The sequence below is a fragment of the Sphingomonas sp. PAMC 26621 genome (assembly GCF_000251145.1).
Classification (GTDB): Bacteria; Pseudomonadota; Alphaproteobacteria; order Sphingomonadales; family Sphingomonadaceae; genus Sphingomonas.
The window spans coordinates 111,424-165,979 of record NZ_AIDW01000003.1 but is presented as its reverse complement, the minus strand read 5'-3'; the positions used below and the strand labels follow the sequence as shown (position 1 = coordinate 165,979).

The 54,556-nt window shown below is 66.6% G+C and carries 61 protein-coding genes, 2 tRNA genes and 1 pseudogene (2 of these 64 running past the window's edge); 26 read left to right on the top strand and 38 right to left on the bottom strand.

Features of this window, described 5'->3' with window-relative positions; genetic code table 11:
- The 4 genes in view from RI03_RS00860 to metX are tightly spaced (at most 28 nt apart) and all read right to left on the bottom strand, a layout consistent with a single transcriptional unit that may run on beyond the window.
- Positions 1–17: the start of a response regulator gene (locus RI03_RS00860; RefSeq protein ID WP_010214551.1), read on the bottom strand. It extends 382 nt beyond the left edge of the window; the window shows 17 of its 399 coding nt (coding positions 1–17); the start codon lies at positions 15–17; its stop codon lies off the left edge, out of view.
- A 28-nt stretch (positions 18–45) separates the two neighbouring features.
- Positions 46–678: a methionine biosynthesis protein MetW gene (gene metW / locus RI03_RS00855; protein WP_010214550.1), complete on the bottom strand. Its 633-nt coding sequence runs from the start codon at positions 676–678 to the stop codon at positions 46–48.
- Positions 675–1,112: a GNAT family N-acetyltransferase gene (locus RI03_RS00850; protein ID WP_010214549.1), complete on the bottom strand. Its 438-nt coding sequence runs from the start codon at positions 1,110–1,112 to the stop codon at positions 675–677. Before RI03_RS00850 ends, metW begins: the two co-directional genes overlap by 4 nt.
- Positions 1,109–2,224: a homoserine O-acetyltransferase MetX gene (metX, locus tag RI03_RS00845; protein ID WP_010214547.1), complete on the bottom strand. Its 1,116-nt coding sequence runs from the start codon at positions 2,222–2,224 to the stop codon at positions 1,109–1,111. The genes RI03_RS00850 and metX overlap by 4 nt, the downstream gene beginning before the upstream one ends.
- Before the next feature lie 96 nt (positions 2,225–2,320).
- Here metX and RI03_RS00840 point away from each other — a divergent pair, with 96 nt between their 5' ends.
- On the top strand, positions 2,321–3,229 hold the full coding sequence (locus tag RI03_RS00840) for a prephenate/arogenate dehydrogenase family protein (protein ID WP_026046346.1): 909 nt from the start codon (positions 2,321–2,323) through the stop codon (positions 3,227–3,229).
- A gap of 41 nt (positions 3,230–3,270) precedes the next feature.
- On the opposite strand, the gene RI03_RS00835 is transcribed toward RI03_RS00840, so the two are convergent.
- The 4 genes from RI03_RS00835 to ftsE are packed head-to-tail and all read right to left on the bottom strand — an operon-like array spanning position 3,271 to position 6,105.
- Positions 3,271–3,978, bottom strand: coding sequence for a lysophospholipid acyltransferase family protein (locus tag RI03_RS00835; protein WP_010214543.1), 708 nt, complete (start codon positions 3,976–3,978; stop codon positions 3,271–3,273).
- The gene (locus RI03_RS00830; RefSeq protein WP_010214541.1) at positions 3,975–4,511 is read right to left on the bottom strand and encodes a YdcF family protein; all 537 of its coding nucleotides are present in this window, start codon (positions 4,509–4,511) and stop codon (positions 3,975–3,977) included. Before RI03_RS00830 ends, RI03_RS00835 begins: the two co-directional genes overlap by 4 nt.
- Positions 4,508–5,401 carry a cell division protein FtsX gene (locus RI03_RS00825; protein ID WP_010214540.1) on the bottom strand — a complete coding sequence of 298 codons (894 nt, stop codon included), beginning with the start codon at positions 5,399–5,401 and terminating at the stop codon, positions 4,508–4,510. Before RI03_RS00825 ends, RI03_RS00830 begins: the two co-directional genes overlap by 4 nt.
- Positions 5,398–6,105: a cell division ATP-binding protein FtsE gene (gene ftsE / locus RI03_RS00820; protein ID WP_010214538.1), complete on the bottom strand. Its 708-nt coding sequence runs from the start codon at positions 6,103–6,105 to the stop codon at positions 5,398–5,400. The genes RI03_RS00825 and ftsE overlap by 4 nt, the downstream gene beginning before the upstream one ends.
- A gap of 208 nt (positions 6,106–6,313) precedes the next feature.
- On the opposite strand from ftsE, the gene RI03_RS00815 reads away from it, so the two are divergent.
- Complete coding sequence (locus RI03_RS00815) at positions 6,314–7,054, top strand: zinc-ribbon domain-containing protein (protein ID WP_010214536.1); 741 nt, start codon at positions 6,314–6,316, stop codon at positions 7,052–7,054.
- Here the strand turns inward: RI03_RS00815 and RI03_RS00810 are convergent.
- The gene (locus RI03_RS00810) at positions 7,005–8,387 is read right to left on the bottom strand and encodes an MATE family efflux transporter (protein WP_010214535.1); all 1,383 of its coding nucleotides are present in this window, start codon (positions 8,385–8,387) and stop codon (positions 7,005–7,007) included. The genes RI03_RS00815 and RI03_RS00810 overlap by 50 nt on opposite strands.
- A 123-nt stretch (positions 8,388–8,510) precedes the next feature.
- Between RI03_RS00810 and RI03_RS00805 the strand changes: the two genes are divergently transcribed.
- The 3 genes from RI03_RS00805 to htpG all read left to right on the top strand — a co-directional run bounded on the left by RI03_RS00805 (position 8,511) and on the right by htpG (position 11,418).
- Positions 8,511–8,597 (top strand) — tRNA-Leu (locus RI03_RS00805).
- Positions 8,598–8,754: 157 nt separating this feature from the next.
- Positions 8,755–9,402, top strand: a complete 648-nt coding sequence (locus RI03_RS00800) for a DsbA family protein (RefSeq protein ID WP_010214534.1) — start codon at positions 8,755–8,757, stop codon at positions 9,400–9,402.
- Between the two features lie 117 nt (positions 9,403–9,519).
- The gene (htpG, locus tag RI03_RS00795; RefSeq protein ID WP_010214532.1) at positions 9,520–11,418 is read left to right on the top strand and encodes a molecular chaperone HtpG; all 1,899 of its coding nucleotides are present in this window, start codon (positions 9,520–9,522) and stop codon (positions 11,416–11,418) included.
- Positions 11,419–11,470: 52 nt separating this feature from the next.
- Here htpG and RI03_RS00790 read toward each other — a convergent pair whose 3' ends face one another.
- A complete protein-coding gene (locus tag RI03_RS00790) occupies positions 11,471–12,187 on the bottom strand; it encodes a phosphatase PAP2 family protein (protein WP_026046345.1) in 717 nt (238 codons plus the stop codon).
- Positions 12,188–12,339: 152 nt separating this feature from the next.
- Here RI03_RS00790 and RI03_RS00785 point away from each other — a divergent pair, with 152 nt between their 5' ends.
- The 5 genes from RI03_RS00785 (at position 12,340) to RI03_RS00765 (ending at position 17,898) form a co-directional block, all read left to right on the top strand.
- Positions 12,340–13,413 (top strand): type III polyketide synthase, encoded by a 1,074-nt coding sequence (locus RI03_RS00785; protein ID WP_010214527.1) that lies wholly within the window; start codon positions 12,340–12,342, stop codon positions 13,411–13,413.
- Positions 13,410–14,096 (top strand): methyltransferase domain-containing protein, encoded by a 687-nt coding sequence (locus RI03_RS00780; protein ID WP_010214526.1) that lies wholly within the window; start codon positions 13,410–13,412, stop codon positions 14,094–14,096. Before RI03_RS00785 ends, RI03_RS00780 begins: the two co-directional genes overlap by 4 nt.
- A gap of 37 nt (positions 14,097–14,133) precedes the next feature.
- Positions 14,134–15,204, top strand: a complete 1,071-nt coding sequence (locus RI03_RS00775; protein ID WP_010214523.1) for an NAD(P)/FAD-dependent oxidoreductase — start codon at positions 14,134–14,136, stop codon at positions 15,202–15,204.
- 4 nt (positions 15,205–15,208) lie between these two features.
- The gene (gene msrB / locus RI03_RS00770) at positions 15,209–15,628 is read left to right on the top strand and encodes a peptide-methionine (R)-S-oxide reductase MsrB (protein WP_010214522.1); all 420 of its coding nucleotides are present in this window, start codon (positions 15,209–15,211) and stop codon (positions 15,626–15,628) included.
- Positions 15,629–15,714: 86 nt separating this feature from the next.
- On the top strand, positions 15,715–17,898 hold the full coding sequence (locus RI03_RS00765; protein WP_026046344.1) for a transglycosylase domain-containing protein: 2,184 nt from the start codon (positions 15,715–15,717) through the stop codon (positions 17,896–17,898).
- Here RI03_RS00765 and RI03_RS00760 read toward each other — a convergent pair.
- The 3 genes from RI03_RS00760 to RI03_RS00750 are packed head-to-tail and all read right to left on the bottom strand — an operon-like array spanning position 17,874 to position 19,581.
- Positions 17,874–18,548 carry a M48 family metallopeptidase gene (locus RI03_RS00760; RefSeq protein ID WP_010214520.1) on the bottom strand — a complete coding sequence of 225 codons (675 nt, stop codon included), beginning with the start codon at positions 18,546–18,548 and terminating at the stop codon, positions 17,874–17,876. The genes RI03_RS00765 and RI03_RS00760 overlap by 25 nt on opposite strands.
- Positions 18,545–18,976, bottom strand: a complete 432-nt coding sequence (locus RI03_RS00755; RefSeq protein WP_010161535.1) for a YcgN family cysteine cluster protein — start codon at positions 18,974–18,976, stop codon at positions 18,545–18,547. The genes RI03_RS00760 and RI03_RS00755 overlap by 4 nt, the downstream gene beginning before the upstream one ends.
- Positions 18,973–19,581, bottom strand: a complete 609-nt coding sequence (locus RI03_RS00750) for an SCO family protein (RefSeq protein ID WP_138995575.1) — start codon at positions 19,579–19,581, stop codon at positions 18,973–18,975. The genes RI03_RS00755 and RI03_RS00750 overlap by 4 nt, the downstream gene beginning before the upstream one ends.
- 64 nt (positions 19,582–19,645) lie before the next feature.
- On the opposite strand from RI03_RS00750, the gene RI03_RS00745 reads away from it, so the two are divergent.
- A complete protein-coding gene (locus RI03_RS00745) occupies positions 19,646–20,206 on the top strand; it encodes an ankyrin repeat domain-containing protein (RefSeq protein ID WP_010214518.1) in 561 nt (186 codons plus the stop codon).
- Positions 20,207–20,320: 114 nt separating this feature from the next.
- On the opposite strand, the gene RI03_RS00740 is transcribed toward RI03_RS00745, so the two are convergent.
- From RI03_RS00740 to RI03_RS00690, 11 genes are all read right to left on the bottom strand, one after another.
- Positions 20,321–20,836 carry an MmcB family DNA repair protein gene (locus RI03_RS00740; RefSeq protein WP_026046342.1) on the bottom strand — a complete coding sequence of 172 codons (516 nt, stop codon included), beginning with the start codon at positions 20,834–20,836 and terminating at the stop codon, positions 20,321–20,323.
- 53 nt (positions 20,837–20,889) lie between these two features.
- On the bottom strand, positions 20,890–21,513 hold the full coding sequence (locus tag RI03_RS00735; RefSeq protein ID WP_010214514.1) for a cell wall hydrolase: 624 nt from the start codon (positions 21,511–21,513) through the stop codon (positions 20,890–20,892).
- 155 nt (positions 21,514–21,668) lie between these two features.
- Entirely contained in the window at positions 21,669–22,010 is a 342-nt protein-coding gene (locus RI03_RS00730) for a DUF1491 family protein (RefSeq protein WP_010214513.1), read from the bottom strand.
- Positions 22,007–22,474 (bottom strand): PaaI family thioesterase, encoded by a 468-nt coding sequence (locus RI03_RS00725; RefSeq protein WP_010214512.1) that lies wholly within the window; start codon positions 22,472–22,474, stop codon positions 22,007–22,009. Before RI03_RS00725 ends, RI03_RS00730 begins: the two co-directional genes overlap by 4 nt.
- Positions 22,464–22,931: a PTS sugar transporter subunit IIA gene (locus tag RI03_RS00720; RefSeq protein ID WP_010214511.1), complete on the bottom strand. Its 468-nt coding sequence runs from the start codon at positions 22,929–22,931 to the stop codon at positions 22,464–22,466. Before RI03_RS00720 ends, RI03_RS00725 begins: the two co-directional genes overlap by 11 nt.
- Before the next feature lie 84 nt (positions 22,932–23,015).
- Positions 23,016–23,609, bottom strand: a complete 594-nt coding sequence (hpf, locus tag RI03_RS00715) for a ribosome hibernation-promoting factor, HPF/YfiA family (RefSeq protein WP_010214510.1) — start codon at positions 23,607–23,609, stop codon at positions 23,016–23,018.
- A 95-nt stretch (positions 23,610–23,704) separates the two neighbouring features.
- Complete coding sequence (gene dnaQ / locus RI03_RS00710) at positions 23,705–24,394, bottom strand: DNA polymerase III subunit epsilon (RefSeq protein ID WP_010214509.1); 690 nt, start codon at positions 24,392–24,394, stop codon at positions 23,705–23,707.
- Positions 24,395–24,398: 4 nt separating this feature from the next.
- Positions 24,399–24,998, bottom strand: a complete 600-nt coding sequence (coaE, locus tag RI03_RS00705; protein WP_010214508.1) for a dephospho-CoA kinase — start codon at positions 24,996–24,998, stop codon at positions 24,399–24,401.
- Positions 24,995–25,807, bottom strand: a complete 813-nt coding sequence (locus tag RI03_RS00700; RefSeq protein ID WP_010214506.1) for a shikimate dehydrogenase family protein — start codon at positions 25,805–25,807, stop codon at positions 24,995–24,997. Before RI03_RS00700 ends, coaE begins: the two co-directional genes overlap by 4 nt.
- Positions 25,804–26,358: a nucleoside triphosphate pyrophosphatase gene (locus RI03_RS00695; protein WP_010214504.1), complete on the bottom strand. Its 555-nt coding sequence runs from the start codon at positions 26,356–26,358 to the stop codon at positions 25,804–25,806. Before RI03_RS00695 ends, RI03_RS00700 begins: the two co-directional genes overlap by 4 nt.
- A 38-nt stretch (positions 26,359–26,396) precedes the next feature.
- Positions 26,397–27,224, bottom strand: coding sequence for a pyruvate, water dikinase regulatory protein (locus RI03_RS00690; protein ID WP_010161548.1), 828 nt, complete (start codon positions 27,222–27,224; stop codon positions 26,397–26,399).
- A 294-nt stretch (positions 27,225–27,518) separates the two neighbouring features.
- Between RI03_RS00690 and hemE the strand changes: the two genes are divergently transcribed.
- From hemE to rho, 3 genes are all read left to right on the top strand, one after another.
- Positions 27,519–28,592, top strand: coding sequence for a uroporphyrinogen decarboxylase (gene hemE, locus RI03_RS00685; RefSeq protein WP_010214503.1), 1,074 nt, complete (start codon positions 27,519–27,521; stop codon positions 28,590–28,592).
- Positions 28,592–29,050 (top strand): CopD family protein, encoded by a 459-nt coding sequence (locus tag RI03_RS00680; RefSeq protein ID WP_026046339.1) that lies wholly within the window; start codon positions 28,592–28,594, stop codon positions 29,048–29,050. Before hemE ends, RI03_RS00680 begins: the two co-directional genes overlap by 1 nt.
- Before the next feature lie 178 nt (positions 29,051–29,228).
- A complete protein-coding gene (gene rho, locus RI03_RS00675; protein ID WP_010161551.1) occupies positions 29,229–30,485 on the top strand; it encodes a transcription termination factor Rho in 1,257 nt (418 codons plus the stop codon).
- A gap of 26 nt (positions 30,486–30,511) precedes the next feature.
- On the opposite strand, the gene RI03_RS00670 is transcribed toward rho, so the two are convergent.
- Positions 30,512–30,991 carry a methylated-DNA--[protein]-cysteine S-methyltransferase gene (locus RI03_RS00670; RefSeq protein WP_010214501.1) on the bottom strand — a complete coding sequence of 160 codons (480 nt, stop codon included), beginning with the start codon at positions 30,989–30,991 and terminating at the stop codon, positions 30,512–30,514.
- Between the two features lie 49 nt (positions 30,992–31,040).
- Between RI03_RS00670 and RI03_RS00665 the strand changes: the two genes are divergently transcribed.
- The 6 genes and pseudogenes from RI03_RS00665 (at position 31,041) to RI03_RS00640 (ending at position 36,764) form a co-directional block, all read left to right on the top strand.
- Positions 31,041–31,265: a DUF6489 family protein gene (locus RI03_RS00665; RefSeq protein WP_010161553.1), complete on the top strand. Its 225-nt coding sequence runs from the start codon at positions 31,041–31,043 to the stop codon at positions 31,263–31,265.
- 3 nt (positions 31,266–31,268) lie between these two features.
- Positions 31,269–32,558, top strand: a complete 1,290-nt coding sequence (gene mnmE, locus RI03_RS00660) for a tRNA uridine-5-carboxymethylaminomethyl(34) synthesis GTPase MnmE (protein ID WP_010214500.1) — start codon at positions 31,269–31,271, stop codon at positions 32,556–32,558.
- 55 nt (positions 32,559–32,613) lie between these two features.
- Entirely contained in the window at positions 32,614–34,458 is a 1,845-nt protein-coding gene (gene mnmG / locus RI03_RS00655; RefSeq protein WP_010214499.1) for a tRNA uridine-5-carboxymethylaminomethyl(34) synthesis enzyme MnmG, read from the top strand.
- Positions 34,455–35,066, top strand: coding sequence for a 16S rRNA (guanine(527)-N(7))-methyltransferase RsmG (rsmG, locus tag RI03_RS00650; protein ID WP_010214497.1), 612 nt, complete (start codon positions 34,455–34,457; stop codon positions 35,064–35,066). The genes mnmG and rsmG overlap by 4 nt, the downstream gene beginning before the upstream one ends.
- Positions 35,063–35,869 (top strand): ParA family protein, encoded by an 807-nt coding sequence (locus tag RI03_RS00645; protein ID WP_010161558.1) that lies wholly within the window; start codon positions 35,063–35,065, stop codon positions 35,867–35,869. Before rsmG ends, RI03_RS00645 begins: the two co-directional genes overlap by 4 nt.
- Positions 35,866–36,764, top strand: a pseudogene (locus RI03_RS00640) (ParB/RepB/Spo0J family partition protein). Before RI03_RS00645 ends, RI03_RS00640 begins: the two are co-directional and overlap by 4 nt.
- A 36-nt stretch (positions 36,765–36,800) precedes the next feature.
- Here RI03_RS00640 and RI03_RS00635 read toward each other — a convergent pair.
- Genes RI03_RS00635 through RI03_RS00620 form a run of 4 tightly spaced genes read right to left on the bottom strand, consistent with a single transcriptional unit; the run spans position 36,801 to position 41,354 of the window.
- Positions 36,801–37,817, bottom strand: coding sequence for a DNA polymerase III subunit delta (locus RI03_RS00635; protein ID WP_010214494.1), 1,017 nt, complete (start codon positions 37,815–37,817; stop codon positions 36,801–36,803).
- A gap of 21 nt (positions 37,818–37,838) precedes the next feature.
- Positions 37,839–38,342, bottom strand: a complete 504-nt coding sequence (lptE, locus tag RI03_RS00630) for an LPS assembly lipoprotein LptE (protein WP_010214493.1) — start codon at positions 38,340–38,342, stop codon at positions 37,839–37,841.
- Positions 38,339–40,891: a leucine--tRNA ligase gene (leuS, locus tag RI03_RS00625; RefSeq protein WP_010214492.1), complete on the bottom strand. Its 2,553-nt coding sequence runs from the start codon at positions 40,889–40,891 to the stop codon at positions 38,339–38,341. Before leuS ends, lptE begins: the two co-directional genes overlap by 4 nt.
- A 13-nt stretch (positions 40,892–40,904) precedes the next feature.
- The gene (locus RI03_RS00620; protein WP_010161564.1) at positions 40,905–41,354 is read right to left on the bottom strand and encodes a DUF3576 domain-containing protein; all 450 of its coding nucleotides are present in this window, start codon (positions 41,352–41,354) and stop codon (positions 40,905–40,907) included.
- 237 nt (positions 41,355–41,591) lie between these two features.
- Between RI03_RS00620 and RI03_RS00615 the strand changes: the two genes are divergently transcribed.
- Entirely contained in the window at positions 41,592–42,320 is a 729-nt protein-coding gene (locus tag RI03_RS00615) for a hypothetical protein (RefSeq protein WP_443208542.1), read from the top strand.
- A 109-nt stretch (positions 42,321–42,429) separates the two neighbouring features.
- On the opposite strand, the gene RI03_RS00610 is transcribed toward RI03_RS00615, so the two are convergent.
- Positions 42,430–43,035: a thiamine phosphate synthase gene (locus RI03_RS00610; protein WP_051007217.1), complete on the bottom strand. Its 606-nt coding sequence runs from the start codon at positions 43,033–43,035 to the stop codon at positions 42,430–42,432.
- 22 nt (positions 43,036–43,057) lie between these two features.
- Between RI03_RS00610 and RI03_RS00605 the strand changes: the two genes are divergently transcribed.
- Both RI03_RS00605 and RI03_RS00600 read left to right on the top strand, forming a co-directional pair.
- Complete coding sequence (locus RI03_RS00605; protein WP_010214490.1) at positions 43,058–43,726, top strand: YggS family pyridoxal phosphate-dependent enzyme; 669 nt, start codon at positions 43,058–43,060, stop codon at positions 43,724–43,726.
- On the top strand, positions 43,723–44,385 hold the full coding sequence (locus RI03_RS00600; protein ID WP_010214489.1) for an HAD family hydrolase: 663 nt from the start codon (positions 43,723–43,725) through the stop codon (positions 44,383–44,385). The genes RI03_RS00605 and RI03_RS00600 overlap by 4 nt, the downstream gene beginning before the upstream one ends.
- 28 nt (positions 44,386–44,413) lie before the next feature.
- On the opposite strand, the gene ribA is transcribed toward RI03_RS00600, so the two are convergent.
- From ribA to RI03_RS00580, 4 genes are all read right to left on the bottom strand, one after another.
- Positions 44,414–45,487, bottom strand: coding sequence for a GTP cyclohydrolase II (gene ribA, locus RI03_RS00595; protein ID WP_010214488.1), 1,074 nt, complete (start codon positions 45,485–45,487; stop codon positions 44,414–44,416).
- Entirely contained in the window at positions 45,484–46,275 is a 792-nt protein-coding gene (locus RI03_RS00590) for an exodeoxyribonuclease III (RefSeq protein ID WP_010161570.1), read from the bottom strand. Before RI03_RS00590 ends, ribA begins: the two co-directional genes overlap by 4 nt.
- Positions 46,276–46,490: 215 nt before the next feature.
- The gene (locus tag RI03_RS00585) at positions 46,491–47,048 is read right to left on the bottom strand and encodes a LolA family protein (RefSeq protein WP_238542186.1); all 558 of its coding nucleotides are present in this window, start codon (positions 47,046–47,048) and stop codon (positions 46,491–46,493) included.
- A gap of 279 nt (positions 47,049–47,327) precedes the next feature.
- Positions 47,328–49,661: an FtsK/SpoIIIE family DNA translocase gene (locus tag RI03_RS00580; protein ID WP_010214486.1), complete on the bottom strand. Its 2,334-nt coding sequence runs from the start codon at positions 49,659–49,661 to the stop codon at positions 47,328–47,330.
- A gap of 116 nt (positions 49,662–49,777) precedes the next feature.
- Here RI03_RS00580 and RI03_RS00575 point away from each other — a divergent pair, with 116 nt between their 5' ends.
- Positions 49,778–50,995, top strand: coding sequence for a UbiH/UbiF/VisC/COQ6 family ubiquinone biosynthesis hydroxylase (locus RI03_RS00575; RefSeq protein ID WP_010214484.1), 1,218 nt, complete (start codon positions 49,778–49,780; stop codon positions 50,993–50,995).
- A 13-nt stretch (positions 50,996–51,008) separates the two neighbouring features.
- Positions 51,009–51,197 carry a type II toxin-antitoxin system HicA family toxin gene (locus RI03_RS22495; protein WP_081504181.1) on the top strand — a complete coding sequence of 63 codons (189 nt, stop codon included), beginning with the start codon at positions 51,009–51,011 and terminating at the stop codon, positions 51,195–51,197.
- 16 nt (positions 51,198–51,213) lie between these two features.
- Here the strand turns inward: RI03_RS22495 and RI03_RS00570 are convergent, their stop codons facing one another.
- The 3 genes from RI03_RS00570 to RI03_RS00560 all read right to left on the bottom strand — a co-directional run bounded on the left by RI03_RS00570 (position 51,214) and on the right by RI03_RS00560 (position 53,204).
- Entirely contained in the window at positions 51,214–51,612 is a 399-nt protein-coding gene (locus tag RI03_RS00570; protein WP_010214483.1) for a type II toxin-antitoxin system HicB family antitoxin, read from the bottom strand.
- Positions 51,613–51,684: 72 nt separating this feature from the next.
- On the bottom strand, positions 51,685–52,311 hold the full coding sequence (locus RI03_RS00565; protein ID WP_010161575.1) for an LON peptidase substrate-binding domain-containing protein: 627 nt from the start codon (positions 52,309–52,311) through the stop codon (positions 51,685–51,687).
- The gene (locus RI03_RS00560; RefSeq protein WP_010214480.1) at positions 52,308–53,204 is read right to left on the bottom strand and encodes a tetratricopeptide repeat protein; all 897 of its coding nucleotides are present in this window, start codon (positions 53,202–53,204) and stop codon (positions 52,308–52,310) included. The genes RI03_RS00565 and RI03_RS00560 overlap by 4 nt, the downstream gene beginning before the upstream one ends.
- Positions 53,205–53,383: 179 nt before the next feature.
- On the opposite strand from RI03_RS00560, the gene RI03_RS00555 reads away from it, so the two are divergent.
- Positions 53,384–53,458, top strand: a tRNA-Gly gene (locus tag RI03_RS00555).
- Between the two features lie 66 nt (positions 53,459–53,524).
- On the opposite strand, the gene RI03_RS00550 is transcribed toward RI03_RS00555, so the two are convergent.
- On the bottom strand, positions 53,525–54,556 hold the 3' portion of the coding sequence (locus RI03_RS00550) for an SPL family radical SAM protein (protein ID WP_026046336.1). It continues 42 nt past the right edge of the window; 1,032 of the gene's 1,074 nt are visible here — the last part of the coding sequence; its start codon lies beyond the right edge, outside the window; the stop codon is at positions 53,525–53,527.

Genomic DNA, 54,556 nt, shown 5'->3' with positions numbered 1-54,556 from the left:
GCGGTTGGCACAGACATAGGGTAAACACTATCTACGTAATGTAAGTTAATGCTTCGAACCCTGTGGCGAACGCTTTGGTTCCTTTAATTCGCGAGGACGTAGCAGGAATACAGCATGTTCGGCGCGGAAGTTCGCGGCTGCGGAAGTCGTCTGCTTGTCGCCCGACAGGAACCACGCACCCTCTACCGCGATGCCACGCGCTTTGACGAAGGCCCGAAAATCGTCGATCGTGACGTGATGGATGTTAGGCGTGTCGAACCATTGTTCGGGGAGCAGCCGCGTCACCGGCATCCGCCCGCCCCACAGCAGCGACAACCGCACCCCCCAATGTGCGAAGTTCGGGAAGGACACGAACGCGCGCTGGCCGATCCGCAACAGATGGTCGAGCACGACATCGGGCCGACGCGCGGTCTGGAGAGTCTGGCTGAGGATCGCGTAATCGAAACTCGCGTCCGGATAATCGGCGAGCTCGATATCGGCATCGCCCTGGATCACCGACAGTCCACGCGACACCGCCGCAGCGACATTGCCCGCATCGAGTTCAAGCCCGCGCGCGTCGACGTGCTTGGTATCGCGCAGCGCCGCCATCAGCGCACCATCGCCGCACCCGACGTCAAGCACGCGTGCACCGGGTTCGATCCGGTCGGCGATGATCGCGAGATCGGGGCGGAGCGTCATTGGGGCGCCCGCAGCATCGCTTCGGCCTGAGCCGACAGACGCTCCATGAAGCGCTCGGGCCGGATCAACGGGTGGAAGCCGAGTTTCGCGTACACGCCATGCGCATCGAGCGTGCCCAGCGCGATGCGGCGCAGCCCGGCATAATCGGGCCGGTCCAGAAACCAGGACACCATCCGCCGCCCCAGCCCCTGGCCGCGTCCGGCCTCATCGACCCAGACGTCGGCCAGCCACGCGAAGGTTGCATGATCCGTGATCATCCGCGCGAAGCCGACCTGCGTGGCGCCACGGTAAGCGCCGAGCGCATGCGACCCCGCGATCGCGCGTTCGACCGTTTCGCGCGCGATCCCCGGCGACCAGTAGCTCGACGCGAGCCATCCGTGGATCGTGTCGATCTGCAACAACGAGCGGTCGTCGGACAGAACAATTTCGGTCATGCGCCAGCCTTCAGGAAACCATCGACGACGCGGTTCAACTCGGGCGCCTCCAGCAGGAACGCGTCATGCCCGAACGGGCTCGACAGCTCGACGAAGCTGACCGGCGCACCCGCGGCGTTGAGCGCATGGACGATCGCGCGCGATTCCGCGGTCGGGTACAGCCAGTCGGTATCGAAGCTGACGAGGCAGAAGCGCGCCCTGGTGGCACGGAAGGCGTTGGCGAGATGCCCGCCATGTTCCTCCGCCAGATCGAAATAATCCATCGCGCGGGTGATGTAGAGATAGGAATTGGCGTCGAACCGGTCGACGAAGCTGATCCCCTGGTGCCGTAGATAGCTTTCGATCTGGAAATCGGCGTCGAACCCGAAGCTCTTGGCGTCGCGCGCCTGCAAGCGCCGCCCGAACTTGGCGGTGAGGCCGGCCTCGGACAAATAGGTGATATGCGCCGCCATCCGCGCGACCGCGAGCCCCGCGGCGGGCGGATCGGCCTCCGCATAATAGGCCCCCTCGCGCCATTTCGGGTCGGCCATCACCGCCTGGCGCCCGACTTCGTGGAAGGCGATGTTCTGCGCGGTATGCCGCGCGGTGGAGGCGATGATGACGACCGCGCGCACCCGGTTGGGGAAGGTCGCGGGCCAGCTCAACGTCTGCATCCCGCCCATCGACCCGCCGACCGCTGCCGCGAGCGTCTCGATCCCGAGGTGATCGAGCAGCATCGCCTGCGCCCGCACCATGTCGCGGATCGTGATGACCGGGAAGCTCATCCCCCACGGAACGCCGGTCGCGGGATTGACGGTCGCGGGCCCCGACGACCCCATGCAACTGCCCAGCACGTTCGAACAGATGATGAAATGCCGCGTCGGATCGACCGGCTTGCCCGGACCGACCATCCGCTCCCACCAGCCGGGCTTGCCCGTGACGGGGTGCCGCGAGGCGACGTGCTGGTCACCGGTCAGTGCGTGGCAGATCAGGATTGCGTTCGAGCGATCGGCGTTGAGTGCGCCATAGGTTTCGTACGCGATCTCGACCGGCGACAGCAGCGCGCCACCGTCGAGGCGCAACGGCCCCGGCAACGTGACGTGGCGGGCAAGCCCAAGGCGCGTGTCGTCCATATCGGAGCGGATAAGCGCGTGGCGACGCGGGTTCAAGCACCGCGCGAAGCGGGGTGCTGCTTGCCATCGCCAAATCGATCCGCCATGCCGCGCGCCATGTTGCCTTTCGCCCGCGTCACCATCATCGGCATCGGTTTGATCGGGTCGTCGATCGCGCGCGCGGTCCGCGCGACGATGCCGACGGTGCGGCTCACCGGATATGACGCCGATCCCGACGTGCGGGCGATCGCGGAGCGGATCGACCTGTTCGACGATGTGGCGGACAGCGGCGGCGCGGCAGTGATCGACGCCGATCTCGTGATCCTGTGCGTACCGGTCGGCGCGATGGGCGCCGCCGCGACGGAATTTGCCGCCGACCTGCCGGCTGAAGCGATCGTCAGCGACGTCGGCAGCTGCAAGGCCGAGGTCGTGCGGGCGCTCGGCACGGCGCTCCCCGGCGCAACGGTGGTTCCCGCGCATCCCGTCGCCGGGACCGAGCGGAGCGGCCCGGAAGCCGGGTTCGCGACGCTGTTCCAAAAGCGCTGGTGCATCATCACCCCACCCGAAGGGACCGATCCGCTCGCGGTCGAACGCGTTGCCGAGTTCTGGCGGCGGCTCGGCGCGGAGATCGAGATGATGGCCCCCGATCATCACGACCGCGTGCTCGCGATCACCAGCCATCTGCCGCATCTGATCGCCTACACCATCGTCGGAACCGCATCCGACATGGAGGAAGTGACCCAGTCCGAGGTGATCAAATATTCGGCAGGCGGCTTCCGCGATTTCACGCGGATCGCGGCGTCCGATCCCACGATGTGGCGCGACGTGTTCCTCGCGAACCGCGAGGCGGTGCTCGACATGCTGCAACGCTTTTCCGAAGACCTGACCGCGCTCCAGCGCGCGATCCGCTGGGGGAAGGGGGACGAGCTGTTCGACCTGTTCTCCAAGACGCGCGACGTGCGACGTGGGATCATCGAACAGGGGCAGGACGATCCCGCGCCCGATTTCGGGCGGACGCACGAGTAACGGCCACGCGCGGGATCAGCAGAGGGCAGGACCCACTGGTCTCAACCCCGCGCCGCGCCGCCATCCCGCTCCAAGGCATTGATCTCCGCATGCACCCGCGCCTCGGCCTCGTCGCGCGGCAGGCCGGGCGGGATCGGCGTGCCGAAGCGGAACGTCACCGTCCCCGGCAGATGCGGCCCCTCGCGCGGCCATACCAGCCCGCTGTCGATCGCGATCGGCACGACGGGAATCTTGAGCATCTGGTACAGCCCCGCGAACCCCGCCTTGAGCGGCGGCTGCTCGCCCGGGGCGACGCGCGTTCCTTCCGGAAAGATCAGGATCGAGCGCCCCGCCGCCAGCGCAACGCGCGCCTCGCGCAGCATTCGCCGCAGCGCGCCCGCTGACGCCTCGCGATCGACCACGATCACGCCGTAGCGCTTCGCCGCCCAGCCCCACACCGGGATGTCGGCCAGCTCCTGCTTCATCACGATCGCGGGATGCCGCAGCATCCGCCCGAGCTCGAGCGTCTCGTACATCGCCTGGTGCTTGGCGACGTACAGGACCGGGCTGTCATAGAATCGCTCGCCCTCGATCCGCTTGAAGATCCGCAGGAACGTTCGCGTGGTCAGGCCGTGATACTGCGTCCAGAAATGCGTGTGCGCGATCATCGCCTTGGTGCCGAACGCCGCGGAAATCACCGAGGTGAGTACGATCGGCACCGATCCGGCGTAGAAGACGATCTTGAACAGCAGGTTGCGCATTGCGATCATGTAGCCTGCCCGATCAGCAGCGCCACGCGGCGCAAAATGAGTTTGTTATATTCGCCGACCAGCACCGCATAGCTCGGTGTGCCCGGAACGCCATCGCCGATCACCGTCGCATCCGTCCCAAGCGCGTTGACGAGTTCGAGCCGCGCACGCGCCAGATGCCAGTCGGAGGTCACCAGTCGCACCGAATGATAGCCGTGCTCGCGCACCCAGTCCGCGGTTTCCTCGGCGTTGGAGCGCGTGTCGACCGCTTCGTGGCCAAGATCGATGCAGCAGGCGAACACCTGCGGGCTGACCTTATATTCGTGCGCCAGTTCACGCGGGCGGACCTGCGGCGCGACCCCGCTGATCAGCATCCGCTTCGCCGCATGCGCCTCGAGCATCTCGAGGCCGCGCGCGATCCGGCCCGACGTGCCGGTCAGCACGACGATCGCGTCCGTGCGCGTGTTCTCAAGCGGTGGGGGCCGCGTGGCGAGAAAGATCCCGAACCCACCAATCCAGCACAAGCCGGCAAGGACCATCAGCCGGAAGATCACAACACCCGCCTCAACGCGGCCAGCACCGCGACCCGCGCGGACAGCGTCGCCAGCGCCGCGAAGGCGACCGGAAGGCACGCGAGCAGCACCCAGTCGCGCATTCCGAGCGTCAGGCCCGCGATCAGATCGGACCCCAGCGCATCGAGCTGCACCCCGACCAGCACCACCGCGCCGAGCGCGACCGCCATGCCGAGGATGCCGCCGACCAGCGTGTCGAGCGCGATCCGCCGCTGGAACAGCCGTGCGACCTGCACATCGGTCGACCCCAGCATGTGGAGAACCGCGATCGTGTCCCGGTGCGTGTCGAGCCCGGCGCGAGCCGCGAGGATCACCACCGCCGCGGTCGCCGCCGCCATCAGCAGCACCAGCGCGCCCGCCAGCCCGGTCAGCATCGCCATCACGTTGCGCACCGGAGTCATCCAGCTTTCCTGCCGGTCGATCCGCGCGCTCGGCGCGGCGGCGCGGACCGCGCGCGCGACGCTGGCCGCTGCGGGGGCGGTCGCCGCGGTCAGGTCGACGTCGATCATTGCGGGGATCGGCAGGTCGGGGTCCGCGCCGTCCGCGCCCAGCCAGGGGCTCAGCATCTCGGCCAGCCGTGCGCGATCGACCGCGACCACGCGGCGCACCTCGGGCAGGCGTCGGAGCGCCGCCAGCACCGCACGCGTCTCCCGCGTCCGCACACGTTCCGCGGGCGCGACGATCTGCACCGTCAGCCGCCCCGCGAGTTGCCGGTCGAGCACTGCCGCCGCGCCGAGCGTCGCGAGCCCAAGCGCCGCGGCGAGCACTGTCAGGAACAGCATGATCGCCATCACCCACAGCATCACCCGCGTGCCACGCCGATCATCGAGCAGCCCCCGGTCCGCCTTCGACGCCAGAATCCCGATACTCATGAAGGCCCGCCGGGGGGCGGGAAGCGCAGCGACCCGGTCGGATCGAGCAGCCGGCCCTTGTCGAGCCGCATCATCTGCGCATGCGGGATCCGCCCCATCGTCTGCAGGTCGTGCGTCGCGACGACGACGGTCGTCCCGAGCCGGTTGAGCGAGTCGAACAGATGCAACAGCCGCTCCGCCATTTCGGGGTCGACGTTGCCGGTCGGTTCGTCCGCGACGAGGATCTCGGGCCGGCCGATCACCGCGCGCGCGATCGCGACGCGCTGCTGCTCGCCGCCCGAAAGCGTCGGCGGGCGCGCCGCGATCTTGTCCGACAACCCGACCCAGGCGAGCATCTCGCGCACCGGATCCGCGACGTCGCGCTCGGGCACCCCCGAGACGCGCAGCGGCAGCGCGATATTGTCGTAGGCCGAGAGATGCGGGACCAGCCGGAAATCCTGGAACACGACGCCGATCCGCCGCCGGAACCCGGGCAGCCGCGCGCGCGGCAGCGTCACCGCATCCTCACCGAACAGCCGGATGCTCCCGCGGGTCGGACGCTGCGACAAGTACAGCAATTTGAGCAGCGACGTCTTCCCCGCGCCCGACGCGCCGGTCAGAAAGTAGAACGCGCCGCTCGACAGCGTGAAGCTGACGTCGCTCAGCGTCTCTTGCCCCGTGCCGTAGCGAAGCCCCACCTTTTCGAATTGAACGATATTCGCCATGCGGCGTGCGCTACTCGCTACTTGTCCATGCCCCGCCCCTGCATCGCACGATCCCTTGCACCGCGACAAGCGCGCAGGCGCAATTCCACGGCTCTTGCCACCGGGCCGGTGGACAGCGTAGATTCCCCGGACAGCGCGGACGCCCCGGTTGGTGTATCCCCCACTGTGCTGGCTTGCCCCGTCTGCCCTTAATGTCTGAAATGCCCCGATGATCCTCGAATGTACCGAGTGCGAGACCCGTTATGTGATCCCCGATACCGCGGTCGGGCCGGAGGGGCGGACCGTGCGTTGCGCCAACTGCAAGCACAGCTGGTTCCAGGAACCCGTGCCCGTGCTGGTGCTCGACGAACAGGACGAAGCCGAGGGTGAGGCGGGTGCTGCGGACGAAGTGCCGGAACCGCCACGCGCGCCGGTCGCCGCGCCGATCCGCGAAACCGCGCCGGTGAGCGACGCCGGTGCCATTCCCGACACGACCCGCGCGCCGGTCGCTTTCGACGCCTTCGCCCACCAGCCGCCGTTCCGCCCGCGCCGCAACCCCGCGCGCCGCTGGACGATCGCGGCCGTGGTCGCAGGCGTGGCGATGCTCGGGGCGACCGCCGCGATCGTTTCGACGAGCACGCCGCGTACCGCGACCACGCTGTTCCGCCCGGCGGTCGAGACGCCGCTCCGGATCGTCAACCGCCCGGTCGATCGCCACGATTACAACGGCAACGAGATTTTCGCGATCAGCGGGACCGTGCTCAACCCGACCGACACGCGCCAGCCCGTCCCCGATATCCGCGCCGACCTGCGCGACGCGCAGCACCGCATCGTCTACAGCTGGACGATCCGCCCGGAGGCGACCGCGTTGCCGCCCAAGGGGCGGGTCGAGTTCAACAGCGCCAAGCTCGATGTGCCGGTCAACGCGAAGGATCTGGTGCTGAGCTTCTCGGGCGAGCCGAACCACTGACCCAGAGGAACCGCGCGCCGTTCAGCAGCGCCGCCGCCACCATCCCCAGCCCCGAGGCATAGACGAGCCCGAGCGGCCCGACCCCGTGCGTCACGAACAGCCAGCCCAGCCCGCCCGTTACACCGAAGAAGGCGATGATGCCGTTGACCCCGGCGACGATCTGATCGCCGAGCGAGCGCAACGCATAGACAAAGACGAGCTGCACACCGTCGAACAGGATGAACGGCACCCATAGCGGCACCATCGCCAGCGCCGCCGCATGGACCCCCGCCGCCGCGGGAAAAGCGCTGACGATCGGCGCGCGCGCCAGCAGCATCACAACGCCAAGCCCGCCGGTGATCGCGGCGGCCAGCCCCGCCGCGATCAGCGCGCGCGCACGCACCTGCGCTGGCATGCCTTCGCCGACCGCATTGCCGACCCGTACCCCCGCCGCCGATGCCAGCCCGACCGCGGCACCGAAGGTGACGTTGTGGAGCGCGAACACGATCTGGAAGGCATGGGCGGTCACCGCGCCGAGATCGGTCGACAGCGCGATCAGGATCGAAAAGCCCGCGAGTTCCAGTCCCGACGCGATCGCCGGCACCGCGCCGAATCGCGCGAGCTTCACTGCGCCGGGCAATGCCGCGCGCCACGCGGCTGGCGTCATGACGCGCACCCCCCGTTCGCGCGCATCCGGGATGGTCCACGCCGCCGCCAGCATCCCCGCCGCGCCCAGCAACGACGCGATCGTCGTTGCGGCGGCAGCGCCAACCGCCCCCAGCGCGGGGGCGCCGAAATGGCCGTCCGCAAGCACCCACGCGAGCAGCGCATTGATCGGAAGCGTCGCCAGATTGACCACGGTCACGCGGCGCGGCTGCGAAATCCCCTCGAGGAAGAAACTCGCGGCCAGGCTTACCAACTGCGCGGGGTACGCGAGCGCCATCGTCCGCACCACCGCCGCCGCCGGATGCACCAGCGCAGGCGCGACCCCGATCCCAGCGAGCAGCGGCGCGGCGAACACCCCGAACGCCAGCGCGCCGACCAGCCCCAGCATCCCCGCCAGCACCAGCCCCTCGCGCATCCGGGCGCCCGTTGCGGGAAGATCGCGCGCGCCGTCCGCGCGGGACGTGAAGACCAGCACCCCCGACAGCCACGCTAGTCCCGCGACGATCGTGACGAAAGTCAGCGCACGACTCGCGCCGAACGCGGCGACCTGATCGGTTCCGGTCAGCCCGACGACGACGATGTCGGTAACGCTGAGGATCGTCCAGTTGAGGCTGGTGAGCATCACCGGCCACGCCAGCGCGAGGATCTTGCGCGTCTCCGTCATCGTTTGTCGGTGCGCGTTGGTCATGCCGTGCTGCTACGGGAAGCGCACAAAATGCGAAAGGCTTGTACGTCGGCCATTGCGTCCCCCGATTAGCTTTGCTAGGGGCGCTCGCCTACCAGCTGCCGGGCTTGCCCGGTGATGTTACGTGCGGCCGTGGCGGAACTGGTAGACGCGCAACGTTGAGGTCGTTGTGGGCGAAAGCCCGTGGAAGTTCGAGTCTTCTCGGCCGCACCATTTTTTCAAGATGCAGATGTGAAATACACCCTTTCGGGGGCCCGTCGTCTTGTCATGGGCATCGTACCCCGGTCACGGTAGAAAGCGGGATGGACGACCGACCCGCGCCGCATCGCCCCGTCACGATGCCACGCCCCACACCGGGACCGCACTGATCATGCCGACACATTTCAGCAGGCGGCAGGCCGTGCAGCTCGGCGCGGTGGTTGTCGGCGGTTGGGCGATCGGCCAGGCATTGCGCCGCACCGCTCCGATCGGACGCGACATCGGCGCACGTGCTGATGCGATCCTGAAAGGCGGCGTCTCGCCGGAAGCTGGCCCCGCCGACGCCACGGTTAAGTTCGCTGTGTTCAGCGACTATCGATGTCCCGCCTGTCGCGGGGCGTTTGCGGCGATGGAGGATGCGATCCGGCGCGACGGCAAGGTCCGGATCCTCTACAAGGACTGGCCGATCTTCGGGCCGCCGTCCGAACGCGCCGCCAGCGTCGCACTCGCGACTGCCGAGCAAGGAATCTACCCCGCCGTCCATCGCCGACTGATGACCGACGATCGGACGATCGACGACGCCATGCTGCGCGACATCGTCGTACAGGCGGGCGGCGACTGGACGCGCGCGACGGCCTGGCTGGCGGCGCACGCGGAGGGCGTCGCGGTACGTCTGCGCGCGAACGGTCGGGAAGCGAATGCGATCGGGCTGGCAGGAACCCCGGGCTATCTGGCCGGGCCAATACTGGTGACGGGCGCGATCGACGCAACTGATTTCGGGCGACTGTTCGCCAGGGCACGGACGGCGGGACCGTCGTGAACAGCTGATCGGAAGGCCGCCGCGCCGCGCCCGAGACTTGCGAACAACCCTTGACCCCGCCCCCGCCCCAACCCAACTCCCGCGTAACGATCACCGCATAGGGGCTGCGACCACATCATGACGACCACCACCGCTCCGGAACCCACCACCCCACAGACCCACGCCTTCGAGGCCGATGTCGCCAAGCTGCTCCACATGATGGTGCACTCGGTCTATTCGGACAAAAGCGTGTTCCTGCGCGAGCTCGTCTCGAACGCGGCAGATGCGTGCGAGAAGCTGCGCTACGAGGGGATCGCCAATCCCGCGCTGCTCGGCGACGATGGAAATCCGCGGATCACGGTCACGTTGGATCCGGAAGCGCACACGCTGACGATCGAGGACAATGGCATCGGCATGAGCGCGGCTGAGATGACCGATGCGCTGGGCACGATCGCGCGGTCCGGCACCAAGAGCTTCATGGACACGCTCGCCGCCGCGCAAGGGTCGGACGATCCACAACTGATCGGCCAGTTCGGCGTCGGTTTCTATTCGGCGTTCATGGTCGCGAGCAAGGTCGACGTCGTCTCGCATCGCGCCGGGACCGGGGAGGCGTCGCTCTGGTCGTCGGACGGGCTCGGCAGCTACACGATCGCGCCGGTCGACCTCGCGCAGGCACCCGCACGCGGCACCCGCGTGACGCTCCACTTGCTCGAGGATGCGCAGGATTATGCGCAGCGCTACACCGTCGAACAGACGATCAAGGCGCAGTCGGGGCATGTCCCCGTGCCGATCTTCCTGCGCGAAAAGCCCGATGCAGAGGCGGTCGAGCTGACCGATGGCGCTGCGCTGTGGACGAAGCCCAAATCCGCGATCAGTGCGGCCGACTACACCGATTTCTACCGCAGCGTGTCGGGCCAGTTCGACGAACCCGCGCTGACGCTCCACTATCGCGCGGAGGGTCGCCACGAATATTCGGTGCTCGCGTTCGTGCCGTCGTCCAAGCCGTTCGACCTGTTCGATCCCGATCGCGCCGGGCGGATCAAGCTATACGTGAACCGCGTCTTCATCACCGATGAAGCCGAATTGCTCCCGCGCTATTTGCGCTTCGTGCGCGGACTGGTCGATTCGTCGGACGTGCCGCTCAACATGTCGCGCGAGATGATCCAGCAAAGCCCGGTGCTCGCTGCGATCAAGAAGGGCGTGACCGCAAAGGTCCTGTCCGAACTGGAGAAGCGCGCGTCGTCCGACTCGGAAGCGTATCTCAGGATCTGGGACACGTTCGGCCCGGTGCTCAAGGAAGGGCTGTACGAGGATTTCGAGCGCCGTACCGCGCTGCTCGATCTCGCGCGCTTCCATACGACAAGCTCCGACAGCGGGTGGCGGTCGCTTGTGGACTATAGCGCGGACCTCAAGGAAAATCAGACCGCGATCTATTATGTCACCGGGACCGATCTTGACCGGATCGCGACCGCGCCGCAATTGGAAGGCTTCCGCGCGCGCGGCGTCGAGGTATTGCTGCTGTCCGATCCGATCGACAATTTCTGGGTGACGGCGGGCGTCGATTATCAGGGCAAGCCGTTCCGCTCGGTAACGCAGGGGTCCGCCGATCTCGCGCTGATCCCGCTGCTCGAAGGGACCACGCCCCCGTCGACCGAAGCAAGCGGCGAAGTGACGGACTTCCTCGCGTTCGTGAAGACGACACTCGCGGATGCGGTTTCGGACGTACGTGCGTCCGATCGGCTGACCGACAGCGCGGTCTGCCTGGTCGCGACCGAGAGCGGCATGGACCGCCAGCTCGAACGGATGCTCGCGAGCGCAGGCCAGGCCCCGCCCAAGGCCAAGCCGGTGCTCGAGATCAATCCGCAGCACGCGCTGATCGTCAAGCTCGCCGCGCTGGGGGCGGGGGACACGACACTGCGCGAAGACGCGGCGCATCTCCTGTTCGACGAGGCACAGATTGCGGACGGCGAGCAGCCGGTCGACCCGCGCGCGTTTGCGGCCCGCCTCGCGCGAGTCCTGACCCGCGCCGTGGCGTAAACGTCCGGCGGCCCCCTGTCCTCAGCCGGGGACGGGGGGTCGGTTGGCCGGGTCAGTCTTCCGGCCGTTCGAGCGTATGGCGTGTTTGCAGCCACCAGGCGACCGTCGCAGCCAGGAAGGCCCAGCCCGCGCCAAGGATCCAGCCGGCCAGCACATCGGTCGGCCAATGAACCCCGAGATACAGGCGCGATACCCCGATTAGCAGGGTCAGCAGCATAGCGGCGAGCATCACGTAGATGCGCAAACCACGCGACTCGACGCTGCGTGCGACGAGCGCTGCCAGCGTAAGGTAGACGATCGCCGAATCCGCCGCATGCCCGCTAGGGAAGCTCGTGTGGGAGAAGGTCGCCCAATGGGCGACGACATTGGGGCGGGGGCGGTCGAACGCCGATTTGAGCAGCTCGACCGCAAGCGTACCGATCACCGATGCGCCGATGAGGAACCCCGCCATCGCGACCTTGCGCACGATCAGCAGCGCGCCAGACACCAGCAGGACGACGATCGTCAGCGTCGTCGAGTCGCCGAGCGCAGTAAAATCCTGCATCGCGAAGCGCAGCGCGTGCAGTCCCGCACCCGGCCGATCCGTCGCGGATCGGATCCCGACGAGGATCGCACTGTCGAGCCTGTTGGTATCGCCGGCGCCGACCTCGGAGGCGATGTGGAGCACGAACAGCACGAGCGCCGCCACGATCCCGAACGCCGCAAGCAGCACCCGATCGGGTCGCTGGCGGACTGCTTGCAGTATTGCTGGGATTCCCGTCGACCGCATCTTACCACCCTGTAGCGCCGTACCTGGCACGGCCTCGACCGCATTCGCTCTGAATTCCGGCCTCGCGCGACAGGCTGGTCGGATCGGAACGGGCAGGGTAGCGTTCTGGTTGCGGCTCTGCATTTTTTGCCCGGCCGGACCGAAAGCATAGTGTGTCGATCATCCCCCATATCGTTGCCATCGGGACCGCCGTTCCTAGCCATGACATCCACGCCGCGTTTATCGCCTGGGCGAGAGCACGGCTGCCGGAGGCGCGGAGCGCGCGCGTGTTCGACCGCATGGCGGGCCGTGCGGCGATCAACCATCGCTGGTCGGTGCTGCCGGTCAGCGACGATGGGGGCTCTCCGGTCGACCCCGGTGGCTTTTATGCGCGCGATATCCTGCCCGGGACTGCGGAGCGGATGAAGCTTTATGCCGCCGCCGCTCCCGCGCTCGCGATCGAGGCGATCACGGCACTCGGCGAAAAGGTGTCCCTTGAGGGTATTACGCATCTCGTCGTCGCGAGCTGCACCGGGTTTGTCGCGCCCGGCATCGACCAGATCATCGCCGCGCGGCTTGGCCTCGCGCCGACGGTCGAACGGCTGCTGGTGGGGTTCATGGGCTGTTACGCAGCGGTTGCCGCGTTGCGCAGCGCGCGTCACATCGTCCGCTCGGCGCCCGCCGCGCGCGTTCTGGTCGTATGCGTCGAGCTGTCGACCTTGCATCTCCAGGACACCCCTGTGCTCGAACCGCTGCTGGCGATGCTCCAGTTCGGCGACGGCGCCGCTGCCGCGCTTGTCACTGCCGACCCTGCCGGCCTCGCGCTTGGCGAACCCTTCGCCACGACATTGCCGGATTCGGCCGAGTTGATCCGCTGGGACATCACCGACCAGGGGTTCGCAATGCATCTGTCGGGCGAAGTCCCCGCGCGGATCGCCGCAGGGCTCGCCGATCCGGTTTTTGCGGCGGCGGCGACGGGCGGACGCGACCCGCAGGAGATCGACGGCTGGGCGGTCCACGCCGGCGGGCGCTCGATCCTCGATGCGGTGGAAACCGCGCTATCGCTGCCGCACGACGCGCTTTCAACCTCGCGCGGGGTGCTGGCGGATGTCGGCAACATGTCCTCGGCGACGCTGATGTTCGTGCTCGCACGGCTGCTCGACGGGCCGCCGATCCGAAACGGCGTCGCACTAGCGTTCGGCCCGGGGCTTGCCGCCGAGGGTTTCGGTTTCCGGAGCGCAGGATGACCCTCCGGCACCGCGCCATTGCCGAGGAACTGATGGACGCGGACGACCTGTCCGCGGAGACCTATGCGGCGGTCGTCGGAGATTTGGCCAAGGTCAACGCGGTCACGATGGCCCCGCGCCCGACGCTCGATTTCCTGCGGCGCGGGACGGCGGGGATGACCCGGTTCAAACTGCTCGACGTCGGCTTTGGCGATGGCGACATGCTGCGACGGATCGCGCGCTGGGCCGACCGGCGCGGTCTGGTGGCGGAACTGGTCGGGGTCGATCTCAATCCCCGCAGCGCGCTCGCAGCCGCGGCGCATACCCCGGCGGGGATGCCGATCCGCTATGCCACCGGTGATTACGCGGATCGCGCCGGGGAAGGCTGGGATTTCGTCGTCAGCAGTCTCGTCGCGCATCACATGACGCATGCGCAACTCGTCGCGTTCCTGCGGTTCATGGACCGGGAGAGCGCGCGCGGCTGGCTCGTCAACGATCTGCACCGTCACGTCGTCGCGCATCGCGGCTTTCCGGTTCTCGCCACGCTCGCGCGCTGGCACCCGATCGTGCGGCATGACGGGACACTGTCGGTCGCGCGGTCGTACCGCCCGGACGAATGGCCGCCGATCCTTGCCGAAGCTGGCGTCACGGCACGCGTGTATCGCTCCTTTCCGTACCGGTTATGCGTCGAACACCTGCGCTGATCGTCGGCGCGGCCCGGCGGGCGCGAGCGCCGCGATCGTGCTTGCGCGCGCGGGGGCACCGCACCTGCTCGTCGAGCGCAGCCGCGAGACCGGCGACGCGATTTGCGGCGGATTTCTGAGCTGGCGGACACTCGAGTCGCTCGGGCGGCTGGGAATCGCGCCCGAGGCGTTGGGACCGGCGCGGGTCCTGCGAACCCGGGTCATCCTCGGGGACCGGGTGGTCGAGGCGCCGCTCCCGAGACCCGCGCACGGCGTCTCGCGACACCTGCTGGACACGGTTATGATACGCCATGCAATCGCACGCGGGGCAGCGGTCGAGCGCGGCGTCACGGTGCGCAGCCTGGTCGATACCGCCGCAACGCTCGACGATGGCGCGGTGCTGGCGGGCGACACGCTGTTCCTCGCCAGCGGCAAGCATGACGTGCGCGGTGCGGCGCGCCCGGCCGACGCGCGCGGTGCGGATCCTGTGCTCGGCCTGCGCGTCCGCATCGCCAGTGCCCCCGGCCTTACCCGGCTGATCGGCGATGCGATCGAATTGTTTCCGTTCGATCGTGGCTATGTCGGGATCGTGCTGCAGGAAGATGGCAGCGCCAACATCTGCATGGCGGTCCACCGCTCGAAGATGCTCGCAGCCGGCTCCCCTGCCGCGTTGCTCGATACACTGGCGCGGGAGTGTCCACGGCTTGGCGATCGGCTGGCATTCCGAAGCGGCGACGAACCGATCGATGCGATCGCCAACGTGCCGTACGGCTGGCGCGCACGGCAGACCGAAGGCGCAGTGTTCCGGCTCGGCGACCAGGCCGGGGTCATCCCGTCGCTCGCGGGGGAGGGGATGGGAATCGCGATCGCGAGTGGCATCCGCGCCGGCCATGCCTATATCACTGGCGGTGCGGCGGCGGCACCGCGCTTCCAGCGTGATTTCGCCGCTGCCACTGCCCGGCCGATCCGGCTGGCGGGACTGGTGCGCGACGCGGCCGAACGGCCGTGGCTCGGCGCGGCCTTGCTCCCGCTGGTGGGCCACGTCCCGGGCCTGATCCAGATCATCGCAAGCGCGACCCGTATCGGCCATTCGCCGCTTGACCACGCTGCCCCCCAACAGGAAAACTAGGTCCATGGAGCACATCACCCTGTCCGAAACCGAATGGCGCAAGAAATTGAGCCCGGAAGCCTATCACGTATTGCGCGAGGCGGGGACGGAGCGGGCGTTTTCCGGACGCTATAACAACAACAAGGCCGATGGCGTGTATCGCTGCGGCGGGTGTGCGCTGCCGCTGTTCGACTCCGCCGATAAATACGACTCGGGCTCGGGGTGGCCCAGCTTCACTCAGCCGATCGACGCGGAGAATGTCACCGATCACCGCGACACCAGCCACGGCATGACGCGGATCGAAGCGCGTTGCTCGCGCTGCGACGGACATCTCGGGCACGTCTTCCCCGACGGCCCGCCGCCGACCGGCCTGCGCTATTGCATGAATTCGCTAAGCCTCGAATTCAAGCCGCGCGGTACCAATGGCGACGAGGCGCGCGGCTGATCAGTCGTATCGGCGTGGCCGTGGCAGGGATTGCCGGGGCATGGCTTGTCGGATCGTCCGGCAAGTCCTAACGCTGGTAATCGCGCATGGCCCGCTCTCCCGCTTCTTCCCCCCGTTCTGCGCGCGCGCCCTTGTGGCGGCGGCGCGTCGTGCTGGCGTTTCAGGTGCTCGCAGGGCTGGTCGTGCTGGCTTGCGCCGTGCTGGCGATCACCGTCTATGTCTCGGAAGGGCAGCTTCCGAGCTATGACGAGCTGAAATCGTCCCCCAACGGCCAGATGATCCGTGTCCATGCCGCCGACGGCACGGTGATTGTCTCGCTCGGGCCAAGCTATGGCGAATGGCTCCCCTACGGCAGGATTCCGCTCGCGATGCGCGAGGCGATGGTCTCTGTTGAGGATCGCCGCTTCCGCTCGCATTTCGGCGTGGACCCGATCGGCCTCGCGCGTTCGATCCGCTTCGCGATCGACAATCGCGGCAATGGCCGGCGGTTGCAGGGCGCGTCGACCATCACGCAGCAGGTCGCTCGGACGATCTTCCTGTCGAACAAATATACTTTCGGCCGCAAGGGCCGAGAGATGCTCCTCGCGCTCGCGCTCGAACGCAAGTTCACCAAGGACCAGATCCTCGAACTGTACCTCAACAAGGTCTATTTCGGTGGTGGTGCCTACGGCATCGACGCGGCGTCGCACCGGTTCTTCGGCCATGGCGCGGATACGCTGAGCCTGTCAGAGGCGGCGATCGTCGCGGGCCTGGTCAAGGCGCCCTCGGTCTATTCGCCGACTGCCGATGCGCAGGCCGCGGTCGACCGCGCGGGCGTCGTCATCCGGCTGATGCAGGAAACCGGCGCGATCACCGCGGAACAGGCGGCCGAGGCAAACCCCAAGGACGTCAGGCTCGCCCCCGAGCCCAAGCAGAACAGCGTCCGTTATTTCACCGACTGGGCGCTCCCGCAGCTCGAGGTGCTGATCGACGAGACGCAGCGTCCGCTGGAGGTATGGACGACGCTCGACCTCGGGATGCAGCGTGCGGCCGATGCTGCGATCCGCGCGAATGCCCCGACCGGCGCGCAGGGGGCGCTTGTCGCGATCGACCGCGACGGCGCGGTGCGCGCGATGGTCGGCGGGACCGACTACGTCACCTCGATCTACAATCGCGCGACCCAGGCGCAGCGCCAGCCCGGGTCCGCGTTCAAATTGTTCGTCTATCTCGCGGCGCTCGAAGCGGGGCACAAGCCCGAGGATTCGATCGTCGACGAACCGATCACGATCGATGGCTGGAGCCCGCGCAACGACAGCCGCCACAACAGCGGCGCGGTGTCGCTGCGGACCGCCTTCGCCTATTCGCTCAACACGATCGCCGCCAAGCTCGGACAGGAAGTTGGTTTCGCGACCGTCGCGGACATGGCCAAGCGCTTCGGGATCACGACCAAAGTCAACACGCATCCGTCGATGGTGCTCGGCACGTCCGACGTCCGGCTGATCGACATGACACGGGCCTTCGCAAGCGTCGGCAACAAGGGCGTCGCGGTGACGCCGTATGGCATCACCAAGGTCACTGCGTCGGGCGAGACGATCTATGCCCAGACGGTGGATACCAGCCATGTGCTGGTGGCACCGTTCGTCGCCGCCCAGATGACCGACCTGCTCCAGACCACCGTCAACACCGGCACCGGGCGCGCCGCTCAGATCGGCCGTCCGGTCGCCGGCAAGACCGGCACGACGTCGTCGAACAAGGATGGCTGGTTCCTCGGCTTCTCGAGCGGGCTGACGGCGGGCGTGTGGATGGGGCGCGACGACGCCAAGCCGATCGCGGGGCTCCATGGGGGTACCGCGCCCGCCAAGGCCTTCGCCGATTTCATGAAGGTCGCGGTCGCCAGCCGTCCGGTCGAACAGTTCGACACCAAGGTCACACTTCCCGAATATCAGCTCGAGCCCGACCAGGAATCTTATTTCGGCGAGGCGGACAACGGCCTGTTCGTCGATGCGGATGGTAATCCGGTCGAACCGGGCACGACGCCGCCGCCAGCGCCCGAAGGCCAGCAGGTCGACCCAGACGGTAATCCGATCGTCCGCCAGCCACCGCGTGCGCCCGAGAGCCAGGGCGACGGCGCACAACCTGCCGAGCGCCCGGCGGACGGGGAAAAGCTCGATCAGGCGTGGCTGGACCATGTGCTTGGCCGGGACGGCCAGCGCCAGCCACCGCGCACCGTGCCACGGGACCGCGTTCAGGCGGTGCCGTCAGACCGTCAGGATCCGCGCCCGACCCAGTGAAGCGCCGCTCCGTTCGCGCGCAACCAGGCGTGCGAGCGCGCCGGATCGTTCTCATCGAGCAAGGCGACGACACGGTGGAATTGCGGCCCGTGGTTCATGTGGAGCCGATGCGCCACCTCATGCGCTACGGTCGAGCGGCGGACGTAATCGGGCATCAAGATCAGCCGCCAGCTATACCGGATCGTGCCACTCGACGCGCAACTGCCCCAACGACTTCGGGCATCGCCGACGGCGACCTTCGTGACGGTGACCCCGGCGCGCGCGGCGAACTCGGCGGTCTCCGCGCTCAGCACGCGAAGCGCCTCACGCTTCAGCCACAATTCGATCCGCCGCGACAGCCCATCGCGCGACCCGCCACAGCGTAGGACATCCCCGTCGCGCGTGATCCGCCGGGTCGAGGTTTCGTCCCACGTGATGGTGAGGTCGCCATCGCCGAACGGAAAGCTGCGGCCCGGTTCGAACGGAACGGCCTGAGGCAAACGTGCGCGCTGTTCCGCGATCCAGTCCGCCTTGCCCGCCGCCCAAGCGAGCGCGGTCTTGAGCGATGCGCGCGGGGGGAGCACCAGCCGCACCCGCCCAGTCGCGCTATCGACCGACAGCCGCGCGCGACGCGCGCGGGCGTTGCGGACGACCTCGGGTTGCTCGGTCACAGCTCGCGGTCGACCAGATGATATTCGAGCTCGCCCGCGTCGTCCTCGGAGATCGTCCAGCCGCGGACCGACTGCCCGGCGCGGTGGACTGCCTCGCGGTCGCCGCAGACGAGATAGTGCCACTCGTGCAGCGGTTCGTCCGCCGCGCGCAGGCGGTAGGCGCAGGTCGAGGGGAGCCAGTCGATCGTCCGCACATTGTCGCGGCTCAGCCGGACGCATTCGCTGACATAGGCGTGCCGGTGCTTGTAGTTGGAACACAGCGCGGTCGCGCGGTCGAGCAGTCGGCAGGAGACGTTGGTCGGGAGCAGTTCGCCAGTCTCGTCATCCTCGAGCTTGTGGACGCAGCATTTGCCGCATCCGTCGCACAACGCTTCCCATTGCCCGCGGTCGAGCGTGTCGATCGGCTCTTCCCAGAATTTTCCGCTCATTTGACCCACCGTTCGAGTTCGCTCGCGACCGCCTGCGGAGTCTCGTCCTGCGGCAGCAACGCCACTGGCTTGCCCGCCGGGTCCATCAGGAACGCAAAACGCCCGTGCGCGACGAGATATCCGCCCTGCGCGTTGGGCTTCTCCGCCTGGACCGCGACCCCATACGCCTTGGCGAGCGCGAGGATTGCCGCCGGGTCGCCCGTAAGGCCGACCATCCGGGGGTGGAACGCGCTGACGAACGCCTTGAGCACTGCGGGGGTATCGCGTTTCGGGTCGACCGTGACGAAGACCGGCACGACGTTCGCCGCGCGCGTGGCGTCCTTCGCCTCAAACAGGCGCAACCCGGCGCCGATCGTCTGCATGTCGGTCGGGCACACGTCCGGGCAGAAGGTGTAGCCGAAATACATGATGCGATAGCGCCCGGCAAAGTCGCGGTCGGTGCGGGTCTTGCCATCCTGGTCGGTCAGGCGGAACGGCGCGCCAATCCGGGCGCCTTCAAGTGGCGGCCGATCATTCGGGGCGGGGCTGCTGCACGCAATGGGGAGCGCAGCCAGCAGGAACGCGGACAGCGCGCGGATGATCTGGTTCATGGCGTGTTTGGTCATGATCTGTTAGCACGCACCACGCAAGCACTGCGCCGGTTTCGCCTTCTGTCAGGACTCTTATCCGATGACTTTCCGCTCCATCGCCAGCACGTTCGCGATCCTTGCCGCCCCGGTCGCCCTGGTCGCGACCCCGGCCGCGGCACAGCTCGGCCAGTCGGAGGGCTATAAGTTCCTCCAGGCGATCAAGGACGGGAAGGGGGATGAAGTGACCAAGTTCCTCGACAAGCCCGGGGCCACCGTCATCAACACGCGCGACGTGACCAATGGCGACGGTGCGCTCCACCTCGTGGTGCGCCGGCAGGATTCGACGTATCTCAATTATCTGCTCGCGCGCGGGGCCGATCCCAACCTGAAGAACAATCGCGGCGAGACCCCGATCCTGATCGCGGCCAATCTGGGGTCTACCGATATCATCGAGAACCTCGTCAAGCATGGCGCGAACGTCAATCTCGGCAATGCCAGCGGCGAGACGGCGCTGATCCGCGCGGTCCAGCGTCGCGATGCCACGATGGTGCCAGCCTGCTCGACCTGGGTGCCGATCCGGACCAGAAGGATCTGCTGCAGGGCTCGTCCGCGCGGGATTATGCGCATCAGGATGCGCGCACGCCGGCAATCGCTGCGCTGATCGATGCGGCGAAGAAGAAGGAGCGCAAGGCGGTGTCCGGGCCGAAGCTGTAGCGTTCGACCATAATCTCGTTTGTCACCCCGGCCCCTTTCCGGGGGTTACGAACGGTACCGATCACCCCGTAAACGCCAGCCCGTTGGCATCCGGATCGGTCAATGCGATCATCCGCCGCGCCGCTCGCCGCGCAAAGGCGAGCGTAACGCGCTTGCGGGTTGCGGCCGACAACGGATCGGTATGCGCCTCGCGCAGGATCGCAGCATCATAGCGATCGGCGACGATTACCCCGGTCCGTTCGGGCAGGAACCCCTCGCGGTCGAGCGGGCTGGCGTCGAACCCAGCCGGCACTGCCCAGTAATAGCGGTCGCAACAGCCGAGATATTCGGTCCATTTCGAATCGCCGAGCAGATCGGCGCGCGAGACCTTGATCTCGACGATGACGATCTGACCCCGGGCGTCGATCGCCATCAGGTCGGCGCGACGATTGCCGTCGAGCGGAACCTCGCTCAGCGCGACCAGATCGTGCCGTAGCAGCATCCGGATCGTGCCGCGCGCCACGTCGGCGGCGCACAAAGGGGAGCCTGGCGCATCGATACAGGATTGCGGGGGAGAGTCGGGCGCATCGTCTAACATGCGCCGATCCTAGAACATTTCACGAACGCGTCAAATCCGACGCGGCGGTATGCTCAACGATAGAAGACGTGGTTGCCGATCGCGGCGACCTGCTGGCGGTGCCAGCCCGGCGCGGCGCGCTTCGCGTGGAAATACATCGCGTCGGAGGCTGGGCTGTCCCAGCTGTCGGCAAGCGCGACGCGGGCGACCGCGATGGCGGTGCGATACTGGCGGTTCGACGGGACCGACGGGACATGACCGCCACGAACGAACGAGAACTGGCCAGGCTGGGTCACGACCGAGCAGACCGACTTGGGGAAATGCCCCGACTTTGAGCGGTTGAGGATCACCTCGGCGACCGCCAACTGGCCACTGAGCGGCTCACCTTTGGCTTCGAAGTAGATCGCGCCAGCCATGCACTGGAGCTCGTCGCCCATGTCGTCCGGGACCGACTGTGCGGCAACCGCCGCATCGAGGGTTCCGTATGCGACTTCGTCGCCGTCCTGCAGTTCGTCGTTCGCCATCGGCTCCTTGATATCCGCTTCCTGGACGACGCCGACTTCGGGAACCGAAGCAACGACCGGGGCGTTAATTGCCCGATCGAGTTGCTGAGCGAAGCCCGGCGTGCCCGCGCCGATGATGGCGGCTGCGGTAAGGATCATCGTCGCACAGGTGGCGACGCGGTTAGCAAACGACATTCAAACTACAAAAGTGCGGTTGGTGCGCGGACATAAACGACCGTTAGATCGTTTACCCGGACATCCCCCCGACTGCGTAACCCCACCGGATCGCACCCGGCATGGCACAACGCCCATGACTGTTGCATTGGCTATCCATGGGCCGGGTCAGATGGTCAACTCGCCAGGATTGTTTCTGCGGCGAATCGTTCCGGCGACGCGATGTCCAGTTCGATCACCCACAAATCCGGATCCCGGTCGCGCCTTCGCCGCCAATACGACTCGCGTTCGGCGACGTTGGCGGAGTCGGCTGGACCGGTTGCGACCAGGGCTGGTTTGCCCAATTGGTCCAGAGCGCGCTCCATTATGTTGGAGTGCCCATTATTATCGTTAAGAATCAATAAAATAGCACCGGAGTTTGGTTCGCCTCGAGCGCGCACCATGCCCATGCCACCCGCGTCGTTCGCGCGCTTGAGCAGCGCTGAAACGAGCAGCCCGCTAGGCAGCAATGCCGTCACGACGCGCGATAGCCGGGCAGGGTCGCAAGCGGGATCTGCGAGCGCATGAAAGTGCCGGTACCCCGCGCCGCCTCGTCACCTGCCGCGTCGATCAACCGCGCTTCGGCGACGAACACACGGCGATGGCCGGACACCCAGCGTCCCTCGGCAACCACCGGTCCTTCGCGCAGCGGCTTTGTAAGCAGGAGGTTAAAGGCGGTGGTGAGGAGGAATCGGTCCGTCACCAGACTGTTGGCGGCGTAGAAGGCGGCGTCGTCGAGCATTTTGAAATAGCTCGTGCCATGCGCCGCACCGCCGGCGTGATAGACCTTGGGATCGACCCGGAAATGGATCCGCGCGACTCCGGCTTCGGGAATTTCCAAAGTGGATTCAAACAATTGGTTGATCGGTGCTGCTGCATAGAGCGTCTCGAGGGCACGGAAATGCGCCGCCTCGCCCGATGGACTTACGGGCTCAGGCGGCATCACGCGATTCATCCGCCATCAGCAGAGCGACGAGCGCATCGCGCGATCCGGCACCGCGCAACTTGTCGACGAACGACGCATCGCGCAGCATCCGCGAGACGCGTGCAAGCGCCTTGAGGTGTTCCGCCCCGGCATCGGGCGGGGACAGCAGCATGAAGACGATATCGACCGGGAGATCGTCGACCGCCGCGAAATCGATCGGGTTGGCGAGCCGTGCGAACACGCCGCAGACCTTTGAAAGCCCGGGAAGTCGGCCATGTGGCGTCGCCACACCACGCCCGAACCCGGTCGACCCGAGTTTCTCGCGCGTAGCGAGCGTCTCGGTAGCTGCAGCGGCGTCCACGCCATAGACCTTGGCCGCCACGCTGCCGAGGTGCTGGAACAGCATCTTGCGCGTCCCCGCGGTTTCGCGTTCGAGCACAGCATCGGCGCTCAGAAGATCGTGCAAGTCAGTCATCGCAATCCTTGGGCCCGCGACAGGCACGGGTGCTTGCGCGGGCCCATAGCGCCGATCAGGGATCAGCGAAAGCGGAGCGAAACATTATGAAACGCGCTGCGGCTCCACCCAACCGATCGTGCCATCCCCGCGGCGGTACACCATGTTGTAAGTGCCCGAGCCCGAATTGCGGAACAACAGCGCCGTCGTATTGCGCAAATCGAGCATCATAACTGCGTCCGAAACGGTCGCATCCGGAATATCGACACGGGTTTCCGCGACGATCAGCGGGAAATCCTCGACCTCTTCCTCGGCGGTATTTTCCTGGAACAGCGTATAGCCGGCATCGCCCGACGCCAGTTCGGCGGCCGCGGTGGAGGCCGCACTGTTCGCGCTGGCGCTGCGATCCTTGAGCCGGCGCATGTAGCGGCGAAGCTGCTTCTCGATCTTGGTCGCGGCGGTATCGAACGCGGCGTGCGCTTCGGAAGCGTCGCCGCTCGCCTTCAGGATCAGTCCCTGCATGACGTGGCAGACGATGTCGCAAGTGAAGCGGTTGTCGTGCGGTCCCTTCCCGAAGGTCACCTGCGCCGAGATCGTCCGCGCGAAATATTTGGTCGCGATGCCCTGGAGGCGCTCGTCGACATGGATCCTGAGCGCGTCGCCCGTTTCGACCTGATGGCCTGAAACCCGAATATCCATGAGCACTCTCCATAGTAGCGCCGGACCCCGTTGTTCGGATCTTCCAGCTGGTAGATGACGTCTGCCGGACGCCTCGACCCCCCAATCGGTAGAAATCAGTTGACCGCCTCGCCTCCCCACAAAGGATTGACGACCGACTTCATGAACGCAGCGTGCCGGACGAGATCCGCGTCCGGCACGGTAAAGACACGCGCGGGGCGGACCCGCGCGGGCGCGACGGGCACGGAGGCGACCGCCACTTCGATGGTTTCGCTAATCAACCCGAGCCCGATCTGCCGCCCGCCGGTCAGCTCGACATAGACCTGCGCGAGCAGTTGCGCGTCGAGCAGCGCGCCGTGGAGCGTGCGATGGCTGCGGTCGATCCCGTAGCGGCTGCACAGCGCATCGAGATTGTGCTTCGCGCCGGGGTGCCGCGTCCGCGCCATTGCGACCGTATCGATCATCCGGCCCAGATGGATCGGGGTGCGACTGCACCGAACCAGCTCGCCGTTGAGAAAGCCGAAATCGAAACTGGCGTTGTGTGCGACGAGCGGACTGTCTTCGAGAAACTCGAGCAGGGCTTCGGCACCATGATGGAACAGCGGCTTGTCCGCGAGGAACGCGTCGCTCAGCCCGTGGACGCGCTGCGCCTCGGGCGGCATTGGGCGTTCGGGATGGAAATAGGCGTGAAAGGTGCGGCCGGTCTCGACCCGGTTGATCATCTCGACACACCCGATCTCGACCATGCGGTCGCCATCGGAAAAACTGAAGCCCGTGGTCTCGGTGTCGAAGACGATCTCTCTCATAGACTCAGGATAGTGGGGTTTTGTGCGCTGCGAGGCAAGCGATGATCCGGCGGACGGCGTCGCGCGTCTCATCCAGCGAACCGCCTGTCGGAACGACGTAATGTGCGCGCGCGACCTTCTCCCCGTCGGACAGCTGGCGCTGGAAGATCGCCTCGAATTTCGCCTCGGTCATCCCCGCGCGCGCCAGGACTCGGGCGCGCTGCACCGACTCGGGGGCGGAGACGACGACAATGACGTCGACTCGCGACTCGCCGCCGGTTTCAAACAGCAACGGGATATCGAACACGACGATCGGCGCGTCGGCATGGCCGGCAAGGAAAGCGGCGCGCTCCTCGCCCACCGCGGGATGGACGATCGCCTCGAGCCGTTTGAGCGCCGCCGGATCGCTCAGCACCATCGGCCCGAGTTTCGCACGATCGACTCCCTCCCGCCCGGTCGATCCGGGAAACGCCGCCTCGATCGCTCCGACCAGCCGCCCGTCCTCGCCCTGCAACCGGTGCACCGCTGCGTCCGCGTCGAACACGGGCACGCCTTCGTTGGCGAACATCGCAGCGACGGTCGATTTGCCCATGCCGATCGAGCCGGTCAGGCCGATCGTGATCATGCGGTGAGCAGGTCGCGCAGCTTGAGGTCATGCTCCTCGTCGCGCGGGGGGGCCGCGCCGAAGAACAGTTCGAACGCGAGTGCTGCCTGGCCGATCAGCATGTCGAGTCCGTCGATCGTATCGAGCTTGCGCGCGCGCGCCGCCGCGAGCAACGGGGTTTCGAGCGGCGCGTAGACGACGTCATAGACGATCGCATCCTCGGGCAGCGGATCGAGATCGAGGTCGAGCGGGGGCTGCCCCGCCATGCCGAGCGAGCTTGCGTTGACGACGAGCGTGGCGGGGGGGAGCGTCGCGGTGAGCGGCAACGCCTGACCCTTCAGCCCGAACGACGACAGCAGCGCGGCGGCCTTGAGCACGTTGCGGTTGAGCACCGTCACCGGCCCAACCCCGAGCTTCGCCAGCGCGAACAGCACCGCGCGCGCCGCGCCGCCCGCACCGATCACGACCACCGGCGCGCCGGTCAGGTCGACCCCGCCCAGCGGCGCATAGAAGCCCGCCGCATCGGTATTGGTGCACAGGAACGCATTATCCTCGCCGCGGAACACCGTGTTGGCCGCGCCGATCGTGCCCTTCACACCGCCCGGATCGGCAATGTGATCGAACACCGCCTGCTTGTGCGGCAGCGTGACATTGCACCCGCGCCAGTCGGGGTCCGCGGTCCGTTTCGCGAAATAGCCCGCGAGGTCGTCGGGCGTGACGTGGCAGGTGCGATACGCGCCCTCGAGCTTGAGCGCGTCGAGCCAGAAGCCGTGGATGATCGGCGATTTGGAATGCGCGATCGGGTCACCGATCACTTCTGCATAGATCATATCGGCATCACTCCGCGAAGACGTAGATAATCGAGCACCTGCAACAGCGGCAGCCCGAGAACGGTGAACTGGCTTCCCTCGATCCGCGTGAACAGCTGCGCACCGGGCCCCTCGATCCGGTAACAGCCGACGCAGCCCGAAATTTCGGGCCATTCCTGGTCGAGATAGCTTTCGATGAACGCCTCCGACAGCGGCCGCACGTGCATCTTCGCGCGATCCACCACCCGCCACACCGGGCGACCGCCCTCGGCGATCACCGCCGCACTGATCAGATCGTGGCGTTTGCCCGACAGCCGCCGCAGATGCGCGGCCGCCTCGTCGCGTGAGGTGGGCTTGTCGAGCAGCGTGCCGTCCTCGATCGCGACGATCGAGTCACAGCCGAGCACCAGCGCTGCGCCATCGCGCGACGACACCTTGAGCGCCTTGAGCTCGGCAAGCGCGTCCGCGAGATCGCGCGGCGCAAGGCCATCGCCGAGCAACGCGGCCTTGGCGCTGTCCTCATCGACATGCGCCGACACCGCTTCGAACGGAATCCCCGCCGCGGTCAGCATCGCACGCCGGGATGCGCTCTGCGAGGCAAGCACCAGCCTCACAGGTCACCCCGCGGCACGATCCCGCGTTCCCCGACCAGCGCGATGATCGCGGCGGCGGTTTCCTCGATCGACCGCCGCGTGACGTCGATCACCGGCCAGCCATTGTCCGCGAACATCCGTCGCGCATAGGCGACTTCACGCGTCACCGCTTCATGGTCGACATAAGCGGTCTCGGTCTTCTGGTTGAGCGACAGCAGCCGGTTGCGACGGACCTGGATCAGCCGGTCCGCACTGGTCGTCAGCCCGACAACGATCGGATTCTTGAGCGTGTAGAGATTGAGCGGGGGCGGGCTTTCGATCACGATCGGGATGTTCGCGGTCTTGAACCCGCGGTTGGCGAGATAGATCGAGGTCGGCGTCTTGGACGAGCGCGAGACACCCGCCAGCACGATGTCAGCCTCTTCCCAGTCTTCCGACAGGATGCCGTCGTCATGCGCGATGGTGAACTGGATCGCGTCGACCCGCGCGAAATAGGCGGCGTCGAGCACATGCTGCCGCCCCGGCCGCGCCTTGGCGGCCTGCCCGAGCAGCCCCGACAGCGCCCCCGTCACGCCATCGAGCGGCGCGACTGCGGGCAGACCGAGCGCGCGGCAGCGCGTTTCGAGCGTCTTGCGCGTCTCGCTGTTCACCAAGGTGAACAGCACGAGCCCCGGATTTTGCGAAATTTCCTGCAGGATCCGCTCGAGATGCGCCTCGGTGCGCACCATCGGCCAGAAATGCCGGATCGTTTCGACATCGTCATATTGCGCGAGCGCCGCCTTGGCGATGTTCTCGAGCGTCTCGCCGGTCGAATCCGACAGCAGGTGGAGATGAAGCCGCATCAACCGCGCCCCCGGGAAAGGCCTGTGGATAACATGCGGATAAGCGCTAGCGTAACTTCGCCGCCGCGCAAAGCGGCCCGGATCGGTGGACAAGCCTAGCGTTATCCACAATCGCGTGCACAGCGCCCGAAGTTTTCCACAGGCTGTGAATCATGGGGACAGAATCGCAGGACGTCTCGCTGAATCGGCCACGTGAATCGGCGCGCGCTGTTGGCAATTCGGGGACAATTGCATAAGCCCCGGGTTCCACCGGCCAACAACCGCTATTACCTTTCAAGAATCTAGACTCTTATAGAAGTGGGGACGGCGATCCTGCCTGCATCGACTCAATCCGGACCGCTGTCTCAGGCGCCTTTCAAACCGCTGCTCGCGACGCTGAAAGGCACACGCCAGGCCATTCCGCCGATCTGGCTGATGCGCCAGGCCGGGCGCTATCTTCCGGAATACCGGGCGTTGCGTGCGGAAAAGGGCGGGTTCCTCGCGCTGGTCAATGACAGCGCAGCGGCCGCTGAAGTCACGATCCAGCCAATCCGCCGCTTCGGATTCGACGGCGCGATCCTCTTTTCCGACATCCTGATGGTCCCCGCGGCCCTCGGGCAGGGACTCACCTTCGGCGTCGGCGAAGGGCCTGCGCTGACTCCCCCGCTGGTCGATCATGCGCTCTCGTCGCTCGAACAGGCCCCTGAACGGCTGGAACCGGTCTATGAGACGGTCCGGCAGGTTGCGAGGATGCTGGGGGCCGAAACGACCTTCCTCGGCTTTGCTGGCAGCCCCTGGACGGTTTCGACCTATATGGTCGCGGGCAAAGGCAGCCGCGACCAGAGCGAGACGCGCCGGTTCGCGTACGGCGACCCCGCGGCGTTCGGCGAGATCATCGATGCGATCGTAGTCTCGACCGTCGACTATCTCTCGAAACAGATCGAGGCGGGCGTCGAAGCAGTGCAATTGTTCGACAGCTGGTCGGGAAGCCTCAGCCCCGCGCAGTTCGAACGCTGGGTGATCGCGCCGAATGCCGCGATCGTTTCCGCGCTTCATACGCGGCACCCGGGTGTACCGGTGATTGGCTTTCCGAAGGGGGCCGGTGAAAAATTGCCGAGCTACGCGCGCGAAACCGGGGTCGATGCGGTCGGCGTCGACGAGACGATCAACCCCGAATGGGCCGCAGCGAACCTCCCCGAGGGGATGCCGGTCCAGGGGAATCTCGATCCGCTCGCGCTGATCGCGGGGGGTCGCGATCTCGAAGCGGCTGCGGCGCGGATCCTCAAGGCGTTCGAAGGCCGCCCGCACATCTTCAACCTCGGCCACGGCATCTTGCAGGACACGCCGATCGCGCATGTCGAGCAGCTGCTCGCCTTCGTACGGAACGCATGATGGCTGGAATGCTCGGCAACGCCTATCTCTGGGTCAAGGCAGCGCATCTGATCTTCGTGATCTTCTGGATGGCGGGGCTGTTCATGCTGCCGCGCTATCTCGTCTATCATCAGGAAGCGCTGGCGGGCGCGGGCGGCGACGCCGGGCTGTGGGTCGAGCGCGAGGCCAAGATCCGGAACATCATCCTGACCCCGGCGATGATCGTCGTGTGGGTGCTCGGGCTGGTGCTCGCGGCCAATGCCGGGCTGTTCTCGGGCGGTGCGGGGCTTGGTTGGCTGCATCTCAAGCTGCTGCTGGTGGTGATCCTAACCGGCTATCATGGCTGGGCAGTCGGCTATGCGCGCAAGCTCGCGGCGGGCAAGCCGACGCTGACCGGGCGCCAGCTGCGGATGATCAACGAGATCCCAGCGGTGCTGGTGACCTTCATCGTGATCCTGGCGATCGTCCAGCCGTTCTGAGTCTCGAATCGCGGATGCGTCACGGCTTGACGCGTCCGCCACCCGGTCGTATCTGGCGAGGATATCGTAGTGCGATGGCCCCGCGCCGTTCGGCTTCAATATCCTTCCTCAAGCATCGTCGCGTACCCTTCGCCGACTGAAGCTCCTCCTCCGCATCTTCATGCTCCGGACGCCCGAAATGCATCTCAAAGATCTCAAGAACAAGAAGCCGGCCGAGCTGGTCGCGATGGCCGAGGCGCTCGGGATCGAGAGCGCGTCGACGCTGCGCAAGCAGGACCTGATGTTCGCGATCCTCAAGGTCCAGGCCGAGCAGGGCGAGCAGATCATGGGCCTCGGCACGATCGAGGTGCTTCCTGACGGCTTCGGCTTTCTGCGCAGCCCCGAGGCGAACTATCTCGCGGGCCCCGACGACATTTACATTTCGCCCAACCAGGTCCGCAAGTTCGGCCTGCGCACCGGCGACACGGTCGAAGGCGAGATCCGCGGGCCGAAGGATGGCGAACGCTATTTCGCCTTGGTGCGCCTCACCGCGGTCAATTTCGACGATCCCGATGCAGTCCGTCACCGCGTCAATTTTGACAATCTGACGCCGCTGTATCCGGAAGAAAAGCTCACGCTCGATCCGTCCGACCCGACCGTCAAGGACAAGTCGGCACGCGTGATCGACATCATCTCGCCGCAGGGCAAGGGCCAGCGCACGCTGATCGTCGCGCCGCCGCGCGTCGGCAAGACGGTGATGCTCCAGAACATCGCCAAAGCGATTACCGACAATCACCCCGAGGTGTTCCTGATCGTTTTGCTGATCGACGAACGCCCCGAGGAAGTCACCGACATGCAGCGCTCGGTCAAGGGCGAGGTGGTCAGCTCGACCTTCGACGAACCCGCGACGCGCCACGTCCAGGTCGCCGAAATGGTCATCGAAAAGGCCAAGCGCCTGGTCGAGCACAAGAAGGACGTGGTGATCCTGCTCGACTCGATCACGCGTCTTGGCCGTGCCTACAACACCGTCGTGCCGTCGTCGGGCAAGGTGCTGACCGGTGGTGTCGATGCCAACGCACTCCAGCGTCCGAAGCGCTTCTTCGGTGCCGCGCGCAACATCGAAGAGGGCGGTTCGCTCTCGATCATCGCGACCGCGCTGATCGATACCGGCAGCCGCATGGATGAAGTGATCTTCGAGGAATTCAAGGGCACGGGTAACTCCGAAATCGTGCTCGACCGCAAGGTCGCGGACAAGCGCATCTTCCCCGCGCTCGACGTCGGCAAGTCCGGCACGCGCAAGGAAGAGTTGCTGGTCGACCAGAGCAAGCTCTCGAAGATGTGGGTGCTTCGTCGCATCCTCATGCAGATGGGGACGATCGACTCGATGGAGTTCCTGCTCGACAAGATGAAGAATTCGAAGACCAATGAAGACTTCTTCGAAAGTATGAACCAGTAATCCCGCAGTAACGGAGTGCAGGCGGGTTACAGCAGCGTGCGCCGCCCGCGCGCCTCGAAATCGAGCAGCCACGCCTTGGTCCGGCTGCCCGCTCCCGCCGAATAGGCGCCGAGCGTGCCGTCTGCATTGAGCACGCGGTGACACGGGACGATGATCGGGAAGGGATTGCGCGCGCACACCTGCCCGATCGCGCGCGCGCTCGAGCCGGCGGCCATCGCAAGCGCCCCGTAACTCAGCGTCTCGCCATAATCGATCGCGCACATTGCGTCGTGAAGCGCCTGGCCGCGCAGGGTCGCTGCGGGGGCAAGTGGGACTTCGAACGCGGTGCGCTCGCCCGCGAACCACGCTTGTAATTGCTCCACCGCCGCACGGATCGCAACGGACGCGCCAGGCACATGCGGCCGATCCTCGTCACCGATCTCGATTGCGTCGATCTGCGTATCATCACCCCACAGGGTCACGGACCCAACAGGCGTTGCGATCCGGGCCATATCGCGCGCATACATGGGCACATCATGCAGCGCGGCGCTCGCCCGCTCAAGGGGAGAAGCCGCGGTGAAGATCAACGTCGAAGTCGATTGCACGCCCGAGGAAGCACGCCGCTTCATGGGCCTCCCCGACATGGCGCCGGTCCATGAAAAATATCTGTCGATGCTGACCGGATCGATGGACGGCGCGGCAGCACCTGAAATGATCGAGACGATGATGCGGAGCTGGGCCCCGATGGGGGATGCCGGAATGGCGATGTGGCGGCAGATGTTCGACCGCGCGACCAAATAGACGATGTCGGACCGCGATACGATTTACGCGACCTCGAGCGGCGCGCCGCCCGCCGCGATCGCGATCATCCGGGTCAGCGGGGCAGGGGCGATCACCGTGGCGGCGTCGCTCGCGGATACGGTGCCGGCACCGCGGCGCGCATCGCTGCGGGCGTTGCGGCACCCCGACACTTCGGCCTTGCTCGACCGTGCGATCGTATTGCTCTTTCCAGGTCCTGATACGGCCACCGGGGAGGATCTGGTCGAGTTCCATGTGCATGGCGGTCGGGCGGTGGTTGCCGCGGTCGAGGACGCGATCGGCGGTCTGCCGGGGACACGGCGCGCCGATGCTGGCGAATTCACGCGCCGCGCATTGGCCAATGGCCGGATCGACCTGACCGAGGCGGAAGGTCTCGGTGATCTGCTCGCGGCGCAGACCGAGACCCAGCGACGTGCGGCGTTGCGGATCGCGGAAGGGGGGCTTCGCGCGGAGATCGACCGCTGGACCGACGCGCTGATCGCGGTCGCGGCGGCGATCGAGGCGGCGCTCGACTTTTCGGACGAGGACGATGTCGCCGACGCGTCGGTCGCAGAGACGACGGCAAAAATAGCGAACATCGCCTACGCGATCGATCGCCTGCTTTTGGCACCCCCGGTCGAGCGGCTCCATGACGGGATCCGGGTCGTCATCGCAGGGCCGCCCAACAGCGGAAAGTCGACGCTGATCAACGCGCTTACCGGGCGCGAGGTCGCGATCGTCTCCGCGATTTCGGGGACGACGCGCGATCGGATCGAGGCGGCGGTGGTTCGACGGGGGGTCGCCTATCTGCTTACCGATACCGCCGGGCTAACCGAGACACCGGGCGACGAGATCGAGCAGATCGGCATCGCGCGGGCGCAGGCGGCGATCCTTGGCGCGGATATCGTGGTGTGGCTCGACGATGGCGCACCACCTGATGACGGCTATCTGGCGATCCATTCCCGCGCGGATGACCGCGAGCGTATGGTGGTTCCCGATGGTCGTATCCCGGTCGCGGCGCGGGTCGGTGTAGGCGTTGACCTCGTATGGGCCGCGATCGAACGACGCGCGTTGACGTTGCTGCCGCAGGAGGATGGCCTTGCGGTCAACGCACGGCAACGCGCTCTCTTGCTGCAATGCAGCGTGGATCTGCATGCGGCCATCGAACAGTCCGATCTGCTCCTTGTTGCAGAGAACCTTCGCGGAGCGCTTCTGAGCCTCGATGCCGTTGCGGGGCGGAGCGGGATCGAGAACGTCCTCGACTCTATCTTCGCGCGTTTTTGCATCGGAAAGTAATGTTCCACGTGGAACGTTTTGACAGCACGGCCCGCGCGACCTAGCGAATAGCAGCATGGAACAGTTCGATGTTATCGTCGTTGGCGGCGGTCACGCTGGAACCGAAGCGGCTGCCGCTGCGGCGCGGCGCGGCGCGTGTACGGCGCTGGTCAGCTTCGATCCGCAGAAGATCGGCGCGATGTCGTGCAACCCTGCGATCGGGGGGCTCGGTAAGGGTCACCTAGTCCGCGAAGTCGACGCGTTTGACGGCCTCATTGCGCGCGCGACCGACCAGGCGGGCATTCACTACCGGATGCTCAATCGTAGCAAAGGCGCGGCGGTCCAAGGGCCGCGCGTACAGTCGGATCGTCGGCGCTATGCTGCGGCAATCCAGGCAATGCTGTCAGCCGAGCCTTCCCTTACGATCGTAACGGGCGAAGTTGCCGCGCTGATACTCGAACGCGCCAACACGGTTTCTGGTGTCGTTCTTGCCGACGGCAGGCACCTGCGAGCGGCAGCGGTCATCCTTGCGACGGGGACATTCCTCGGCGCCCGGATGTTCTGCGGCGAAGAGCGAAGTGTCGGTGGGCGGTTGGGCGAGGCCGCTGCCTCCCTGCTGGCCGCGCAACTGTATGCAGCGAAGCTGCCGATGGCGCGGCTCAAGACCGGGACGCCGCCTCGGCTTGATGGGCGAACGATCGACTGGGCCGCGCTCGCACAACAGCCAAGCGATGACGACCCCTGGACGATGTCGCCCGCATCCGAGGGGCGGGTGCTTCCGCAAGTCCATTGCGCGATCACGCGCACGAGCCCGGAAACGCATTGCGCGATCCGGGCAGGGCTCGATCGCTCGCCGCTGTTCGGCGGTGACATTGCGGGGCAGGGACCGCGTTACTGCCCATCGATCGAGGACAAGATCCACCGCTTCGGGGATCGCGACGGACATCAAATCTTCCTCGAACCCGAGGGCCTCGACGATCATGTGATCTATCCCAACGGGATTTCGACATCGCTCCCGGTTGATATCCAGCAAGCGATGATCGCGTCGATTCCGGGGCTCGAACAGACACGGATCCTCGCGCCCGGTTACGCGGTTGAATATGACCACATCGATCCGCGGGCGCTGGCACCGACGCTCGAGGTGCGCGCGATGCCGGGGTTGTTCTGCTGCGGCCAGATCAACGGTACGACTGGCTATGAGGAAGCCGCCGGGCAGGGGCTGATCGCTGGGATCAACGCCGCGGCTCGGGCGCAGGGCAGCGCAACACTGGTGCTCGACCGGGCGTCGAGCTATCTCGGCGTGATGATCGACGATCTGGTGTTGCAGGGGATCACCGAGCCGTATCGCATGCTTACGGCACGCGCGGAGTTCCGCTTGCGGTTGCGTGCGGACAATGCCGAGACCCGGCTGTCGCCGATCGCCGAACGGCTCGGGTGTCTCAGCACCGCCCGGCGAGACCGACTTGAGAGACGGTCTGAGATGCTCGCGCATGTCGCTGAGGCGCTGGAACAGCCGGTTTCGTCGGCAATACTGCGGGAACGCGGTGCGCCGATCGAGCAAGCGCCGGTCCTGCGAAGCGGTGCGGAATGGCTCCGCGTTGCTGGTGTGACGCTCGATATGGTCGCGCCTGATATCGCGACCACAGTAACGCCCGATGTCCGTAGCGAGGGTGCGGAAGATGCGCGTTACGCCCCTTATGTTGCGCGACAGGATGAGGAGGTCCGCGCGCTTCGCGCGAATGATACGATCCTCATCCCGGACGCGACCGACTTTGCGGGGATCGCCGGATTGTCGACCGAGATGATCGAGCGGCTGAATGCGGCTCGGCCAGCGACGCTGGGCGGGGCAGGGCGGATCCGCGGTATTACGCCCGCCGCGCTGACGGCCATCCTGTTGCACGTTCGCCGGCGCGCGGCATGACCGAAGAGGAAGCAAAAGGCTGGATCGCGGACCGCTATGGCGCGGCTGCGGTCGATCGGCTTTCCATCCTCGTTGCGCATGTTGCCGCTGAGGCGGTGCGTCAGAACCTGATCGCGCCGTCCACGATGGAGACGATCTGGAACCGCCATATCGTCGACTCGGCGCAGTTGCTCGATCATGCGCCACGGACCGGGCTTTGGCTCGACATCGGGAGCGGGGCGGGGTTTCCCGGGATGGTGCTCGCTATGTTGGGCGAGCATACCGTTTGCTTGGTGGAACCACGGCGACGCCGCGCTACGTTCCTGTCCGAGCTTGCGGACGCGGTGGGGGTTCACGCCCGCGTCGTTGTTCGGTGCTCGCGCGTGGAGACGGTAACACTCCAGGCAGATATCATCACCGCCCGTGCGGTCGCGTCGCTCGACAATCTTTTCGCCTGGAGCGCGCATGTTGCGACCCCGGAGACGCGCTGGATCCTGCCCAAGGGCAAGTCCGCGCTGGAAGAGGTGGCCAGTGCGAAGAAGGCATGGCATGGTGTGTTTCACGTGGAACATAGCATCACCGACCCCGCGTCGATGATCATACTCGCATCAGGGGTGACACGGCGATGAACGTCATTGCGATCGCGAATCAAAAAGGCGGGGTGGGGAAGACCACGACGGCCATCAATCTCGGAACCGCGCTCGCGGCAACCGGGCTGCGCGTACTCTTGCTCGACCTCGATCCGCAAGGAAACGCGTCAACGGGCCTTGGAATCAGCCGCGCCGACCGGACGCATTCGACGTACGACATCCTGCTTGGGGAAATTACGATCGAAGCGGCTGCGGTGCCGACGGTCGTTCCACTGCTCGATATCGTTCCCGCAACGGTCGATCTGTCGGGGGCGGAGATCGAACTGGTCGAATATGAGGAGCGCACGCACCGTCTGTCGCGGGCGCTGGCGCGGTCGGATCACCGTTGGGATGTCGTGCTGATCGATTGCCCGCCGTCGCTCGGGTTGCTGACCCTCAATGCGATGGTCGCGTCCAATTCGCTGCTCGTCCCGCTGCAGTGCGAATTCTTCGCGCTCGAGGGGCTCAGCCAACTGCTCAATACGGTCGAGCGGATCCGTGAACGATTCAACCCCGGCCTGTCGATCATGGGGGTTGCGCTGACGATGTACGACCGCCGCAACCGCCTCACCGAACAGGTCGCGAACGACGTCCGCGCGGTGCTTGGTCGGGTGGTGTTCGATACGGTGATCCCGCGCAACGTTCGCCTGTCCGAAGCGCCGAGCCATGGTCTTCCCGCGCTGATCTATGATCATCGGTGCCTTGGGTCCGAGGCCTATATCGCGCTTGCCCGCGAACTGATCGCGCGTTTGCCCGGCGCGCCAAAGCCGATCCTTGAACCCCAGCCAGCCAGGGCCGCATGACCGACACCACCACCCCCGCTACCCGTCCCAAGCCCCGCTCCGGCCTCGGGCGTGGCCTCAACGCCCTGATGGGCGACCTGGCGCGCGAGGAGCCCGTGGGCGGGTCACAGGCGGGGGCGTCGCCGGGAATCCGCTCGTTGCCGGTCGGATCGCTGACCCCTCATCCATGCCAGCCGCGTCGGCATTTCGACGAGGCCGCGCTCGAGGAGCTCACGCAGTCGATCGCGTTGCGGGGGCTGATCCAGCCTATCGTCGTTCGGCCGCATGGGACGGGTTATCAGATCGTCGCAGGCGAGCGCCGCTGGCGCGCGGCGCAGCGCGCACGTTTGCATGAAGTCCCGGTGATCGTCCGCGATTTCGACGACACGCAGACGATGGAAGTCGCGCTGGTCGAGAATATCCAGCGACAGGATCTCAACGCGATCGAAGAGGCAGAGGCCTATCAGCGATTGATCGAGGATTTCGGGCATACGCAGGAAGCGCTCGGCAAGCTCGTCCACAAATCGCGCAGCCACGTTGCGAACCTGTTACGACTGCTCGAACTCCCCAAGCAGGTGCAGGAGCGCGTGCTCCACGGCGCGCTGTCGATGGGGCATGCGCGCGCGCTGATCGGCGCGCCCGATGTCGAGGCGCTGGCGGACAAGATCGTCGATCGCGGGCTTTCGGTGCGCGATACCGAGAAGCTGGTACGCGCGACCAAGCCGATCCAGCGTTCGCAGAGCGACGGGGCAGGGCGCGACCCCGATCTCGCGGCGCTCGAGCATCAATTGGGCGACTTGCTCGGGCTTGGGGTGCGCGTCCAGTACGGGCCGAAGGGCGGCACGCTGACGCTGAGCTATTCGACGCTCGACCAGCTCGACATGGTTTGCAGCGGCTGACGGGCGAGCGCATCTAGGCGCACCCCACCGGTCGGGAGCCGTGAGAGCGTCGTCTAGCTGTTCTGCCGCGCCGCGATCCGCGCGACCGCGACGATTGCCTGGTCTGCCAGGACATTGCCGGCATTGTTCGGCGCCATCGTCGCGCGTTCCGCACGGCGGACACGATCGATCGCCGCGCTGAGCGCGGGGGCAGACCAGATCCGCAAGGCGCGCGTCGTGGCGGCGCGTTCCCGAAAGAAGACGCGTTCGATCAGCGAGTTGGCATTGGCACCGGCGTCGATCTCGGCGCGCATTTCCGAAATCGCCATCAGCCGGCGCACCAATTGGCGCAGCAGCGGGATCGGCGAGCTTCCTGCCACGTCCAGCCGCGCGAGTTCGTCGGCAAGTCGGTCGGGGCCGCCATCGATCGCGGCTTCGATTGCGCGCGACATTTCGGCATCGCCAAGGTCCGCACCGATCGCGTCGAGCGTCGCATCGTCGAGTTCGCGCGGGCGTTCGGGGGCGGCGTCGAGGTATAGCGCGATCTTCTCGAGCTCGCGGGTCATCACTGCGCGGTCCCCGGCGGCCGCGACCGCGATCCGCCCGGCGGTCGATCCGGTCGTGCGCAGCCCCTGTTCGCGCGCGATACTGGTCGCGAGCTTGTCTGCCTCGCCCGCATCGGGGACGTAGAACGCGCAGACCATCGCGCGCGGGTCGGCGGTGGCGAGCTTGACCAGTGCGGACGACGCCTTGGCCCCGGGCGAGATCACCACGACCGGGTTGCCGCCACGTTCGGCTGCCAGCAGCATCGTGCAGGCGGCGACGCTTTCCTCGCCCGCACCCGTGACGCGGATATGACGGGCGGTGCCGAACAGCGATAGCGAAGCCGCCTCGTCCGCGAGCAGCCCAGGGCTCGATTTGAGCTGCGACGGTTCGAGATCGACCCGTTCCGCCTCAGGCCCGAGCGCGCGCGCCAGCCGCGTGGCGACATCGCGCGCGCCCGCTTCGTCGGGGCCGTAGAGCAGGTACAGCCGAACGTCGGGGCTGACCGCATCGATTGCGCGGGTAATCTGATTGAGATTGGCTTTCACAGGCGCGGCTCCCGGGCCGCGTCAGCGCGCCGCACGGTCAGCGTGGTCGACATAGGTCGCGACTCGCGTGACGATCTGGTCCGCGACGATCTGCGACAACCGCTCGAGCGCGCTGTTTTCTGCGGCGATCGTCGCATATTCGGAGCCGACCGAGTCGATCCCCGCGTCGGACCCTGCTGCGGCATCGAGCAGTACCGATCCGTTGCTCAGATCGACGAGCTGGTAGCGCGCGCGCAATGTCCGGCGTTCGCGAGAGATGCTGTCGTCGCGGCGGATGCCGAGCCCGATGATCTTGTCGTCGAGCTTGACCTCGAGCCGATAGCGGACCGCGGTGCCCTGGCCGCTGTGGAACCGGTCGCGCAGCGCATTGCCCATCAGCCAGCCGGCCTTGCCCTCGATCGCTCCGACATCGACCGCGGCCAGCGTGGTCGCGACGGTGCCGGTGCTGCCGCCCGAATAGAGCGGGCGCAGGCCACAGCCCGACAGCGCAAGCGCGGCAACCGCGAGCGGCAGGATGCGCTTCATGCGACGAGGTTCACGAGACGGTCGGGCACGACGATCACCTTTCGTGGCGGATTGCCATCGAGGATGCGGACGATCTTGTCCGAAGCGAGCGCGGCAGCTTCGAGCACGTCACGAGCGGTCCCTTTGGGCATCACCAGCGTGTCGCGCAGCTTGCCGTTGATCTGCACCGCGATGGTGACCTCGTCCTCGACCAGCAGCGCAGGGTTTACCTCGGGCCACGGTGCGTCGGCGATCAGGCCTTCGTTTCCTGCGGCGGCCCAGGCTTCCTCCGCGATATGCGGCGCCATCGGGGCGACGAGGCGCATCAGCGTCGCGATTGCAGTGTCGCGCGATGCGGAGGGGGCGGCGCGTTCGATCGCATTGACCAGCTCGAACAGCTTGGCGACCGCCTTGTTGAACGCGAGCGCCTCGATATCGACCGCGATTCCCGCGATCGTCTGGTGGAGCTTGCGGTCGAGCGGCGCGTCGACGGTGCCGGACTGGCCGCTCTTGTCGCCGTCGAACAACCGCCAGACGCGCTGGATGAAGCGCCACGAGCCTTCGATCCCGCTTTCGCTCCACGGCAAGTCGCGCTCGGGCGGGGAATCGGACAGCATGAACCAGCGCGTCGCGTCGGCGCCGTACTGGTCGACGATGCCGGTGGGGTCGACGGTGTTCTTCTTCGACTTCGACATCTTCTCGATGCGGCCGACCGTGACCGCCTCGCCGGTCGCGCGTTCGACATAGCCGTCGCCACGCTTGTCGATGTCGTCGAGCGACAGCCACAAAGGCTTGGTGATCGTGTCGGTCCCGTCGGTGCCGATCTCGGTCACCTGGCGGCTATAGGTCTCGTGCGTGACCATCCCTTGGGTGAACAGCCCCGCGAACGGCTCCGCCACGTCGAGCATCCCGATATGCCGCAGCGCGCGCGTCCAGAAGCGGGCGTAGAGCAAGTGGAGGATCGCATGTTCCACGCCGCCGATATATTGCGCGACCGGCAGCCACTGCTCGGCGACCGCGCGGTCGAACGGCTTGTCCTTGGGCTGGCTGGCGAAGCGGATGAAATACCAGGAGGAATCGACGAACGTATCAAGCGTGTCGGTCTCGCGCCGTGCGGCACCTCCGCAGGACGGACAGGGGACGTTCTTCCAGGTCGGATGCCGGTCGAGCGGGTTGCCGGGGATGTCGAAGCTGACGTCCTCGGGCAGCACGACGGGGAGCTGGTCCGCGGGGACCGGCACTGCGCCGCATGCGTCGCAGTGGATGATCGGGATCGGCGTACCCCAATAGCGCTGGCGGCTGACGCCCCAGTCGCGCAGGCGGAACACGGTCGATCCGGTGCCCCAGCCGCCATCCTCGGCGCGGGTGATGACGGTGCGCTTGGCGTCCTCGATGTCCATGCCGTCGAGGAAATGCGAATTCACCAGCGTGCCGGGGCCGGTATACGCGGTGTTTCCGGTGAACAGCGGATCGGTGACGTCGCCATCGGAGACGACACGCCGAACCGGCAGATCGTATTTGCGCGCGAAGTCGAGATCGCGCTGGTCGTGCGCGGGCACGCCGAACACCGCGCCGGTGCCATATTCCATCAGCACGAAGTTCGCGATGAAGACGGGCAGTTGCAGGTCGGGATCGAACGGATGTTGCGCGGTCAGCCCGGTATCGAAGCCGAGCTTCTCCTGCGTGTCCATCTCCGCCGCGGTGGTGCCGCCGCGCTTGCACAAGGCAATGAAATCAGCGGCTTCGGGGCTATTCTCGGCGAGCGCCTGCGCGATCGGGTGATCCGCCGCGACCGCGACGAAGCTCGACCCGAACATCGTGTCCGGGCGGGTGGTGAACACCTCGACCGACCCGCCGTCGGACAGCTTGAAGCGGAACTGCAACCCGCGGCTGCGCCCGATCCAGTTTTCCTGCATCAGCTTGACCTTGTCGGGCCAATGCTCGAGCGCGCCCAAGCCTTCGAGCAGCTCGTCCGCAAAATCGGTGATCTTCAAGAACCACTGCGACAGCTTGCGCCGCTCGACCAAAGCGCCCGAACGCCAGCCGCGCCCGTCGATCACCTGTTCATTGGCGAGCACGGTCATGTCGACCGGATCCCAGTTGACCGAGCTTTCCTTGCGATAGACCAAGCCATGGCGGAACAGCTCGAGAAACAGCGCCTGCTCGTGCCCGTAATACTCAGGCTCGCACGTCGCCAGTTCGCGCGTCCAGTCGAGCGCAAAGCCCAGCCGCTTCAGCTGCGCCTTCATCGTCGCGATATTGTCGCGGGTCCAGCCGCCCGGATGGACGCCCTTTTCCATCGCCGCATTCTCGGCGGGCATGCCGAATGCGTCCCAGCCCATCGGGTGGAGGACTTCCATCCCCTGCATCCGGCGGAACCGCGCGAGCACGTCACCCATCGTATAGTTGCGGACGTGCCCCATGTGGATCTTCCCCGACGGATAGGGGAACATCTCGAGCACATAGGAACGGGGCTTGGGGCTGTCGTCGCGCGCGGCGAAGGTGCGGCGGTCGTCCCACACCTTCTGCCAGGCCGCGTCCGCCTTCAGCGCGTTGAAGCGTGACGCCATCGGTCGGATATTCCTACTGGGTTACGGCAGCGCGGCGCAGATCGCGGGCACGCGTGAGGATGATGTCTTCGAGCTTCTGCACGGTCGCGGCCTGGACCGGGGCTGCGACCCACTGGCCGTTCTGGTTGACCTGCCGCAGCGACGCCACGCGCAGGCCGTCCGCGCGCAGATCCTGGTCGAGGATCGTCACGGTCACCTTGACGCGCTCGGTCGGTGCGGCGGGGTTGATATACCAGTCGGTGACGATCACGCCGCCGTTGGAATCGGTCTGGAGCAACGGCATGAAGCTCAGCGTATCGAGGCTCGCGCGCCACAGATAGGCGTTGACGCCGATCGTCGTGACCTTCGATGCCGCGAGGTCCGCACTCTGCGGGCGACCGCCCTTATGGCCGCATGCGCCGAGCGTCAGCGGGGCGATGAGCGCGAGCGAAAGCAGAATCGCGGTGCGGGGGCGGCGGATCATCGGCTGTTCCTGAACAAATCGGAGTGTCGGGGGTTCGGCGATATCTATAGAATGTCCCGCGTTTGCCGCAAGCACGACCGTCGGTAACGAAAGTGCAAGAACGCGGGTGGTAAAGAGTGTGGCCCGGACGACACTGTCCGGGAAAAATGAGTCGGAATGGTGGCGGTACCGGATTGAATCATGGTAGTCGCCTCGCAACATGATAGTGCCACGAAGGTACACGTGAAGGGGTCTGAAGTGTCGTTTGCTCGCTGGATGTCCGGGATTGCCGTGGGGTCGCTCGTCGCCCTCGGCATCGCCGTGGCTCCGGCGCTTGGCGCGAGCGATGCCCCCGCACCGCGGATCATTCCGCGGCACAGTGCGCAGATGGTGCGTGGCCTCGGGTCGTTCACGCCCGCGTCGGCAGATCCGCGGCTCGCGGCGATGTTCGCGCGCGGTGGTCTCGATACCAGCGGCTTCCGTTTCACCCCGTCCGACACGCGCCGTGAAGGCAGCCGTGCGGTGACGGTCGCGGTGCAGGCGCGCAGCGTCCGCGGTGTGATCGCGCGGGCGGATCGTGCGTCGCCGATCCCGGTCGCAACCGTCGCGCTGACGCCGATCGCGTATAACCTCGGGGTTGCCGTGGGCTGGAAGCGGCTTGCGGTCTCGGGCGACGTCGCACAGGTCGATCTCGCCGGAATGCCCGGCAGCCGCCAGTCTGCGGATATCGGCGTGAGCTATACCGGCAAGCGGTTCAGCGGCCGGGTCAATGCGGTCGCCGACCGGCCGTTGCCCAATGGCCCCAAGCTGATCGAGGATGCGCCCGCCTATGCGCTTGACGTCGGCGGGTCTTACTCGCTGACCCGTCGTCTCGATGTGACTGCGGGCGTTCGCTACAAGACCGAACGCGACCGCTTGACGCAGCAGCCGACCGAGGACCGCCGCGACAGCCAGGCGGTATATATCGGGACCGCGTTCCGCTTCTGAGAGTCGCGCAGGCTGCGGTCTGCCGCCTTCCTGACGTGTTGAAGGCTTCTGCAGAACCCTGTTCGTGTTGCTGCGGAGGCAGAAACCCAGGGCCAAGCCACACAACGTCTTATGTCTCGCGCGACTCCGGGGTTCCCGCCTTCGCAGCAACAGCGTGCCCACATCCGTAGCCAGGGCGACGTTCGCCGGGGTTTTGCGCGTGTCGGGGCGACGCGAGCAAACCGTCGATCGCGGCCCAACCTGCAAACCCCAGCGCGCGCACCCGTCTGAACCGCGCGGCATTCATTCCTCCGAGCGCGATCGCCGGCAACCCGACCGCCCGCGCGATCCGCGCCGCGCGCACCGGCCCCAGCGTGGGCGCACCCGGGTGAGTCCGCGTCGGATAGACCGGGGAGACGAACACGACTTCCGCCCCCGCGCGCCGCGCCGCAAGTCCCTCGCGCACCGAATGCGCGCGCCCGATCCGTACCGGCTGGCCTCGCGCGCAAGCTTCGTCGACCAGCACCAGACCCCGCCGCCGCGCGATCACGGCAATCCGGCGCTTGAGCACCGCGCGCTCGGCGGGGGCGGTGGCATGGTGGCGGAACACGACCCCACTCCCGCGCGGCAATCGCGCCAGCGCCTCGCACAAAAGCCCCCCGATCCGCTCATCGGTCATCAGCCAGAGCACCGGAAACGCGCGGCGATGGGACAGGCTGGGGTGACGAACGGCCATTCGACCGCCTATAGCGCGCGGCATGGCCACCGACGACCCCACCACACGGCTTGCCGCCGTTTCCACCAGCATCGCGCATGCCGCCGAGCTTGCCGGCCGCAAGCCCGAGTCCGTCACGCTGATCGCGGTTTCCAAGACCAAGCCGCCCGAGGAGATCCTCCCGCTGCTCGACGCGGGCCAGCGCGTGTTCGGCGAGAATCGCGTGCAGGAGGCGCAGGGCAAATGGCCTGCGCTCCGTGAAGCATTCCCGGACGCGCAGGTGCATCTCGTCGGGCAATTGCAATCGAACAAGGCGGAGGATGCGGTCGCGTTGTTTGACGCGATCCATTCGGTCGACCGGCTGTCGCTGGTCACTGCGCTGGGACGTGCGATCGACAAGCTCGGCAAGCGGCCCGCGTGCTTCCTCCAGGTCAATATCGGGCATGAGGACCAGAAGGGTGGGTGCGCAATTGCCGATCTTCCCGGGCTGATCACCGCCGCGCGCGATGCGGGCCTGCCGCTCGCCGGATTGATGGCGGTGCCCCCGGTCGAGACCGAGGCCGCTCCGTATTTTGCGTTGCTCGCCAAGCTGGCGCGCGACCATGGGCTCGACGGCCTCTCGATGGGGATGTCGGGCGATTATGACACCGCGGTGATGCTGGGCGCGACGCATGTCCGCGTCGGCACCGCCCTTTTCGGAGCGCGCAAATGAAGTTCGATGGCCTGATTTTCGATTTCGACGGAGTGCTGATCGAGAGCGAAGCGGTCGGCAACCGCCAGATCGCGGAATATCTGACCGGAATCGGACATCCGACCACGCCCGAGGACAGCTACGCCAATTTCATGGGGCTGTCGGGGCAGCATTTCATCGGCGCGCTCGAGCAATGGATCGACCGGCCGCTCCCTGAGGATTTCCACACGATGCGCGCGGCCGAGGATGCGCGCGCGCTCCGTGAGGGTGTCGGCGCGGTCGAGGGTGCGGTGCGGTTCATCCAGGGGTTGCCGTTCGATCTTCCCAAGGCGATCGCCTCGTCGAGCTCGACCGAATGGATCAAACGGCATCTCGCGCATATCGGGCTCGAGGACGCGTTCGGCGACCATATCTATTCGGGCAAGGAGCATGTCACCAACGGCAAGCCCGCACCCGACCTGTATCTGCATGCGGCCAAGGCGATCAGCGTCGATATCACGCGTTGCGCGATCCTCGAGGATTCTCCGGTGGGCGCTACGGGGGCGGTGGCGTCTGGCGGGCATGTCATCGGATTTGTCGGCGGTTCGCACTGCGGGCCGGACCATGCGGACCGGCTGCGCGCGATCGGGGTGCATGATATCGCAAAGAATTTTGGCGAGGTCCTGCTGTTGCTGGAGTGATGCAACCGCATTCCGCGGGGGGCACGCCCTAGAACTGGTGCCCGGTCCGATCGCGCTTTGTCGCGAGATAGCGTTCGTTATGCGGGTTCGCCGGCAGGATGTGCGGCACGCGTTCCGACACCGCGATTCCCGCCGCCTCGAGTTGCGCGACCTTCTGCGGGTTGTTGGTCAGCAACCGCACCTGCGTTTGCCCCAGCAGGTCGAGCATCCGCGCCGCCACCGCGAAATTGCGCGAATCGACCGCGAAGCCGAGCCGCGTGTTCGCATCCACCGTATCGAACCCCTGGTCCTGCAGCGCATAGGCGCGCAGCTTGTTGATCAGCCCGATCCCGCGGCCTTCCTGGCGCAGGTACAGCAGGATTCCCCAGCCGCTCTCGCGGATCGCGCGGATCGCGCCGTCGAGCTGCGGGCCGCAATCGCACTTCAGGCTGCCGAGTACGTCGCCCGTCAGGCATTCGCTGTGAAGCCGGACCAGCGGCGCCCGCCCATCGGGAATGCCGATCAGCAGCGCGACATGTTCGCCGGGCATTTCGGGGGTGCGGAACGCAACGATCTCGGCATCCTCGGCGTCTGCGACGGGGAGATGCGCGCGTGTCGCGATCGCGAGTCGCGCGGCATCCTCATGCGCGACGATATCCGTGGGGGTGAGCACCAGCGCCGCCTGCTCGCCGGGGATCGCGAAGAAGGCGGGGAGCATCCCGCCGATCCGCGCGAGCGTCAGCGCGGCGGTGGCGGCGTCGTGCGCGGGGAGCGCGATCGCGCGGAACGGGCCCTTGAACGGGGTGTCGAGATCGAATTGCGGATCCGAAAGCGCGGTCGCCATCGCGAAATCAAGCCACGGCGCGCGTTCGACCAGCACGGGGGACTCCGGCTCCGCCGCCTCGCGCTGGTTGGCGAGCTTGAGCGTCGCCGCGCGCCCCGCCGACAGCAGCACGGGCGCGTGCCCCGCAGGATCGAACGCCGCGAGCCGCACCGGGTCCGCGGTTTCGATCGGCAGCAGCGCGAGCGTGCCGTCGCGGCCCGCAATCGCGATCGGCCAGCCGCGGCGCAGCGCGTCGATCGCGAGCGCGGTCTTGTGCGCGTCCCCGGTCGTGTGGGTCACAGGGAAAATTCGGTCATGATCGGCACATGGTCGGAGGGTTTCAGCCAGCTGCGGCATTCCTCATACACATGGTGCCGAACCGCCGTGGCCGCAACGTCCGCGGTCGCCCACATATGGTCGAGCCGCCGCCCGCGATCGTTGACCGTCCAGTCCGCCGAGCGGTAGCTCCACCAGGTGTGCAGCCGCGCGGGGGCGGGGTGGAAGTGCCGCCCGAGATCGACCCAGCTGTTCGACGCCTTGAGCCGGTCGAGCGTGTCGACCTCGATCGGGGTGTGGCTGACGACGCCGAGCAACTGCTTGTGCCCCCACACGTCCGAGGGGAGCGGTGCGATGTTGAAATCGCCCACCAGCAGCGTGGGTCCGTCGAGCGTGGTCGACCAGTCGATCATCCGGTCGAGAAAATCGAGCTTCTGCCCGAACTTGGGGTTCACCTCGCGGTCGGGTACGTCGCCGCCGGCGGGAACGTAGACGTTCTCGATCCGCATGCCGTTTTCGAGCCGGACGCCGACATGCCGCGCTTCCTTGTTCGCCTGCCAGTCGAACCGGTCGTCCTCCGCGAGCGGAACGCGCGACAGGATCGCGACGCCGTGGTGCATCCGCTGGCCGTGGAGCACGATATGCTTGTATCCGAGCGCACGGAACGCGGCGAGCGGGAAGTCGCCGTCGATCACCTTGGTTTCCTGCAGGCACAGGATATCGGGGTCGGCCTCGCGCAGGAAACGCTCGACGATCTCGATGCGGAACCGCACCGAATTGATATTCCACGAAACGATCTTCAGGGTCGTCATCCGGAGTGTGTAGCCGCGCCGATCCGGCAACGCCAGTCGGCGGTAGGCGCATACAGAAAGGCCCCCGCTCCGGGGGCATGGAGCGAGGGCCGACCTAGCGTTCGTCACGCAGGCGGGAAGTGATGCGTCCGGGCAACAGGGGGAAAAATCCCGGTCCGCCCCACATCCGCAGGACCGCGTTTAGCGTTGCCAACCTGTCGCCAATATGAATGGGCTCACTTTTTTCCCGTGTTTCGCGTCGGATCATTGAAGCGGAAGGCATTGTCCGCGATCGCGCCGTTGAACTTCTGGTTGGACAGCTTGACCGTCGTCCGGTTGTTCTGCGAATCGAGCGTGACCCAACCCTGCAGCATCAGCCCGTTGGGCGCGGCGGCATTGCGTTTGAAAACCAGGTTGATCCGGCCATATTCGGGATGCTTGGGGTCGGCGGCATCGACCGAGACAAGCTCGGGATTGCCGGTCGGGACGACGGTCGCGATCGCGCTCATGTCGCGCGACGGATCGAGCAGGATTCCCAGCGGCGACCCGCCGATTGGCCAGCGTTGCTTTTGGCCGACCGAATAATCGAGAAACCAAAGCGACTTGCCATCGGCGACGATCAGGATCGGCACGCCCTTTTCATATTGAAAGCGGATCTTGCCGGGCTGCTTGAGCGTCAGCGTGCCGGTCAGCACCTTGCCCGCGCGATCGGCCTGCGCGAAGTCGGCGGTCATCGATTTGACCGCCTGGAGGTGCTTCTGCACCAGCGTCAGGTCGGCGGACGGCGCTGCCATCGCGAGTCCGGGGGCGGCGAGGAACGGAACGAGAAGGGCGTAGCGAAACGACACGAAGGATTCTCCTGACGCGGGGAGCAGGGCTCCCCGGTTTTAACGGCTGTGCTTCCCCGGCGAAGGCCGGGGCCCAGTAGAGCTGGCCAAGGTAACGCGCGCAGCACCCGCTTCTATCCGCTCGCTCCTGGGCCCCGGCCTTCGCCGGGGAAGCGCACGCTTGCTGAACGATCAACATTTAAAGCCAGCGCGCGCTTGAACGCGCCGTGAACCGCCGGCGACCCCTCAAACCGGATGCCCATCCCGGTCCCGCAACACCTCGCGCCGTCCGACATGATCGGGCCGGCTCACCACGCCATCCTTCTCCATCCGCTCGATCAGCCGTGCGGCATTGTTATACCCGACGCGCAACTGCCGCTGGACCCACGAGGTCGACGCCTTCTGGCTCTCGCACACGAGCTGCACCGCGGCGCGATATTGCTGGTCTTCCTTGCTGTCCTCGCCGGTCGGCGCGCCGTCGAGCGCGAAGCTCTCCTCTGGCTCCTCGGTGACCGACTGGATGTAATCGGGCTGCCCCTGCGCGCGCCAGTGATCGGCGACCGCGCGGACTTCGTCGTCCGACACGAACGGGCCGTGCACGCGGACGATCCCCTTGCCGCCGGGCATGTAGAGCATGTCGCCCTTGCCGAGCAGCTGCTCCGCGCCCTGTTCGCCGAGGATGGTGCGCGAATCGATCTTCGAGGTGACGTGGAAGCTGATTCGCGTCGGCAGGTTCGCCTTGATCACGCCGGTGATGACGTCGACCGACGGGCGCTGCGTCGCCATGATGAGGTGAATGCCCGCCGCGCGCGCCTTTTGCGCAAGCCGCTGGATCAGGAATTCGACTTCCTTGCCCGCGGTCATCATCAGGTCGGCAAGCTCGTCGACGATCACGACGATCTGCGGCAGCACCTGATAATCGAGTGTTTCTTCCTCGTAGATCGGCTGGCCCGTCTCGGAATAGCCGCACTGGACCTTGCGCCCGAGCGGCTGGCCCTTGGCCTTGGCGGTCTTCACCTTCTCGTTGAAGCTGGCGAGGCTGCGCACGCCCATGGACGACATCTGGCGATAGCGATCCTCCATCTGCTCGACCGCCCATTTGAGCGCGCGAACCGCCTTGGCGGGATCGGTCACGACCGGCGAGAGCAGATGCGGTATGTCGTCATACATGCTCAGTTCGAGCATCTTGGGATCGATCATGATCATTTTGCACTGGTCGGGCTTCAATCGGTACAGCAGCGACAGGATCATGCAGTTGAGCCCGACCGACTTGCCCGAGCCGGTGGTGCCCGCGACGAGCAGATGCGGCATCGGCGCGAGATCCGCGATGACGGGATCGCCCGCGATGTTCTTGCCGAGCACCAGCGGGAGCGACGCGGACTGATCCTCGAAGGTCTGCGACCCGATCAGTTCGTGCAGGCCCACCATCTCGCGGCGGACGTTGGGGAGTTCGATCCCGATCACGGTGCGCCCGGGGATCGTCGCGACGCGCGCCGACACCGCGGACATGTTGCGCGCGATATCGTCGGCGAGCTGGATCACGCGGCTCGCCTTGATTCCGCTCGCGGGTTCGAGCTCGTACATCGTGACGACCGGGCCGGGGCGGACGTTAATGATCGATCCCTTGACGTGGAAATCGTCGAGCACCGTCTCGAGCAGCCGCGCATTGCGTTCGAGTGCTGCCTTGTCGATCTGCCCGCCCGGCGCTGGCGGGGTCGGGATCAGCAGGTCGAGCGGCGGAAGCTGCGTGTTGTCGCCAAGATCGAGCGAGGTCTGTTGCGTCCGCGGGCGCGGGGGGGATTGCGCGATCTGGCGGTCCGAGATCACCGGGCCGGGGCGCGGATCGGGCGCTGCGACCGCGCGCGGCATCGAGACCTTGCGCGCGGGCTTGGCGTCGTCTTCGGCGTCCTCCATGCCGTCATCGTCGTCGAACCCGGCGATTGCCGCGCGTTCGCGCCGTGCGTCGCTCAACCGCCTGGCGATTTGCGGGATCCGCAGCGTGCGCTCGGCCATGTCGATCGTGAAGCTGTACGCCCACAGCACCAGCGCGGCGATCCCGAACGCCGTCGCGATCCCGCGTGTCGTCCACAGGATCGCGACCGGATCGCCGATCAGCCCGATCGCGAGCCGCAGCAGATTGGACAAGGCAAGCCCGAATACGCCGCCATACCCCGCCGGCAACCACGCGACCGCCGCGCCCGACACCAGCCCGAACGTCGTTCCGGCGAGCAGAGTCCCGCCCGTCGACGCGAGCAGCATCCGGCGCCAGCGCCCGACCGGCACGTCGCGCCACAACCGCAGCGCGATCAGCAGTAGCGTCGGTAGCAGCAGCACCACCGCCGGGCCGAAGACCCAGAACGCCGCATCCGCGACGAGCGCGCCGGGACGCCCGAGCCAATTGTGCGCCGGACCCGCCGAGGCGGTGTTGAGCGACGGATCGCTCGCGTGATAGCTTGCGATGACGATCACCATCAGCACGACGAGCGTAAGCAGCGTGAACGCGCCGAGCAGCGCGCCGCTGCGCACGGCGCCTGCCTTGACCGTCTCACGCCAGAGCGGTGGCTGCGCTTGGCTCGCCATGATGCAATGTCTTCCCGATGTTCGCTGTCTGTGCCCTTGGATTCATCGCTCGCCCACGCGGTCGCGTCAAGTTTTCCGCGATTGGCAGCGTCGCGCGAGAGGCTTACAGACTAGGCATGGATACAGCAGACGTCATCATTCTCGGCGGTGGACTCGTCGGCAGCGCGCTCGCGGTGGCGCTCGATGCGCACAACATGTCGGCGATCGTCATCGACATTGCGGACCCCGAGGTCATCCTCGCAGCAGGGTTCGACGGGCGCGCCTCGGCGATTGCGGGGGCACCGTGGCGGATGCTCGGCGCGATCGGCGTGGCCGAGAAAGTCGCGCCAATCGCCTGCCCGATCAAGGGGATCCGGGTGAGCGACGGGCTCGAACCCGGCGCGCTCGATTTCGAACCCGATTCGAGCGAGGAGGCACTTGGCCATATGGTCGAGAACCGGCGGCTACGCGCTGCGCTGTTCGAGACGGCATCGGGCGCGAAGAACGTCGACGTGCGGATGAAGACGCGCGCGGTATCGGTCGATCGCGCAGCCTCCGGCGTCACCGTGACGCTCGATTCGGGCGCGGTGATTCGCGCGCCGCTGCTGATCGCGGCGGAAGGGCGCAATTCGCCGACGCGCGAGGCGGCGGGGCTCAACGTCGCGCGCTGGACCTATGACAATGCGGCGATCGTGACGTCGCTGCACCACGAGCATAGCCACGAGAACATCGCGTTCGAGATTTTCTATCCCGACGGCCCGTTCGCGATCCTGCCGCTCAACGACGACGCGCAGGGGCATCGCTCATGCATCGTCTGGTCGGTCACGCGCGACCAGGCGCCGGGGATGATGAAGCTGTCCGACCGTGGCTGGCTCGCCGAGGCGGACAAGCGAATCGGCGGGTTCCTCGGCAAGCTCGGGCCGTTGGGCGCGCGGTCGAGCTATCCGCTCGGTTTTCATCATGCCGCGAAGATCGTGTCGAACCGGCTCGCGCTGGTCGGCGATGCGGCGCACGGGATTCACCCGATCGCGGGGCAGGGGGTCAACGTCGGCTTCCGCGACGTGGCGACGCTGGTCGAGGTGCTGGTCGAGGGCAAGCGCAGCGGGCTCGATTTGGGCGATCCCGCGCTGCTCGCGCGCTACGACCGGTGGCGGAGCCTCGACACGCTGATGGTCTCGGTCGCGACCGACGGGCTGACGCGGCTGTTCGGCGTGAAGGGCAAGACCGCCAATGCGGTGCGGCGATTCGGCCTGTCCGCGGTGCAGAAGATGCCGCCGCTCAAGCGCCGCTTCATCGCCGAGGCGCGCGGCGAGAGCGGGGATGTGCCGAAGCTGCTGCAGGGGATGATGGTTTAAGGGGGGCGGTCGCATCAGGAGCAGGGATGTCATCGCGCGGCTCAAGCAGGATGGCTGGGCGCCGGTCCGTCAGGAAGGCAGCCACATCCAGTTTCGGCATCCGACCAAGCCGGGGACCGTCACCGTACCGCATCCCAAATCCGACCTCGCGATCGGCACGCTGAAGAGCATCGAAAAGCAAAGCGGGGTGAAGTTGCGGTAGGTCGGTCGTGCGGCGATCAACGCAAGGTGGCTTTCCGCGCCGCCAGCTCATGGCGCGCTGCCTCAGCCAGAAAGCCGGATCGATTGGTCGCAACGCGGTCGATCGCCGCCACCAGGCCCTCGTCCAGCGTAATATTCAGCCGCACCGATCGACCCGGACGGTCCGATCGGACCAATATCCGCGCGACTTCCTCGACTTCCGGGTCCCGCTCGAGCGTATCCAGCGGCGTCGGGTCGGCGACCGGATCGCCATGGTCCGCAGATACCAGCAGATGCCCGGACAGCGCCTCTTCTGCCGCAAGCGCCGCCTGCTGGATCGTGGCACCGGCTGACGTGCATCCCGGCAGGTCGGGGAAGAAGACGCTGAAGCCCTCCTGAGCGCGTTCCACGATGGCGGGGTAAACAACGATAGCCATCGAAACAGCTCCTCTCACTATCGATGTGTATCTATACACACCGCGAGCTGCAGGCAAGCGACCGTGGTTCGCTTATTGCAGCGTCACCGAATCCTCGCCGTCGTGCCGCCCGAAGAATTGCATCAGCTGGATGATCAGCTCGGCGCGTTCCTCGATCCGTTCCGCTTCGAGCAGCGCTTGCTTGGCCGCCACGTCGAACGGCGCGATCTGCGCGATGCCGTTGACCAAAGCCTCGTCGTCGAGCCGCGTCACTGCATCCCAGTCGACCGCATATCCTTGCGAATCAGCAAATGCCCGCGATTCGCTCTCCAGCGCCGCGCGCCGCGACAGCGACAGTACCTCGGGCGATTCGGGGGAGGCGATCAGTTCCGCCTCGACCTGGCGGAACGCGGTCGGGACATCGAGCTCGCGCACGATGCGGAACAGCGACAGCCCCTCGAGGATCAGATTGTAGCGCCCGTCCTCGCTCGCCTCGAATTCGGCGATCTTGCCGATGCAGCCGATGTCGAACAGCAGCGGCTTGTCGGGCCGGGCGGGCACGTTGGGACGCGGCTGGACCATCCCGATCCGGCGATCGCGCGCCATCGCGTCCGAGATCATCGCGCGGTAGCGCGGCTCGAAGATGTGGAGCGGCAGATGCATCCCCGGGAACAGCAATGCGCCCGGCAGCGGGAAGATCGAGAGGCGGGAGATCGTCATCCGAACAGGATCGCGGAAAGCTTGCGACGCTGCGCCGACACCCACGGGTCCTCAAGCCCGACCACCTCGAACAGCTTGAGCAACTGCGTGCGGGCGGCGCCTTCGTTCCAGGCGCGATCCTCGGCGATCATCGCGAGCAACGTGGTCGCGGCCGCATCGCGGTCGTTCGCTGCCATCTGGCCGTTAGCGAGCGCGAACCGCTTGTCGAAATCGCCGGGGTTGGCGGCAACCTCGGCGGCGAGCCCGGCGAGATCATCGACCGGAGTCGCATCCTGCGCCAGCGCCAGCGCGGCACGGGCGCGTTCGATCTCGGGATGCTTGGCGGTGTCCTCGGGCATCGCGGCAAGGTGCTCCTGCGCCGCGTCGAGCTCGCCTGCGGCTACCAGCGCGCGGACGAAGCCCGCGTTGACCGCGGGATGATCGGGCGCGATCTCGGCGATCTGGCGGAAGATGGCGGCGGCGCGGTCCGCATCGCCCTCGGCGAGCGCTTCCTCGCCCATCGCGATCAACGGCTCGATCTCGGCCTCGCCCTGCGCGGCTTCGGTCTCGATCGGCAATTGCTTGAGCAACTGGTCGAGCATCGTCTTCAACGCCGATTCGGTCCGCGCGGGGGTCAGGTCGGCGACGAGCTGCCCCTGGTACATCGCATAGACGGTCGGAATCGACTTGATCTGGAATTGCGCCGCGATGAACTGGTTCTTGTCGGTATCGACCTTGGCGAGCACCACGCCCTTGTCGGCATAGGCGGCCGCGACCTTTTCCAGCACCGGGGTCAGCGCCTTGCACGGGCCGCACCATTCCGCCCAGAAGTCGATGATCACCAATTTGGTCATCGATGGTTCGACCACGTCGCGGCGGAATGCCTCCACCGCGTCACGTTCGACTGCGCTCATTCCCAGGGTCGCCAAGAGATGCTCCAATTCGTTCGGGTCGTAGCGCCTTATGTGGGGGCGAGGGCCGACAAGCCAACCCTTTTCGCGATTGTGCGAAAAGACGCTTGCCGACCTGCCAACCCGGTGTTAGAGGCCCCCCCCTACCCGCCGGGCTCCACAGTCCGGCACACAGCGCCAGAGCGGGCGTAGCTCAGGGGTAGAGCACAACCTTGCCAAGGTTGGGGTCGAGGGTTCGAATCCCTTCGCCCGCTCCAGCGACTTCCTACATCGATATCATTCCCCTCGGGGATCCGCCGTACGGACGGCCGCCGATTCGCGCGTCACGTCCAGTACAGCACGCGTGCCAGCGGCAAGCGCCGCGCGATCTCGCGGGTGAACCACGCGCGCAGCCGTTTCATCGTCGCGGCGTCATACACCTGTTTTTCGGTGCCGAACTTGGTGCGCTTGGTGACGCGGTCGGCGTCGGTCATGTCGAGCGCGGAGCCGGGGTACCAGCTGTCGAGCACTGCCTTCGAGCCGCTGGTGAAACGGTGCGTGATCAGCTCGACGGTCAAGTCCGGAACTTCGGCAAGCAACGCCGCGGCGTCCGCGAGCAGCGTATCGTACGCCGCTTCCCATCCGTCCGCCGCGATGATCGGCGCGATCGTCAGCCCGACCGGATAGCCCGCGTCCGCCATCCGCCGCAGCGCATGAAGCCGCGCCGCGACCGGCGCGGTGCCGCCTTCGAAGCGAGCGTAGCGCGCGGGATTGATCGACGCGCGCATCCGGGTCCGGCCCTGGTGATCGAGTCCGAGCAGCGGCGCGACGTCCGCGAACTTGGTGGTGAAGCGAAGCTGGGTCGCGGCATCCGACGCGCCGAACCATGCGATCATGCGCGACAGCGACCCCGTCAGCGGCTCGATGCCCAGCGGATCGGTGTAGCAGCTCGCCTCGAACGTGGTTCCCTCATGCGCACGGGCGGCGGAGCGCGAGGTGATCGTCCCCTGATCCATGTAGCGGGGCAGGACGCCGAGGATCTCGTCGAGATTGGCATAGACCCGCGTGATTGGCGGGCCCTTGAGCGAGCCCGCGAGATAACAATAGCTGCAATGCGCGGGGCATCCCGCCGCCAGATCGACCCGCCAGTCCGCGCTCGGCGCGATCGGTTCGAGCCTGAGCTTCGACGGCGGCGCGACGACGACCGCGAGCGTCGCCTTCGCTTCCGCATAGGCGGCGCGCGGATCGTCGGGCTGGTCCCACACCACCCGATCGTTGGGCAAGTCGACCACGGCGACGCCCTGCGCGGCGGCACGCGCGGCGATGTCGCGACCGTGCGCCCAGTCGCGCGCCGAGCGGGTGATGAGCAGGCGGCG

Coding starts and splice junctions, on each gene's coding strand:
- metW (WP_010214550.1), bottom strand. CDS start 678: ATGACGCTCCGCCCCGATCTCGCGATCATCGCCGACCGGATCGAACCC.
- RI03_RS00850 (WP_010214549.1), bottom strand. CDS start 1,112: ATGACCGAAATTGTTCTGTCCGACGACCGCTCGTTGTTGCAGATCGAC.
- metX (WP_010214547.1), bottom strand. CDS start 2,224: ATGGACGACACGCGCCTTGGGCTTGCCCGCCACGTCACGTTGCCGGGG.
- RI03_RS00840 (WP_026046346.1), top strand. CDS start 2,321: ATGTTGCCTTTCGCCCGCGTCACCATCATCGGCATCGGTTTGATCGGG.
- RI03_RS00835 (WP_010214543.1), bottom strand. CDS start 3,978: ATGATCGCAATGCGCAACCTGCTGTTCAAGATCGTCTTCTACGCCGGA.
- RI03_RS00825 (WP_010214540.1), bottom strand. CDS start 5,401: ATGAGTATCGGGATTCTGGCGTCGAAGGCGGACCGGGGGCTGCTCGAT.
- ftsE (WP_010214538.1), bottom strand. CDS start 6,105: ATGGCGAATATCGTTCAATTCGAAAAGGTGGGGCTTCGCTACGGCACG.
- RI03_RS00815 (WP_010214536.1), top strand. CDS start 6,314: ATGATCCTCGAATGTACCGAGTGCGAGACCCGTTATGTGATCCCCGAT.
- RI03_RS00810 (WP_010214535.1), bottom strand. CDS start 8,387: ATGACCAACGCGCACCGACAAACGATGACGGAGACGCGCAAGATCCTC.
- RI03_RS00800 (WP_010214534.1), top strand. CDS start 8,755: ATGCCGACACATTTCAGCAGGCGGCAGGCCGTGCAGCTCGGCGCGGTG.
- htpG (WP_010214532.1), top strand. CDS start 9,520: ATGACGACCACCACCGCTCCGGAACCCACCACCCCACAGACCCACGCC.
- RI03_RS00790 (WP_026046345.1), bottom strand. CDS start 12,187: ATGCGGTCGACGGGAATCCCAGCAATACTGCAAGCAGTCCGCCAGCGA.
- RI03_RS00780 (WP_010214526.1), top strand. CDS start 13,410: ATGACCCTCCGGCACCGCGCCATTGCCGAGGAACTGATGGACGCGGAC.
- msrB (WP_010214522.1), top strand. CDS start 15,209: ATGGAGCACATCACCCTGTCCGAAACCGAATGGCGCAAGAAATTGAGC.
- RI03_RS00765 (WP_026046344.1), top strand. CDS start 15,715: ATGGCCCGCTCTCCCGCTTCTTCCCCCCGTTCTGCGCGCGCGCCCTTG.
- RI03_RS00755 (WP_010161535.1), bottom strand. CDS start 18,976: ATGAGCGGAAAATTCTGGGAAGAGCCGATCGACACGCTCGACCGCGGG.
- RI03_RS00750 (WP_138995575.1), bottom strand. CDS start 19,581: ATGACCAAACACGCCATGAACCAGATCATCCGCGCGCTGTCCGCGTTC.
- RI03_RS00745 (WP_010214518.1), top strand. CDS start 19,646: ATGACTTTCCGCTCCATCGCCAGCACGTTCGCGATCCTTGCCGCCCCG.
- RI03_RS00740 (WP_026046342.1), bottom strand. CDS start 20,836: ATGTTAGACGATGCGCCCGACTCTCCCCCGCAATCCTGTATCGATGCG.
- RI03_RS00735 (WP_010214514.1), bottom strand. CDS start 21,513: ATGTCGTTTGCTAACCGCGTCGCCACCTGTGCGACGATGATCCTTACC.
- RI03_RS00725 (WP_010214512.1), bottom strand. CDS start 22,474: ATGCCGCCTGAGCCCGTAAGTCCATCGGGCGAGGCGGCGCATTTCCGT.
- RI03_RS00720 (WP_010214511.1), bottom strand. CDS start 22,931: ATGACTGACTTGCACGATCTTCTGAGCGCCGATGCTGTGCTCGAACGC.
- hpf (WP_010214510.1), bottom strand. CDS start 23,609: ATGGATATTCGGGTTTCAGGCCATCAGGTCGAAACGGGCGACGCGCTC.
- dnaQ (WP_010214509.1), bottom strand. CDS start 24,394: ATGAGAGAGATCGTCTTCGACACCGAGACCACGGGCTTCAGTTTTTCC.
- coaE (WP_010214508.1), bottom strand. CDS start 24,998: ATGATCACGATCGGCCTGACCGGCTCGATCGGCATGGGCAAATCGACC.
- RI03_RS00700 (WP_010214506.1), bottom strand. CDS start 25,807: ATGATCTATGCAGAAGTGATCGGTGACCCGATCGCGCATTCCAAATCG.
- RI03_RS00695 (WP_010214504.1), bottom strand. CDS start 26,358: ATGCTGACCGCGGCGGGGATTCCGTTCGAAGCGGTGTCGGCGCATGTC.
- RI03_RS00680 (WP_026046339.1), top strand. CDS start 28,592: ATGGCTGGAATGCTCGGCAACGCCTATCTCTGGGTCAAGGCAGCGCAT.
- rho (WP_010161551.1), top strand. CDS start 29,229: ATGCATCTCAAAGATCTCAAGAACAAGAAGCCGGCCGAGCTGGTCGCG.
- RI03_RS00670 (WP_010214501.1), bottom strand. CDS start 30,991: ATGTATGCGCGCGATATGGCCCGGATCGCAACGCCTGTTGGGTCCGTG.
- mnmE (WP_010214500.1), top strand. CDS start 31,269: ATGTCGGACCGCGATACGATTTACGCGACCTCGAGCGGCGCGCCGCCC.
- mnmG (WP_010214499.1), top strand. CDS start 32,614: ATGGAACAGTTCGATGTTATCGTCGTTGGCGGCGGTCACGCTGGAACC.
- rsmG (WP_010214497.1), top strand. CDS start 34,455: ATGACCGAAGAGGAAGCAAAAGGCTGGATCGCGGACCGCTATGGCGCG.
- RI03_RS00645 (WP_010161558.1), top strand. CDS start 35,063: ATGAACGTCATTGCGATCGCGAATCAAAAAGGCGGGGTGGGGAAGACC.
- lptE (WP_010214493.1), bottom strand. CDS start 38,342: ATGAAGCGCATCCTGCCGCTCGCGGTTGCCGCGCTTGCGCTGTCGGGC.
- leuS (WP_010214492.1), bottom strand. CDS start 40,891: ATGGCGTCACGCTTCAACGCGCTGAAGGCGGACGCGGCCTGGCAGAAG.
- RI03_RS00620 (WP_010161564.1), bottom strand. CDS start 41,354: ATGATCCGCCGCCCCCGCACCGCGATTCTGCTTTCGCTCGCGCTCATC.
- RI03_RS00610 (WP_051007217.1), bottom strand. CDS start 43,035: ATGGCCGTTCGTCACCCCAGCCTGTCCCATCGCCGCGCGTTTCCGGTG.
- RI03_RS00605 (WP_010214490.1), top strand. CDS start 43,058: ATGGCCACCGACGACCCCACCACACGGCTTGCCGCCGTTTCCACCAGC.
- RI03_RS00600 (WP_010214489.1), top strand. CDS start 43,723: ATGAAGTTCGATGGCCTGATTTTCGATTTCGACGGAGTGCTGATCGAG.
- RI03_RS00590 (WP_010161570.1), bottom strand. CDS start 46,275: ATGACGACCCTGAAGATCGTTTCGTGGAATATCAATTCGGTGCGGTTC.
- RI03_RS00585 (WP_238542186.1), bottom strand. CDS start 47,048: ATGGCAGCGCCGTCCGCCGACCTGACGCTGGTGCAGAAGCACCTCCAG.
- RI03_RS00580 (WP_010214486.1), bottom strand. CDS start 49,661: ATGGCGAGCCAAGCGCAGCCACCGCTCTGGCGTGAGACGGTCAAGGCA.
- RI03_RS00575 (WP_010214484.1), top strand. CDS start 49,778: ATGGATACAGCAGACGTCATCATTCTCGGCGGTGGACTCGTCGGCAGC.
- RI03_RS00570 (WP_010214483.1), bottom strand. CDS start 51,612: ATGGCTATCGTTGTTTACCCCGCCATCGTGGAACGCGCTCAGGAGGGC.
- RI03_RS00565 (WP_010161575.1), bottom strand. CDS start 52,311: ATGACGATCTCCCGCCTCTCGATCTTCCCGCTGCCGGGCGCATTGCTG.
- RI03_RS00560 (WP_010214480.1), bottom strand. CDS start 53,204: ATGAGCGCAGTCGAACGTGACGCGGTGGAGGCATTCCGCCGCGACGTG.